The 57,671-nt window shown below is 74.7% G+C and carries 49 protein-coding genes, 1 tRNA gene and 1 pseudogene (2 of these 51 running past the window's edge); 28 read left to right on the top strand and 23 right to left on the bottom strand.

Annotated elements, in window-relative coordinates; translation table 11 throughout:
* Window positions 1-119, bottom strand: the start of a protein-coding gene (locus ACWIX6_RS22590; RefSeq protein ID WP_448614684.1) for a helicase-related protein. It extends 1,723 nt beyond the left edge of the window; only the first 119 of its 1,842 coding nucleotides appear in the window; its start codon is at window positions 117-119; its stop codon lies beyond the left edge, outside the window.
* 355 nt (window positions 120-474) lie between these two features.
* On the opposite strand from ACWIX6_RS22590, the gene ACWIX6_RS22585 reads away from it, so the two are divergent.
* The 4 genes from ACWIX6_RS22585 (at window position 475) to ACWIX6_RS22570 (ending at window position 7,126) form a co-directional block, all read left to right on the top strand.
* Window positions 475-2,190 carry a hypothetical protein gene (locus ACWIX6_RS22585; RefSeq protein ID WP_448614683.1) on the top strand — a complete coding sequence of 572 codons (1,716 nt, stop codon included), beginning with the start codon at window positions 475-477 and terminating at the stop codon, window positions 2,188-2,190.
* Window positions 2,191-2,562: 372 nt separating this feature from the next.
* The gene (locus ACWIX6_RS22580) at window positions 2,563-4,278 is read left to right on the top strand and encodes a fibronectin type III domain-containing protein (RefSeq protein WP_448614682.1); all 1,716 of its coding nucleotides are present in this window, start codon (window positions 2,563-2,565) and stop codon (window positions 4,276-4,278) included.
* Window positions 4,279-4,638: 360 nt separating this feature from the next.
* On the top strand, window positions 4,639-6,405 hold the full coding sequence (locus ACWIX6_RS22575) for a fibronectin type III domain-containing protein (RefSeq protein ID WP_448614681.1): 1,767 nt from the start codon (window positions 4,639-4,641) through the stop codon (window positions 6,403-6,405).
* 13 nt (window positions 6,406-6,418) lie between these two features.
* Window positions 6,419-7,126, top strand: coding sequence for a class I SAM-dependent methyltransferase (locus ACWIX6_RS22570; RefSeq protein WP_448614680.1), 708 nt, complete (start codon window positions 6,419-6,421; stop codon window positions 7,124-7,126).
* 15 nt (window positions 7,127-7,141) lie between these two features.
* Here the strand turns inward: ACWIX6_RS22570 and ACWIX6_RS22565 are convergent, their stop codons facing one another.
* On the bottom strand, window positions 7,142-7,381 hold the full coding sequence (locus tag ACWIX6_RS22565) for a hypothetical protein (RefSeq protein ID WP_448614679.1): 240 nt from the start codon (window positions 7,379-7,381) through the stop codon (window positions 7,142-7,144).
* 105 nt (window positions 7,382-7,486) lie between these two features.
* Between ACWIX6_RS22565 and ACWIX6_RS22560 the strand changes: the two genes are divergently transcribed.
* From ACWIX6_RS22560 to ACWIX6_RS22550, 3 genes are all read left to right on the top strand, one after another.
* Window positions 7,487-7,573, top strand: a tRNA-Ser gene (locus ACWIX6_RS22560).
* 111 nt (window positions 7,574-7,684) lie between these two features.
* The gene (locus ACWIX6_RS22555; RefSeq protein WP_448614678.1) at window positions 7,685-9,223 is read left to right on the top strand and encodes a class I adenylate-forming enzyme family protein; all 1,539 of its coding nucleotides are present in this window, start codon (window positions 7,685-7,687) and stop codon (window positions 9,221-9,223) included.
* A 233-nt stretch (window positions 9,224-9,456) separates the two neighbouring features.
* Window positions 9,457-10,215, top strand: a complete 759-nt coding sequence (locus ACWIX6_RS22550; RefSeq protein ID WP_448614677.1) for a TSUP family transporter — start codon at window positions 9,457-9,459, stop codon at window positions 10,213-10,215.
* A gap of 79 nt (window positions 10,216-10,294) precedes the next feature.
* Here ACWIX6_RS22550 and ACWIX6_RS22545 read toward each other — a convergent pair whose 3' ends face one another.
* From ACWIX6_RS22545 to ACWIX6_RS22530, 4 genes are all read right to left on the bottom strand, one after another.
* Complete coding sequence (locus tag ACWIX6_RS22545) at window positions 10,295-11,497, bottom strand: NAD(P)/FAD-dependent oxidoreductase (RefSeq protein ID WP_448614676.1); 1,203 nt, start codon at window positions 11,495-11,497, stop codon at window positions 10,295-10,297.
* Window positions 11,476-12,045 (bottom strand): LOG family protein, encoded by a 570-nt coding sequence (locus tag ACWIX6_RS22540; RefSeq protein WP_448614675.1) that lies wholly within the window; start codon window positions 12,043-12,045, stop codon window positions 11,476-11,478. The genes ACWIX6_RS22545 and ACWIX6_RS22540 overlap by 22 nt, the downstream gene beginning before the upstream one ends.
* 69 nt (window positions 12,046-12,114) lie before the next feature.
* On the bottom strand, window positions 12,115-12,570 hold the full coding sequence (locus tag ACWIX6_RS22535; RefSeq protein WP_448614674.1) for a MaoC family dehydratase: 456 nt from the start codon (window positions 12,568-12,570) through the stop codon (window positions 12,115-12,117).
* A 78-nt stretch (window positions 12,571-12,648) separates the two neighbouring features.
* On the bottom strand, window positions 12,649-13,512 hold the full coding sequence (locus ACWIX6_RS22530) for an amidohydrolase family protein (RefSeq protein ID WP_448617021.1): 864 nt from the start codon (window positions 13,510-13,512) through the stop codon (window positions 12,649-12,651).
* Window positions 13,513-13,694: 182 nt separating this feature from the next.
* Between ACWIX6_RS22530 and ACWIX6_RS22525 the strand changes: the two genes are divergently transcribed.
* Window positions 13,695-14,465 (top strand): TIGR03084 family metal-binding protein, encoded by a 771-nt coding sequence (locus tag ACWIX6_RS22525; RefSeq protein ID WP_448614673.1) that lies wholly within the window; start codon window positions 13,695-13,697, stop codon window positions 14,463-14,465.
* A 45-nt stretch (window positions 14,466-14,510) separates the two neighbouring features.
* Here ACWIX6_RS22525 and ACWIX6_RS22520 read toward each other — a convergent pair whose 3' ends face one another.
* Window positions 14,511-14,807 carry a hypothetical protein gene (locus ACWIX6_RS22520; RefSeq protein WP_448614672.1) on the bottom strand — a complete coding sequence of 99 codons (297 nt, stop codon included), beginning with the start codon at window positions 14,805-14,807 and terminating at the stop codon, window positions 14,511-14,513.
* A gap of 69 nt (window positions 14,808-14,876) precedes the next feature.
* Complete coding sequence (locus ACWIX6_RS22515) at window positions 14,877-15,230, bottom strand: VOC family protein (RefSeq protein WP_448614671.1); 354 nt, start codon at window positions 15,228-15,230, stop codon at window positions 14,877-14,879.
* A gap of 153 nt (window positions 15,231-15,383) precedes the next feature.
* Here ACWIX6_RS22515 and ACWIX6_RS22510 point away from each other — a divergent pair, with 153 nt between their 5' ends.
* From ACWIX6_RS22510 to ACWIX6_RS22500, 3 genes are read left to right on the top strand one after another with little or no spacing between them, the layout of a single operon-like run.
* Window positions 15,384-16,679 carry an O-acetylhomoserine aminocarboxypropyltransferase/cysteine synthase family protein gene (locus ACWIX6_RS22510; RefSeq protein ID WP_448614670.1) on the top strand — a complete coding sequence of 432 codons (1,296 nt, stop codon included), beginning with the start codon at window positions 15,384-15,386 and terminating at the stop codon, window positions 16,677-16,679.
* Window positions 16,676-17,170: a CoA-binding protein gene (locus tag ACWIX6_RS22505; protein WP_448614669.1), complete on the top strand. Its 495-nt coding sequence runs from the start codon at window positions 16,676-16,678 to the stop codon at window positions 17,168-17,170. Before ACWIX6_RS22510 ends, ACWIX6_RS22505 begins: the two co-directional genes overlap by 4 nt.
* Before the next feature lie 17 nt (window positions 17,171-17,187).
* Entirely contained in the window at window positions 17,188-17,658 is a 471-nt protein-coding gene (locus tag ACWIX6_RS22500; RefSeq protein ID WP_448614668.1) for an NUDIX domain-containing protein, read from the top strand.
* 163 nt (window positions 17,659-17,821) lie between these two features.
* Here ACWIX6_RS22500 and ACWIX6_RS22495 read toward each other — a convergent pair whose 3' ends face one another.
* Complete coding sequence (locus ACWIX6_RS22495) at window positions 17,822-18,640, bottom strand: endonuclease/exonuclease/phosphatase family protein (RefSeq protein ID WP_448614667.1); 819 nt, start codon at window positions 18,638-18,640, stop codon at window positions 17,822-17,824.
* A 265-nt stretch (window positions 18,641-18,905) separates the two neighbouring features.
* On the opposite strand from ACWIX6_RS22495, the gene ACWIX6_RS22490 reads away from it, so the two are divergent.
* The 3 genes from ACWIX6_RS22490 to ACWIX6_RS22480 all read left to right on the top strand — a co-directional run bounded on the left by ACWIX6_RS22490 (window position 18,906) and on the right by ACWIX6_RS22480 (window position 20,953).
* Window positions 18,906-19,796: a 1,4-dihydroxy-2-naphthoyl-CoA synthase gene (locus ACWIX6_RS22490; RefSeq protein ID WP_448614666.1), complete on the top strand. Its 891-nt coding sequence runs from the start codon at window positions 18,906-18,908 to the stop codon at window positions 19,794-19,796.
* A 99-nt stretch (window positions 19,797-19,895) separates the two neighbouring features.
* The gene (locus ACWIX6_RS22485) at window positions 19,896-20,228 is read left to right on the top strand and encodes a hypothetical protein (protein ID WP_448614665.1); all 333 of its coding nucleotides are present in this window, start codon (window positions 19,896-19,898) and stop codon (window positions 20,226-20,228) included.
* A gap of 86 nt (window positions 20,229-20,314) precedes the next feature.
* Window positions 20,315-20,953 (top strand): TetR-like C-terminal domain-containing protein, encoded by a 639-nt coding sequence (locus ACWIX6_RS22480; RefSeq protein WP_448614664.1) that lies wholly within the window; start codon window positions 20,315-20,317, stop codon window positions 20,951-20,953.
* A 31-nt stretch (window positions 20,954-20,984) separates the two neighbouring features.
* On the opposite strand, the gene ACWIX6_RS22475 is transcribed toward ACWIX6_RS22480, so the two are convergent.
* On the bottom strand, window positions 20,985-21,503 hold the full coding sequence (locus ACWIX6_RS22475; protein ID WP_448614663.1) for a DUF5946 family protein: 519 nt from the start codon (window positions 21,501-21,503) through the stop codon (window positions 20,985-20,987).
* A gap of 208 nt (window positions 21,504-21,711) precedes the next feature.
* Here ACWIX6_RS22475 and ACWIX6_RS22470 point away from each other — a divergent pair, with 208 nt between their 5' ends.
* Window positions 21,712-22,818, top strand: a complete 1,107-nt coding sequence (locus tag ACWIX6_RS22470) for an NDMA-dependent alcohol dehydrogenase (RefSeq protein ID WP_448614662.1) — start codon at window positions 21,712-21,714, stop codon at window positions 22,816-22,818.
* A 68-nt stretch (window positions 22,819-22,886) separates the two neighbouring features.
* Complete coding sequence (locus ACWIX6_RS22465) at window positions 22,887-23,552, top strand: HAD family hydrolase (protein WP_448614661.1); 666 nt, start codon at window positions 22,887-22,889, stop codon at window positions 23,550-23,552.
* Here ACWIX6_RS22465 and ACWIX6_RS22460 read toward each other — a convergent pair.
* From ACWIX6_RS22460 to ACWIX6_RS22430, 7 genes are all read right to left on the bottom strand, one after another.
* The gene (locus tag ACWIX6_RS22460) at window positions 23,549-24,550 is read right to left on the bottom strand and encodes an IS481 family transposase (protein ID WP_448614660.1); all 1,002 of its coding nucleotides are present in this window, start codon (window positions 24,548-24,550) and stop codon (window positions 23,549-23,551) included. The genes ACWIX6_RS22465 and ACWIX6_RS22460 overlap by 4 nt on opposite strands.
* Window positions 24,551-24,680: 130 nt before the next feature.
* Window positions 24,681-25,652 (bottom strand): glucosyl-3-phosphoglycerate synthase, encoded by a 972-nt coding sequence (locus tag ACWIX6_RS22455; protein WP_448614659.1) that lies wholly within the window; start codon window positions 25,650-25,652, stop codon window positions 24,681-24,683.
* 105 nt (window positions 25,653-25,757) lie between these two features.
* Window positions 25,758-27,908: a phage holin family protein gene (locus tag ACWIX6_RS22450; protein ID WP_448614658.1), complete on the bottom strand. Its 2,151-nt coding sequence runs from the start codon at window positions 27,906-27,908 to the stop codon at window positions 25,758-25,760.
* Complete coding sequence (locus ACWIX6_RS22445) at window positions 27,905-28,555, bottom strand: DedA family protein (protein ID WP_448614657.1); 651 nt, start codon at window positions 28,553-28,555, stop codon at window positions 27,905-27,907. Before ACWIX6_RS22445 ends, ACWIX6_RS22450 begins: the two co-directional genes overlap by 4 nt.
* Window positions 28,552-29,460 (bottom strand): MBL fold metallo-hydrolase, encoded by a 909-nt coding sequence (locus ACWIX6_RS22440; protein ID WP_448614656.1) that lies wholly within the window; start codon window positions 29,458-29,460, stop codon window positions 28,552-28,554. Before ACWIX6_RS22440 ends, ACWIX6_RS22445 begins: the two co-directional genes overlap by 4 nt.
* A complete protein-coding gene (locus ACWIX6_RS22435; protein WP_448614655.1) occupies window positions 29,457-32,093 on the bottom strand; it encodes a diguanylate cyclase in 2,637 nt (878 codons plus the stop codon). The genes ACWIX6_RS22440 and ACWIX6_RS22435 overlap by 4 nt, the downstream gene beginning before the upstream one ends.
* On the bottom strand, window positions 32,090-34,774 hold the full coding sequence (locus ACWIX6_RS22430; protein ID WP_448614654.1) for a putative bifunctional diguanylate cyclase/phosphodiesterase: 2,685 nt from the start codon (window positions 34,772-34,774) through the stop codon (window positions 32,090-32,092). The genes ACWIX6_RS22435 and ACWIX6_RS22430 overlap by 4 nt, the downstream gene beginning before the upstream one ends.
* Before the next feature lie 462 nt (window positions 34,775-35,236).
* Here ACWIX6_RS22430 and ACWIX6_RS22425 point away from each other — a divergent pair, with 462 nt between their 5' ends.
* The 8 genes and pseudogenes from ACWIX6_RS22425 (at window position 35,237) to ACWIX6_RS22390 (ending at window position 45,726) form a co-directional block, all read left to right on the top strand.
* Window positions 35,237-36,061, top strand: coding sequence for a methyltransferase domain-containing protein (locus ACWIX6_RS22425; protein WP_448614653.1), 825 nt, complete (start codon window positions 35,237-35,239; stop codon window positions 36,059-36,061).
* A gap of 51 nt (window positions 36,062-36,112) precedes the next feature.
* Entirely contained in the window at window positions 36,113-36,331 is a 219-nt protein-coding gene (locus tag ACWIX6_RS22420; RefSeq protein ID WP_448614652.1) for a hypothetical protein, read from the top strand.
* A gap of 64 nt (window positions 36,332-36,395) precedes the next feature.
* Window positions 36,396-39,689: pseudogene (gene fdh / locus ACWIX6_RS22415) on the top strand (formate dehydrogenase).
* Between the two features lie 19 nt (window positions 39,690-39,708).
* Window positions 39,709-40,770 carry a 4Fe-4S dicluster domain-containing protein gene (locus ACWIX6_RS22410; RefSeq protein WP_448614651.1) on the top strand — a complete coding sequence of 354 codons (1,062 nt, stop codon included), beginning with the start codon at window positions 39,709-39,711 and terminating at the stop codon, window positions 40,768-40,770.
* Window positions 40,767-41,930, top strand: a complete 1,164-nt coding sequence (gene nrfD, locus ACWIX6_RS22405; RefSeq protein ID WP_448614650.1) for an NrfD/PsrC family molybdoenzyme membrane anchor subunit — start codon at window positions 40,767-40,769, stop codon at window positions 41,928-41,930. Before ACWIX6_RS22410 ends, nrfD begins: the two co-directional genes overlap by 4 nt.
* Before the next feature lie 360 nt (window positions 41,931-42,290).
* Window positions 42,291-43,565 (top strand): hypothetical protein, encoded by a 1,275-nt coding sequence (locus tag ACWIX6_RS22400; protein ID WP_448614649.1) that lies wholly within the window; start codon window positions 42,291-42,293, stop codon window positions 43,563-43,565.
* A complete protein-coding gene (locus ACWIX6_RS22395) occupies window positions 43,562-44,620 on the top strand; it encodes a phosphotransferase family protein (RefSeq protein WP_448614648.1) in 1,059 nt (352 codons plus the stop codon). The genes ACWIX6_RS22400 and ACWIX6_RS22395 overlap by 4 nt, the downstream gene beginning before the upstream one ends.
* Window positions 44,611-45,726 (top strand): GNAT family N-acetyltransferase, encoded by a 1,116-nt coding sequence (locus ACWIX6_RS22390; RefSeq protein ID WP_448614647.1) that lies wholly within the window; start codon window positions 44,611-44,613, stop codon window positions 45,724-45,726. Before ACWIX6_RS22395 ends, ACWIX6_RS22390 begins: the two co-directional genes overlap by 10 nt.
* On the opposite strand, the gene ACWIX6_RS22385 is transcribed toward ACWIX6_RS22390, so the two are convergent.
* Window positions 45,723-47,090, bottom strand: coding sequence for a lipopolysaccharide biosynthesis protein (locus tag ACWIX6_RS22385; protein ID WP_448617020.1), 1,368 nt, complete (start codon window positions 47,088-47,090; stop codon window positions 45,723-45,725). The genes ACWIX6_RS22390 and ACWIX6_RS22385 overlap by 4 nt on opposite strands.
* 320 nt (window positions 47,091-47,410) lie before the next feature.
* Window positions 47,411-48,373, bottom strand: coding sequence for a beta-1,6-N-acetylglucosaminyltransferase (locus tag ACWIX6_RS22380; RefSeq protein WP_448614646.1), 963 nt, complete (start codon window positions 48,371-48,373; stop codon window positions 47,411-47,413).
* Between the two features lie 328 nt (window positions 48,374-48,701).
* On the opposite strand from ACWIX6_RS22380, the gene ACWIX6_RS22375 reads away from it, so the two are divergent.
* Window positions 48,702-49,517, top strand: coding sequence for a glycoside hydrolase family 16 protein (locus ACWIX6_RS22375; RefSeq protein WP_448614645.1), 816 nt, complete (start codon window positions 48,702-48,704; stop codon window positions 49,515-49,517).
* An 84-nt stretch (window positions 49,518-49,601) separates the two neighbouring features.
* Window positions 49,602-51,773, top strand: coding sequence for a hypothetical protein (locus tag ACWIX6_RS22370; protein ID WP_448614644.1), 2,172 nt, complete (start codon window positions 49,602-49,604; stop codon window positions 51,771-51,773).
* On the opposite strand, the gene ACWIX6_RS22365 is transcribed toward ACWIX6_RS22370, so the two are convergent.
* Together ACWIX6_RS22365 and ACWIX6_RS22360 are read right to left on the bottom strand one after the other, a co-directional pair.
* Entirely contained in the window at window positions 51,743-52,729 is a 987-nt protein-coding gene (locus tag ACWIX6_RS22365; RefSeq protein WP_448614643.1) for a glycosyltransferase, read from the bottom strand. The two genes, ACWIX6_RS22370 and ACWIX6_RS22365, sit on opposite strands and share 31 nt — an antisense overlap.
* A gap of 887 nt (window positions 52,730-53,616) precedes the next feature.
* Complete coding sequence (locus tag ACWIX6_RS22360; protein WP_448617019.1) at window positions 53,617-54,033, bottom strand: metal-dependent hydrolase; 417 nt, start codon at window positions 54,031-54,033, stop codon at window positions 53,617-53,619.
* A gap of 374 nt (window positions 54,034-54,407) precedes the next feature.
* On the opposite strand from ACWIX6_RS22360, the gene ACWIX6_RS22355 reads away from it, so the two are divergent.
* Both ACWIX6_RS22355 and ACWIX6_RS22350 read left to right on the top strand, forming a co-directional pair.
* Window positions 54,408-55,421 carry a glycosyltransferase family 2 protein gene (locus tag ACWIX6_RS22355; protein ID WP_448614642.1) on the top strand — a complete coding sequence of 338 codons (1,014 nt, stop codon included), beginning with the start codon at window positions 54,408-54,410 and terminating at the stop codon, window positions 55,419-55,421.
* Complete coding sequence (locus ACWIX6_RS22350) at window positions 55,418-56,251, top strand: polysaccharide deacetylase family protein (RefSeq protein ID WP_448614641.1); 834 nt, start codon at window positions 55,418-55,420, stop codon at window positions 56,249-56,251. The genes ACWIX6_RS22355 and ACWIX6_RS22350 overlap by 4 nt, the downstream gene beginning before the upstream one ends.
* Before the next feature lie 677 nt (window positions 56,252-56,928).
* On the opposite strand, the gene ACWIX6_RS22345 is transcribed toward ACWIX6_RS22350, so the two are convergent.
* Both ACWIX6_RS22345 and ACWIX6_RS22340 read right to left on the bottom strand, forming a co-directional pair.
* The gene (locus ACWIX6_RS22345; RefSeq protein WP_448614640.1) at window positions 56,929-57,552 is read right to left on the bottom strand and encodes a metal-dependent hydrolase; all 624 of its coding nucleotides are present in this window, start codon (window positions 57,550-57,552) and stop codon (window positions 56,929-56,931) included.
* A 38-nt stretch (window positions 57,553-57,590) separates the two neighbouring features.
* On the bottom strand, window positions 57,591-57,671 hold the end of the coding sequence (locus ACWIX6_RS22340; RefSeq protein WP_448614639.1) for a glycosyltransferase family 2 protein. Its footprint extends 747 nt past the window's final position; only the last 81 of its 828 coding nucleotides appear in the window; its start codon lies beyond the right edge, outside the window — the gene reads right to left on this strand; it ends in the stop codon at window positions 57,591-57,593.

Raw genomic sequence — 57,671 nt, 5'->3', positions numbered from 1 at the left:
CAGATCTGCTGGGCGCGCTTCTCGTCGCGGGCGTCGGCCCGGTCGGCCGCGCGGTCGGAGGCCGCCCGGCTCGCGGCGCGCTCGCGGCGGCGGCTGGCGGACGGGGATGGGACGGTCACGGGCAGGCAGTGTCCTTCGAACGGGCAGGCAGTCGGGGGACGTCGACGCGCTCGGGCGCGGACGGTCACAGGGGGAACACCCCCGGCGGCCGGAACATGCCCGATCGGAAGGACTGCCGGACGCAAACGTCCCGACAGGCAACTGCTGTGGCCTCGCTGACCGCCGTCCCGGAGATCCTTTGGCACAAGATGACGGTGATACGCGTGTGACACCGCAGGTCACGGTCAGGTAACGGCTGGTCCCATCGCCGTGCCGTCCCGCGTGCGGACGGTCGCGGGATGGTCCTGTGCCTCCACGTCCGGCATCCCGGATCGGCGAGCCCGGCGTCCCGGGCAAGGTTCTTGGGAGTCCGGCGTGCGTCCCACGTCACCATCCCGTCGCTCGGCCGCTCTGCTGGCCGCGTCGACGATCGGCCTGTCCACCGCGGTCCTCGGCGTCTCCGGTGTCGCCTCCGCCGTCGAGCTGGCCCCCGTCCCCTTCTCCACCGCCGGGGAGACCCCGGTCACCAGCTACGAGGTCCTCGACGGGTACTGCACCATCGACTGGACCGTCGTCGGCGGGGCCGGCGGCGCCGCCGGTGACGAGCCGGCCACGCCGGGCTCCTTCGGTGGCCTGATCGAGATCACCACCGTGGTCACCGCCGGGGAGGTCTACACGCTCGCCCCGGGCGGCGCGGGCGGCAACGCCACGACCGAGGCCGCAGGCGTCGGCGGGACCAACTCGGAGGGCAGTGATGGCGACGCCGGCAGCAGCGGCGACGTCTTCGGTGGTGGCGGTGGCGCGTCGTCCGACGTCGTGATCGCCGGCACCGGCGAGCTCCTGCTGAGCGCCTTCGGTGGCGACGGTGGGCTGCCGGTCGAGACCGCCGGCCGCGGGGCAGGCGGTGGACTCAACTCCTACCCCGACGAGGCCGACGTCGACGACACCGCCACCGTCGGCGGTGACGGCGTCATCATCGGCGTGGCCCAGCCCTGCGCGCCGGAGGCGCCGATCGACGAGACCCCCGTCGACGAGACTCCTGTCGACGAGACCCCGGTCGACGCGCCGGAGGAGGTCTCCCCGCCGGAGATCTACCAGCTGTGGGCCACCTCGAGCACCGCGGAGCTGCAGTTCCACCCGTGGACCGCCGAGGACGCCCCGGAGGTGACCGGCTGGGAGTACACCCTGGACGGCGGCGCCAGCTGGAAGCCGCTGACCATCACCTGGGCCGAGGGCGGCGTCCGCGCCGCCGTCGTCGAGGGACTGGCCGTCCAGACCGACTACTCGCTCAAGATCCGCGCGATCAGCGCCGCGGAGGTCGACCCGGAGAGCGAGGCGGTGGACTTCCGCACGCTGGTCGACGCCCCGACCGCGGTGAAGGCCACCGTGGGCACGTCCTCCATCACGGTGGACTGGGCGCCCCCGGCCGCCGGTACCGGCGTCGAGGGCTACGTCGCCTGGGCGCTGCCCGGCGCCGACCCGCAGTCCTCGCAGGGTCTCGTCGAGTGCCCTGAGCTGGACGCCGCCGCGCGCTCCTGTTCGCTGGTCGTCCCGGCCGGCACGGTGTACAGCGTCTTCGTCGCCGCCTACGACAGCGAGATCGGCGACGCCGCCGGTGTCGTGAGCGCCTCGGTCCCGGCCCCGTCCGCGCCGGCCACCGTCCCCACGGTGACCAAGCCGTTCGTGACGGACAAGACCGCGGTCGGCACCCCCGCCGCCGGTGACAAGATCACCCTGAAGGGCGCCGGCTACGCGCCGGGTTCGACGGTGAGCCTGTTCATCTACTCCACGCCCACCCCGCTGGCGCAGGTCACCGCCGGCGACGACGGCACCTTCACCGCGACGGTCACCATCCCCGCCGGGTTCTCCGGGAACCACTCCCTCGTGGCCGCCGGCATCGACCCGTCCGGGGCGCCGCTCTACCTGCGCATGGACATCACCATCGCGGGTGCTGCTGCCGCCGCCGGGGCCGCGGCCGCCGGTGGCCTGGCCTACACCGGGTTCACCGCGCTGCCCTTCGTCGGTGGCGGGCTGCTGGCCCTGCTGGCCGGTGGCGGTCTGCTGGTCGCCGGTCGGCGACGTCGCGCCTGACCCGCTGATCGGCTGAGCGACCCAGCGCCGGCCCCGTCCCGCCTCCGCGGGACGGGGCCGGCGTGCTGTCCGGGATCTTCGGACCAGGCTGAGGGGCGCTGGACCTGCGGACGACGAGTTGCAACGCTGCGGCGTTCCGTTGTCTTACGTTGCCAACTCAGTCGAGTCGACTCGTCGACTGGCAGCGAAAGGCCGGTAAAGACTTGACCGTATTCACGCGGAAACACCACACATAACGCTTCGGTAACGGCTCGTACCGATCTCGTGCCGCAACCATCTGCCACCCCTGGCGCGATGGTGCAGTGGGCCCACGTCCGGCACTCCGGACCAGCGCGCCCGGCGTCCCGGGCACCGAGCTCCAGGGAGTCCGACGTGCACATCACCTCGCCATCCCGTCGCGCAGCCGGCCTGGTGGCCGCCGCGGCGGTCGGGCTGTCGACCGCAGTCCTCAGCGTCCCCGGCCTCGCCGCGGCGGCGCCCGTCCTGCCGTCCATGTCGTTCTCCACCGAGGACGGCGACGTGACCTCCGGCCCGGTGCCCGAGGGCATCTGCGGCATGACCTGGCGGGTCATCGGCGGCCAGGGCGGTGTGGACGGCGAGGGCGCCCCGGGCCAGCTCGGCGGCGAGCTCAAGCTGACCACTGTGGTCGAGGCCGGCGACGTGTTCGCCCTGTCCGCCGGTGGCGCCGGCACCACCGCCGCGGGGACGGCCTCGGTGGTCACCCTGGACGGCCAGACGTACCTCTCCGCCGGCGGGGGCGCCCTCATCGGCGGCGCGCCGGCCACGAACGTGGGGTTCGACCAGCGGGTCAGCCTGTACCCCTACTACGACTCCTCGCAGCTCGGCTACACCCTCGGCACCACGCCCTCCGACCATGCCGGCGACGGTCTGATCGAGGGCACGGGCGTGCTGTGCACCCCGCCGCCGGCCCCCTACGTGGACGGGTACGCGGAGGTGGACGACCACTCCGCCACGGTGCGCCTCGTCCCGATCCCCCTGGTCAATCCGGACGGCAGCCGCGCGCACGGCGGCTACGGCATCCCGTTCCAGCCGGCCGGCGGCTACGAGTACAGCCTCGACGGGACCAACTGGGTACCGCTGTCCACCGGCGCCGGCGCCGGTGACGACGCGGACGCGCTGTTCGGCACGATCGGTGACCTAGTCACCGGGACGCAGTACAACATCAAGATCCGCTCGACCAGCCTGGTCGGGCCCGGTCCGGTCAGCGACACCGTCTCCGCGAGGCCGCTGAAGACCTACCCGGCGCCGACCGACGTCGAGGTCGAGGTCGGCGTGAAGTCGCTGACCGTCAGCTGGAAGGCGCCCGCGGACACCACCGGGATCACCGGGTACTTCGTCGGGGCCTACCCGCTGTCCGAGACCGACCCCGACCAGCAGGACGCGAAGATGCTGGACTGCACCACCCCGGTCGACCAGCTCCGGTGCACCCTCCCGGCCGAGGCCGGCGAGGAGTACGCGGTCGTCGTGTTCGCCAACGCCGCCGACGAGGAGTACCAGGGCACCCCGTCCGAGGAGGTCCTCAGCGGCAAGGTCCCCGGCTTCGTCGCGCCGGCGACGGTGCCGGCCGCCTCTGCGCCGCTGGTGACCACCGACGCGGACAAGGCGGTGAAGGTGGGTGAGCAGGTCACGGTGAGCGGTTCGGGCTACCTGCCGGGGTCGGAGGTGGACATCGTCATGTACTCCACGCCGCAGGTGCTGACCACCGTGGTCGCCGACGCCGACGGTGCGTTCACGGCCACCGTCACCGTGCCCACCGGGTTGGCCGACGGGACCCACCACCTGGTGGCCGCCGGCGTCGACGAGGACGGCAACCCCCGCAACCTGGTCCTCGAGGTCACCGTCAGCGGCGGTGTCGCGGCGGTGAGCGGGCCGGCGGGCGCGGCCACCCTGGGCGCCACCTCCGGCACCGGCTCGGCCGGCGCGGCCACGTCGGCCGCGGGCGCCAAGGCCGCGGCCGCCGGCCTGGCCTACACCGGGTTCACCGCGCTGCCCTTCGTCGGTGCGGGGCTGCTGGCCCTGCTGGCCGGCGGTGGCCTCGTGGTCGCCGGTCGGCGCCGTCGCGCATGACCCGCTGATCGGCTGAGCGACCCAGCGCCGGCCCCGTCCCGCCTCCGCGGGACGGGGCCGGCGTGCATCCTGGACCGGTCCTGGCGCTGGGACGGCCGCCGGGAACGACGTGCCGGAGCAGAGCCGGTGGTCTGGGATCCTCTGCCATGCGGCGCGGCCGTCTGGTGCCGAATTCGGCCGGCCTTCGGGCAAGAAGTGCCCGAGGAGGCGGCGCAGGGCCACAAGTAACGGATCAGTAACGGCTCGTACCACCGTCGTGCCGTCGGCCCTGCGCGGCCGGCCGCGGTGGTGCGCTCGACCCGGGTCCGGTGTCCGGGCCGACGAGCCCGGCGTCCCGGGCGCTGTCCCGAGGAGCCCGGCGTGCGTCCTCCGTCCCCGTCCCGTCGGGCGGCCGGCCTGCTGACCGCTGCGGCCGTCGGTCTGTCGACCGCGGTCCTCGGCGTCCCCGGCGTCGCCGCGGCCGCCGACCCGCTGCAGCCCTTCACCTTCTCGACCGTCCTCGGCGCCGCCGACGTGCACACGCCCGAGGAGCTCACCAAGCCCTACGGCTACTGCCGCATCGACTGGGTCGTCGCCGGTGGTGCCGGCGGCAGGGACAGCGACGGGGTGGCGGGCGGTCCCGGTGGCCGGATCAGCGTCAGCGTCCCGGTGGACTTCCGCGGCGGCGACGTCTTCCGCCTCCATCCGGGTGCAGCCGGTGGGGACGCCACCCCCGCCGCCGACCCCACCGTGGACACCGGGAGCCCCGGCGCCGGGGGGACCAACGGCCGGGGAGACGACGGGCTGACAGGCGCGGAGCGCCTGACCGCCGGCGCCTCCTGGTACTACGGCGGCGGCGGGGGTGCGGCGTCCACCGTCACCCAGGCCACGAAGTACGGGGAGCTGCTGCACCTCCAGGCCTTCGGCGGGGACGGGGCAGGCGCACTGCCGGGCGACCCCGCCGGCACAGGGTCCGGCGCGGGAGAGAACCGCAACGAGACGCGGGCCCCCGGTGTCGAGGACCTCTCCACCTCCTCCGAGGGGGCCGTCGGCGGCACCGTCGTCCCCTGCGCCCCCGCCCCGGCCGCCCCGAGCGTCTCTGGAGCCCCGATGCAGTCCGCGACGGAGGTGGTGGTCGACTTCTGGCCGGCCCCCGTGGCCGCGGACTCCCCCCTGGCTCCCGTGACCGGCTGGGAGGTCAAGCTCAACGACGGGACCTGGAACCCCTGGCCGACCACCGGCTCCGGGCAGGGCCGGCACTCGTTCACGCTCACCGGACTGCACCACCAGCGCGACCACAGCGTGCAGGTCCGGGCGATGAGCGACTCCGGACCCGGTGCGGCCAGCAACGTGGTCACGTTCCACCGCGGGGTCGCGCCGCCGGCGGACGTCGCGGCGCGCGTGGGCACGTCGTCGGTCACCGTGACCTGGGAGCCGCCGGCCGGCGCCACCGGCATCCGGGGCTACCGCGTCACGGTGCTGCCCGGTGCCGAGCCGCGGGACGACGCCGGGCGCCTGGAGTGCCCGCCGCTGGGGGCCGACGCCCGGTCCTGCACGATCGGCGTCCCGGCCGGCCAGGTGTACTCGGTGTCCGTGGCCGCCGACGACGGCTCGCCCGGCTTCGGCGCCTCCGTGGTCACCGGCGTCGTTCCCGGGCCGGCCACGCCGGCGACGGTCCCCCCTGCCTCGGCCCCGCTGTCGGTCGACGGCGCGGACCGGACGGTGGCGGCCGGCGAGGAGGTCACCGTGCGCGGAACCGGCTACCTGCCCAACTCCTCGGTCGACGTCCTCCTGTACTCCACCCCGCAGGTGCTCACCACGGTCGTCGCCGACGGCACCGGTGCCTTCACCGCCACGGTGACCGTGCCGAGCGGGCTCGCCGACGGCACCCACCACCTGGTCGCCGCGGGCGTCGATGCGGACGGCGCCCCGCGGTACCTCGTCACCGAGGTCACCGTCGCCGGGGGCGTGGCTGCTGCTGGTCCGGCCGGCAGCACTGCCCTCGCGGCCGTCGGCGGCTCCCGGGCCGCGATGTCCCGACTGGCCGACACCGGCGCCACGGTGCTGCCGATCGCGGGTGGGGGACTGGTCACCCTGCTGGCCGGTGGTGGCCTGCTGCTGGCGGTCCGCCGTCGCCGGGAGGTGTGACAGGCTGTCGGGCGTGGCAGCTCCTGCGCGCACGACCATCCACCGGACGGCCGCAGCCCGGTCCTACCAGGGGCACAACGTGCACGCGGCCCCCGGAGTGCACGAGTACACCGTCGAGCTGGTCAAGGCCGCGCTCCCCGACGGTGGACGGGTCCTGGAGGTCGGCGCCGGCTGCGGTGCGCTCGCGCTGCGGCTGCGCGACGCCGGCTTCGACGTCGTCCCGACCGACCTGGACCCGCCGCACGACTGGATCCACCGCCTCGACCTGGACCACCCCGAGTGGACCGACGAGACCCGCGGGCCGTTCGACATGGTGGTGTGCGTCGAGACCCTCGAGCACGTGGAGAACCCCCGGGGAGTGCTGCGGTCGATCCGCTCACTGCTCCGGCCGGGCGACCAGCTGCTGGTCAGCACCCCGAACATCACCCATCCGCACTCGCGGCTGAAGATGTTCCTCTACGGCGCGCCGTACATCTTCGGCCCGTCGCACTACTACCAGCCCGGGCACATCTCGATCCTGCCGGACTGGATGCTGACCGAGCACGTCCGGCTGGCCGGGTTCGACCGCATCGTCGTCCGGCGGGGCGGGGACACCGAGTACTCCGGCCTGCGGCAGCTGGTGCACCGGATCGAGACCGGCCTGCTCCGGGTGATCGGGCTTCGGCCGAAGGCCGACCAGGGCGAGGGCATCTGCGTCTTCGTCACCGCCACCGCCGCCTGACGAGCGGGGTGCCGGTCAGTCGCCTGACGCCGGGTCCTCACCGGGCGCTGCGTCCTGCTGCTGTCGGAAGCGCAGCGACTCGACCAGCACGTAGCCGAACAGGACGCTCCAGGCGAAGCTGAGGAACGCCGGCCCCCACTGGGCGTCCACCAGCCGCAGGACCAGCTGCACCAGGTTGAACACGAGCGCGCCGGCGGCCAGCACCTGCACCCCCCGGTTGCCGAACCAGGGCGGGCGGAACGGAGCGGTTGCCACGGGCCGACGCTAGCCCGACAGCGGCCGGCAGCACGCGAGGGGCACGGGCCGATACGCTGACCGCTCCGCCCGCCCTGCCGCGCCGCCGCGCAGGTCGGGGTCGGAGGAGGGCTCGCCTAGTGGCCGATGGCGGCGGTCTTGAAAACCGCTATGGGGTCAAACCCATCGTGGGTTCGAATCCCACGCCCTCCGCGGCAGGCCGCAGGTCGCGCCGACTCCGCCCCGGGCCGGCGCTCCCTGTGCCGTGCAGGCTCGCCGACCGGGTCAGCCGGGTCGACGGCCCGACCCCAGGGAGACGCACCGATGAGCACCGACCCGGACACCTTCTCGGCCCTGTGGCAGCGCGCCGTGGCCGGGCACGGCGGCTCCACGTTCCTGGTCTTCCGTTCCGACGACGGGGTCGTCACCCGGTGGACCTACGCCGAGTTCGACCAGGTGGTGGCCCGCGTGGCCGGCACACTGCGGGACGCCGGCGTGCAGCCGGGTTCCGCCGTCCACCTGGTGCTGCGCAGCTGCCCCGCCTTCGTCGCGCTCTGGCTGGCCGTGACCCGGCTGGGGGCCTGGATGGTCCCGGTCGACCCGGCCTCGGCCGCCCGCGACATCGCCGCCCAGGTGCGACGGGTTCGGCCGCTGGTCAGCGTCGTCGCCGGCTCCCGCGCGCCGGTGTTCCGCGAGGGTGCGGACGGTCAGGTCGACGTCGTCGTCGAGCTCGCCGAGGACGCGAGCGACCTCGAGCCGGGTTCGCGGCTGCTGGCGGGGTCGCCCGTCGACGAGGCGCGTCCCGTCGACGCGCTCCAGCGACTGGCGGTGATGTTCACCTCCGGCACGACCTCGGAACCCAAGGGCGTCGAGCTCACCCAGGGCTGCTACGCCACCGTGGCGACCACGATGGCGGGCCTGGTGGGTCTCGAGCCGCGCCACCGCTGGTTCGTGACGCTGCCGATGTTCCATGCCAATGCGCAGTACTACTGCTTCGCGCCGGCCATCGCGGTCGGCGCGAGCGTCGCGCTGACCGGCTCCTTCTCGGCGTCCCGGTGGGTCGCCCAGGCCCGCGAGCTCGACGTCACGCACGCCAGCCTCTTCGCGGCGCCCATCCGGATGATTCTGGCGCGCTGCCCCTCCGACGAGCCGCCCGCCGCCCTCGAGCACGTCTGGTACGCCCAGAACCTCGGAGCCGACCACCACGAGGCGTTCGGCCGCCTCGCCGGCACACCGCCCCGGCAGCTCTACGGCATGACCGAGACGGTCGCGGTGGTCACGGCGGACCGCAACGAGCCGCCCGTCCACGACGTCATCGGGCCGCCGCTGGACGGCCGGCAGGTGCGCGTGGTCGACCCGGTCACGGGGGACGACGCGAGGCCGGGGGACCCCGGTGAGCTGTTCCTCCGCGGGGTGCCCGGCCGGGACCTCTTCGCGGGGTACCTGGGCGCGCCCGAGGTGACCGCGCGGGCCCTCCTGCCCGACGGCGACGGCGCGTGGTTCCGCACCGGTGACCTCGTCCGGCGCGGAGCCGACGGGGCGTTCCGGTTCGTGGGCCGGGTGGACGACGTCATCAAGGTGGCCGGCGAGAACGTCAGCCTGACCGAGATCGAGGCGGCCGCCGCCCAGGCCCCGGGCGTGCTCGACGTGGCCGTCGTGGGCCAGCGCGACCCGGTCCGTGACCAGGTGCCGGTCGCCTACGTCGTGGCGAAGGACAGGGACCACCCGCCGACCCCGGACGAGCTGGACGCGTGGGCCGTGCAGAACCTGTCGCCGGCCGCCCGCCCCCGGGCCTGGCACCTCATCGACGAGCTGCCCCGCACCAGCGTCGGGAAGGTCCGTCGGTTCCGCGTGGGCAGCTGAGCCCGTCCGTCCGGTGGGCAGGTCGTCGTCCTCGACGACTCCCGTCCGTGGCGACAGTAGGGTGGGCGCCGGTCGACCGACTCCCGAGCTGAGCAGCGCGTCCGGCTCATGGTGCCGGTCGGGACGCGACCACCGGCTCGAGACCTGCCGGGTCCACAGCTCCTCGTGGTCCGGACCCACGCCATGCGCGCCCCGGTAGGTGCCGGGACCGCTGAGAGGGGCTCGGAGAGGGCATGGAACTGGGCGTCCTGCTCGCCGGTGCCGTCGTCGTGTTCCTGGCCAGCGTGCTGGCCGGCGGCACGGGGTTCGGCTACTCGCTGGTGTGCGCGCCGCTGCTGCTGCTGGCCGGGTTCCCGCTGGCCGACGTCGTCGTCGTCAACCTGACCGTCGGCGTCGTGACCCGGATCGGCGCCGTGCTCCGGCTGCGGCACTCGGTCGACCGGCGGCGCTCCACCGCCCTGGTGGCCGGGTGCGTCCCCGGGTTGCTGCTCGGCTACGTCGTCCTGGACGCGGTGGACGACGACGTGCTCAAGGTGACCGCCGGGACGGTGGCGGTCGTGGCCGCCGCCTTCCTGCTGCTCCGCCGCCCCGCCCCGGAGCAGGCGGGCCCGCCGTCGTCGTCCCCGCTGGCCCCGGGCGTCGCCGGGGTGCTGGGCGGGTTCCTCGGCATCACCACGTCGATGAACGGCCCGCCACCGGTGATCCTGCTGTCGCACCGCAACGTGCCGCCGCGGGAGTTCATCGCCGACATGGCCGTCTACCTGCTCGTCTGCAACGCCCTGGCCCTCGCGCTGATCGGGTTGGCCGGCGGGCTGTCGTTGGAGCGGGTGGGCCTGCTGCTGGCGTGCTGGCTGCCCGGCGCGGTGCTCGGCAACCACCTGGGCGTCACCTACGGCTCCCGGCTGCCGCTGCGCCCGTTCCGGCTGCTGACCCTCGGCCTGGTCATGGTGACCGGCCTGGCCACGGTGGGGACGTCGCTCGCGGGCCTCTGACGACCGCACCCGTCCACGTCCTGGCGAGACCGACACGGCCGTGGTCACCGACGCAGGACCAGGTGGCCCTCGCCGCCGGCTAGCGGCCCCGTCCCGAGGCTCGCCCCGAGCCTGCGAGGGGTGAGGAGGACGGGGTCCCCTCCCAGCGCAGCCGGCGGGCCGCGCCGGCCAGGGTGCGGGCGGTCAGCCGCCCGTCGGCCAGTCCCAGCGCCACCACGTCGTCGAAGACCCGCTGGTCGGCCGCGGCCGCCCGGACGGCGGCGTCCATCACCCCCGGCCACCGGCTGAGCTGGGACGCCGTCCCCGACGCCCGCAGGTGCCGGCCCAGCCGCTGCCGCAGCAGCCCGCGGTGCACCTGCCCGGCCGTGGCCCCGGACAGCGCCGCGGTGCCGGCGAGCGCCCCGGACAGCACGGCGTAGAAGATCCCCTCCCCGGTCAGCGGGTTGACCAGCGACCGGGCGTCCCCGGCGAGCAGCACCCGGCCGCCGGGCAGCCGCGGGCGGCCGGTCGACAGCGGCAGCCGGTGCGCCCGCAGCCCGGCCGGCGCCGCGCCGGGCAGCAGCCGCTGCAGGCCGTCGAGCAGTCCGGCCCGGGTGACCCCGCCGGAGACCAGCTCGCCGTAGCCGACGTTGGCCCGGCCGTCGCCGAGGGGGAAGGACCACGCGTAGGCCGGCCAGCGCAGCGACGTGGTCACGATGACCTGCACGCCGACCTGTCCGGGCAGCTCGGGGGCGTAGCCGCGGATCGCCACCGCGAGCCGGTCCGGGGCGTTGGCCGGCACGCCCAGGGACCGGCGGACGACCGACTCCGCGCCGTCCGCGCCGACCAGCACGCCGGCGGTGAACCGGCCGTCGACGTCGACGTGGGTGGGGTGGGCGGTGACCCGGCGGACGGTGTGCCGGGCGAAGCCGACGCCCCGGGCCAGCACCTGGTCCAGCAGCCGGGCGTCGAACACCGACCGCGGCACGGTGTACGCCGGGCGGTGCACGGCCCGCTCGACGGTCGCGCCGCGGGGGGAGGTGAGCCGCAGCCGCGGGACGGCGGCGTACCCGTCGACCAGCGCCCCGACGTCCAGGTCCAGGCCGGCCAGGACGTCGAGCGCCTCCGGGGCGACGCCGTCCCCGCAGACCTTGTCCCGGGGGAAGTCCGCCCGGTCCAGCACCAGCACGCTGCTGGCCGGGGAGGCGCGGCGCACGGCCGCGGCGCACGCGGCGCCGGCCGGCCCGCCACCGACCACCAGGACGTCGGCGTGCGGCACGGTCAGCGGACGGGCTGGGTCCACTTGCGGGCCGGGTGCTCGTAGTCGGCGACGAAGGCCAGCGCCTCCTCAGCGGTGGCCACCACTCCGAGGGCGTCGAACCGGCGGGCGTCGAGGTAGCCGTCGTCCACCATCCGGCGCAGCTGGGCCAGCAGCGGCTGCCAGAACCCGTCGACGTCCAGCAGCAGGGTGGGCTTGGCGTGCAGCCCGAGCATCCCCCAGGTCCAGGCCTCGAAGAGCTCCTCCAGGGTGCCGGCGGCACCGGGCAGCGCGATGAAGGCGTCGGAGAGCTCGGCCATCCGGGCCTTGCGCTCGTGCATGTCGGCGACGACCTCGAGCCGGGGGAGTCCGGGGTGCGCCAGCTCGTCGTCCACCAGGTGCTGCGGGATGACGCCGACCACCTCCCCGCCGGCGGCCAGCGCCGCGTCGGCGACCACGCCCATCAACCCGACGTGCCCGCCGCCGTAGACGACGCCGACCCCGGCCCGGGCCAGGTCCGCCGCGAACGCGGCCGCGGCCTGCTGGTGGGCCGGCGGGCCGGCCTGGGACCCGGTGAAGACGGCGATGCGCACGCCGTGACCCTATGGCCCCCCTGCAGGGTCCCGCCGCGAGCCCGCGAGCGGTGAGGGGTAGGGGGGTCCTTACCGGTACGTGCGGAAGACCGGCTCGGCGATGCAGACCGGCTTGGACGCGCCCTCGGCCTCGATGACGGCGGCCACCGTCAGCTGCAGCCCGCCGGCCACCTCCTCGACGTCCTTGAGGGTCGCGGTGAGCCGGATCTTCGAGCCCACCGGCACCGGGGCGGGGAAGCGCACCTTGTTGAGCCCGTAGTTGACGCCCATCTTGGCGTCGCTGATCTTCAGCACCTGCGAGTACATCGGGATCAGCAGCGACAGCGTGAGGTAGCCGTGCGCGATCGGGCCGCCGAACGGGCTCTCCGCCTTCGCCCGCTCCACGTCGATGTGGATCCACTGGTGGTCCTCGGTGGCGTCGGCGAAGGTGTTGACCCGGTCCTGGGTCACCTCGAACCAGTCGCTCTGGCCCAGCTCCTGGCCCTTGAGCGCGGGCAGGTCGGCGATCGTCGTGGTGGTGGTCATGCGTCCTCCTCGGTGAGCACGTACGTCGTGGCGTCCGATCCTGCCGGTCGGGGTGCGCGACCGGCGGACCCGCCTCCCTCAGCGCAGCCGCAGCGCCCGGATGGCGTTCTCCTTCATGATCAGCGGCCGCACCTCCGGCTTGATGTCCAACTGCTCGAAGTCGGCGATCCACCGCTCCGGGCGCAGCAGCGGGTAGTCCGAGCCGAACAGCACCTTCTGCTTCAGCAGGCCGTTGGCCGCCCGCACCAGCTGCGGCGGGAAGTACTTCGGCGACCACCCGGACAGGTCGATGTAGACGTTGGCCTTGTGGGTGGCGACCGAGATCGCGGCGTCCTGCCAGGGCACCGACGGGTGCGCCATGATGATCGTCAGGCCGGGGAAGTCGGCGGCGACGTCGTCGAGCAGCATCGGGTCGGAGTAGCGCAGCTTGATCCCGCGCCCGCCGGGCAGGCCGGCGCCGATGCCGGTCTGGCCGGTGTGGAACAGCGCCGGGACACCCAGGCTCTCCAGTTCCTCGTACAGCGGGTAGACCGCCCGGTCGTTGGGCTCGAACGCCTGCAGCGAGGGGTGGAACTTGAACCCGCGGACGCCGTGGGACTCCACCAGCCGGCGGGCCAGCCGGATCCCGGCCACGCCGCGGGCGGGGTCGACCGAGCCGAACGGGATGAGCACGTCGGGGTGCTCGGCGGCCAGGTCGGCGATCTCCTCGTTCGACAGCGCCGGCTGGCCGGTGGCCATCTCGGTGTCGACGGAGAAGACGACGGCGGCCATGCCCTTCGACCGGTAGTCCGCGGCGATGTCGGGGACCGTCGGGTCGTAGGGGTCGCCCTTGAAGTACCTCGCCGCGGCGGCGTTGAGCTCGTCGTCGAGGGCCAGCCGGCCGTGCGTGTCCGCGTGCACGTGGGTGTGCACGTCGATGGCGACCAGCGCGTCGAGGTCCAGTCGGAGGGTCACCGGGGCCTCCCGGCGGTCGGGACGGCGGCGGGGACGGTCGGCTCCACGGGTGCTCCTCCTCGAGACGGGACAGGGTGCGCTGGCCCCAGTCTCCCTGCCGGGTGCGGGACACTGTTCCCCGTGGAGCCGCAGCAGGTCCCCGCCGGGCACCCGACAGCCGAGCCGTCGTCGTGAGGCCCGGCCTGCTCGAGGACCTGGCGGCCGAGGGCCGGGCGCTGGACGACCTGGTCGGCCCCCTGGACCCGGCCGGCTGGGCCCGGCCCACCCCCGCCGCCGGCTGGACCGTCGCCGACCAGGTCGCCCACCTGGCCTGGACCGACGAGGCGGCGCTGCTGGCCACCACGGACCCGGCGCGGTTCACCGACCGCCGGGCCGAGCTGCTCGCCGCGGTCGACGAGCCGGGCGGCGCGGTGGACGCGCCACCGGCCCTGCTGGCCCGCTGGCGGTCGGGTCGGGTGCGGCTGGCAGAGGCGCTGGCCGCGGTGCCCGACGGCACCCGGCTGCCCTGGTTCGGGCCGCCGATGAGCGCGGCCTCGATGGCCACCGCCCGGCTGATGGAGACCTGGGCGCACGGCGTCGACGTCGGTGACACGCTCGGCCGCCCGCCACGGGAGTCGCCGGGGCTGGGCCACGTCGCCCACCTGGGCGTGCGCACCCGCGGGTTCGCCTTCGCGGCGCACGGGCTCCCCGCGCCCGGGGCGCCGATCCGGGTCGAGCTCGTCCGCTCCGACGGGTCCCGCTGGACCGACGGGCCGGAGGACGCCGTGCAGCGGGTCAGCGGCCCGCTGCTGGACTTCTGCCTCCGGGTGGTGCAGCGGCGGCCGCGGGCGGACCTGGCCCTCGTCGCGGTCGGCCCGGACGCCGACCGCTGGCTCGACGTCGCCCAGGCCTTCGCCGGTCCGCCGGGGTCCGGCAGCGGGGTGCGGTCCCGGGAGCCGTGACGCCCCGGCTGGTTGCACGTGGAACGTCCCCCGGCGGAGCCGGCGTCAGAGGACGGAGCGGACGAACCCGATCTGCATCGTGGTGATGCACTGCGGGAAGGTCTCGAACACCGCGGCCCGCTCGGGGGAGGCGTGGTAGGTCTCCTCGACCGCGCGGAACTCCGCCTCGTCCCCGTCGTGCTCGACCGCCCAGGTGAAGGTGTCGTGCTCGTCGTCGGCGTAGGCGAACAGCAGCCGGAAGCCGTACTGCTCCCGCACAGGGGCCAGGGCCGGGAACCAGGCCAGGAAGTCGGCCATCCGGCCGGGCTCGACGTCGTAGCGGCGCAGCTGCACGGTGCTCACGGCGCCCATCCTGCGTGATGGGGCCCTCCGGCGCGGACCCGCGTCCAGGAGGGCCCCGTCACGGAGGGGTCAGGACGACGGCGGGGCGTAGAACTGCAGGTCGTTGCCCTCGCTGTCCTTGAACGGCGCGATCCGCCCCCACGGGTGGTCGCTGATGCCGCCGGTGAACTCCACGCCCATGCTCTCCAGCTCGGCGACCTCGCTCTCGATGTCCCCGTCGGGCTGGAAGGTGATCACCGCGCCGCCGTGCGAGTGGCCGGTGCCCTCCCGCGCGTTCAGCCCGATCATCAGGCCGTTGGCGTCGAACTCGCTCCAGTCCGCCGTCGTCTTCTGCTCGGTCAGGCCCAGGGTGTCCCGGTAGAACGCCCGGGCCCGGTCCATGTCGTCGACCGGGACCCACACACTCGCCACTCCGCTGGCCATGCCGTCTCCTCGCGTTCGTCGTCGGTAGCTCGTCGGCCGATGCGTCGCGCACGACCGGTGGTCCAGCCGTGCCCAGGCACACGCCCGGGCAACCGTGCCGGGAGCAGGGCAGACTCGTCGGGGACGCACCTGCCCGCGACGAGAGGACGGCGAATGGCCGACCGCACCTGGGGCTTCCGCACCCGCGCACTGCACGCCGGCGGCGCGCCCGACCCCACCACCGGCGCCCGCGCCGTGCCGATCTACCAGACGACGTCGTTCGTGTTCGACTCCGCCGACGACGCCGCCAATCTGTTCGCGCTGCAGAAGTACGGGAACATCTACAGCCGGATCGCCAACCCGACCGTCGCGGCGTTCGAGGAGCGGATGGCCTCGCTGGAGGGCGGGCTCGGTGCCGTCGCCACGTCGTCCGGGCAGGCGGCTGAGTTCCTCACCTTCGCCGCGCTGGCCGGCGCCGGCGACCACATCGTCGCGTCGGCGTCCCTGTACGGCGGCACCATCACCCAGCTCGACGTCACGCTGCGCCGCTTCGGGGTGCGGACGACGTTCGTCCGCGGGGGCGACCCGGCCGACTACGCCGCCGCCCTCACCGACCGCACCAAGCTGGTGTTCGCCGAGGTGGTCGCCAACCCCGGCAGCGAGGTGGCCGACCTGGCCGGGCTGGCCGAGGTCGCGCACGCCGCCGGCGTCCCGCTGGTGGTCGACGCCACCACCGCGACGCCGTACCTGTGCCGGCCGATCGAGCACGGGGCGGACCTGGTGCTGCACTCGGCCACCAAGTTCATCGGCGGGCACGGCACCACCCTGGGCGGCGTGGTCGTCGACGCCGGCACGTTCGACTGGGGCAACGGGCGCTTCCCGACCATGACCGACCCCAGCGACTCCTACGGCGGCATCCGCTGGTGGGACAACTTCGGCGAGTACGGGTTCCTCACCAAGCTCCGCTCCGAGCAGCTGCGCGACGTCGGCGCCGCGCTGGCCCCGCACAGCGCGTTCCTGCTGCTGCAGGGCGTGGAGACGCTGCCGCAGCGGATGCGCGAGCACGTCGCCAACGCCCGCCGGGTAGCCGAGTGGCTGGACGCCGACGACCGGGTGGCCTGGGTCCGCTACTCCGGGCTGCCCGGGCACCCCGACTCCGCCCGCGCGCAGCGCTACCTGCCCGAGGGGCCCGGCGCCGTCTTCAGCTTCGGGGTGGTGGGCGGCCGGGACGCCGGGCGGCGGTTCATCGAGTCCGTGGAGCTGTGCAGCCACCTGGCCAACATCGGCGACGCCCGCACGCTGGTCATCCACCCCGGCTCGACCACGCACGGGCAGCTGTCGGTCGAGCAGCTGGAGACCGGCGGGGTGTCCGCGGACCTGATCCGCATCTCGGTCGGTCTGGAGGACGTCGAGGACGTGCTGTGGGACCTCGACCAGGCGCTGACCCGGGCCACCAAGGAGCAGCCGTGAGGACGTGGGAGGGCCCGGGCGCCCGGGAACGGCAGGAGATCCTGCGGCGCACGAGGACCGTGGCGATGGTCGGCGCCTCGGACAACCCCGCCCGGGCCAGCTTCTTCGTCGCCACCTACCTGCTGTCGACGTCCCCGTACGAGGTCTGGTTCGTCAACCCGCGGGTTCCCGAGATCCTCGGCCGGCCGGTGTACCCCTCGCTCGCCGACCTGCCGGGCACCCCGGACGTCGTCGACGTGTTCCGGCGGCCCGCCGACCTCCCCGGGGTGCTGGACGAGACCCTGGCCGTCGGCGCCGGCACCCTCTGGCTGCAGCTCGGGCTGTGGGACGAGGACGTCGCCGCCCGGGCGGAGGCCGCGGGAACCACCGTCGTGATGGACCGCTGCCTGAAGATCGAGCACGCCCGGTTCGCCGGCGGCCTGCACTGGGCCGGCTTCGACACCGGCGTGATCAGCTCCCGCCGCGGCCGCGGCCTGCCCACGTCGTCCTGAGTGCGCAGGAGCTCCCCGTGCCGCACCGCTCGCCCACCGACGGCTGGACCACCTGCGCCCTGGGCCACCGGCACTGGGGGCTGGCCGGTGCCGCGGGGCTGCTGCTGCACCGGCCCGGACCCGACGGCGTCGAGGTGCTCCTGCAGCTGCGCGTCGAGTGGTCGCACCACGGCGGCACGTGGGGCACCCCCGGCGGCGCGCTGCACCCGGCGGAACCGCCGGCGGACGGCGCGCTCCGGGAGGCCGGCGAGGAGCTGGGGCTGCGCCGGGACGACGTCGTGCTGGGCCGGGAGTCGGTCGACGACCACGGGGGCTGGAGCTACACGACCGTGCTGGCCACGCCCACCGGGCCGCTGGACCCCGGCCACCTGGAGCTGAACGCGGAGAGCGTCGACGTCGGCTGGTTCCCGCTGCGTGCCCTGGGCGAGGTGCCGCTGCACCCCGGCCTGGCCGCCTCGCTGCCCATCCTCCGCCCCCTCCTCACCTGACCCCCCGCGCTTTCAGTACCGAAAGCGCGGGTGCTTTTTCGGGCTCAAGCACCCGTGCTGTCTCGGGCTCAAGCACCCGTGCTCTTTCGGGCTCAAGCACGCGGGCTCTTTCGGGCTCAAGCCCGCGGTGCTTTCGGTACCGAAAGCACCGGTGCGGGTGCGGTCAGGCGGGGTGGACGGTGGCGGTGACCAGGCGGTGGTCGCCGACCGGCAGCTCGCGGACCTCGACGTCCCGGGCGGTCAGCGCGCCCAGCCCGAGCAGGTGGTCGAACTGCAGTCGCGGCTCGGGGCCCGGGTAGGTCGGCGCCGCGACCAGCCGCCGGGCGCCCGCCAGCCGGGCGGGGACCGGGCCGACGAGGTTGAGGTCGCCGGCCAGCAGCACCGGACCGGGCAGCCGGCGGGCCCACCGGCGCAGCCGCAGCAACTGCCGGACGGCGGTGTGGGGTGCGAAGGACAGGTGGGTGCCGACGACGGTCAGCGCGCCGTCGCCGGGCAGCACCAGCTCGGCCGCCACGGCCACCCGCGGCTCGTCGGGGAACCACCACCAGCGGGGCACGCCCGTCCGCGGGTCGGGGGCCTTGATCGGCAGCCGGGCCCGGCCGGCACCCAGTCCGAGGACCGACCAGCGGCGCACCGGTGCCCTCGAGAACAGCGCGATGCCGTACCGGGGGCCGGCCAGGTCGTCGTCCGGGCCGCCGAGCACCGGCGGATCGACCGGCCGCCAGCTGCGGAACGGGTCCGGCGTCCCGGCCACGGTGGGGGCGAAGCGCCAGTCGCCGGCGCCCAGCGCGGCGGCGACCGCGGCCGGCTGCGACAGCCGGTGCGACCGGGGCTGGCCGGCGTCGACCTCCTGGACGGCGAGGACGTCGACGTCCACCCCGGCCAGCGCGGACCGCAGTCCCGCGGCGTCGAGCGAGTGACCGCTGCCGTCCCGCCCGGAGGCCAGGTTGAGCGTCCCGACCCGTACCACGCCGCTGGTCACTCCGCCGACGTTAACCGCTGGGCCGGGCGGGGCCGGTCCAGCCGCCCGGGGGGCGGGGCCGGGCCGCCGCACCTGGCCTGGACCGGTGGACGACCAGGACGTCGGGCCGCCGCCGCCGGCCGAGCTCGAGCGGCGCGGCCGGCCCCGGCTGAGCCCGACTCCGACCGGGCGCAGCCCCAGCCGCGGACGGGCGGGCTCGGTCCGGCGCGGCTAGGTTCGCCCCGTGCGCGGGCGAGCGCACGCACGAGCGGAGCGAGGAGGCAGCGTGAGTGCGCGTGCGGACGTCTCGGAGATCTTCGACGCCGGATCCTGGCGGCCGGTCGAGGGGTTCGAGCAGCTCACCGACGTCACCTACCACCGCGCGGTGGACGCCGGCGTCGTCCGGGTCGCCCTGGACCGCCCGGAGGTGCGCAACGCCTTCCGCCCCGAGACGGTCGACCAGCTCCTCGCCGTCCTGGAGCACGCCCGGCTGACCACCGACGTCGGCTGCGTGCTGCTCACCGGCAACGGCCCCAGCGAGGCCGACGGCGGCTGGGCGTTCTGCTCCGGCGGGGACCAGCGGGTCCGCGGCCGGTACGGGTACGAGTCCTCGAGCGGTTCGGCCGGGCGGCTGCACGTCCTGGAGGTGCAGCGGCTCATCCGGTTCATGCCGAAGGTCGTCGTCTGCGTCGTCCCCGGGTGGGCCGCCGGCGGCGGGCACAGCCTGCACGTGGTGTCCGACCTGACCCTGGCCAGCGCCGAGCACGCACGCTTCAAGCAGACCGACGCCGACGTCGGCAGCTTCGACGGCGGCTTCGGCTCGGCCTACCTCGCCCGCCAGGTGGGCCAGAAGTTCGCCCGCGAGGTCTTCTTCCTCGGCGAGGAGTACTCGGCCGCCGACGCGCACGCGATGGGCATGGTGAACCGGGTCGTCCCGCACGCCGAGCTGGAGGCCACCGCGCTGGACTGGGGGCGGCGGATCGTGGCCAAGAGCCCCACCGCGCAGCGGATGCTCAAGTACTCGTTCAACCTCATCGACGACGGGCTGGTGGGCCAGCAGCTGTTCGCCGGGGAGACCACCCGGCTGGCCTACATGGCCGAGGAGGCGGTGGAGGGACGCGACTCGTTCCTGGAGAAGCGCCCCGCGGACTTCTCCCGCTTCCCCTGGCATGTGTGAGGACCCCCTCGCCCCCCGCCACTCGCGAGCTCGTGGCGGGCCCCTGCGAGGGGGCCGTTCCAGCCGTGACCAAGAGCCCGACCTGCAGAGGAGATGGAGATGATCGTCGAGGTGGTGGGTGGTGCCGCGGCGGCACCGGAGGTGCGGGTGTCCAGCGTGGACGACCTGGGCCGGCTGCACGTGGCCATCGGTGCGCTGACGACCGAGGAGGTCGACGAGGCGCTGCGGTCGTCCGGGCTGGGGCGGCTGTCCGACCCGGACACCGCCGTCCTCGACGTGGCGGCGCTGCGCGCCGCGGCCGAGTCCCAGGCCACGGCCGCCGACTGGGCCGGGCAGTGGGACGGCATGGTGGAGTACGCCCGCGGCAAGGGCTGGGTGGGCGAGGACGGGAGCACGCTCCAGGCCCACGTGGAGACCGCCGCCAGCGGCTGACACGGACGGGGCGGCAGGGACGGGAGGGCACTCGCGATGACCAATCGGGAACCACCCGGTTGTGGACCACACGTCTCGCATGCACCATGGCGTACGTGACCACGATGGGCCAGCCCATGCGCGCCGCTGCCAACCGTCCCCCGGGGCGTCCGCTCTCGGCCGAGCTGTCCGACCAGCTCGTCGCGGTGGCCATCGACATCCTCGCCGAGGAGGGCTGGGGACGGCTGAACAGCGACCGCATCGCGGCCCGCGCGAAGGCCGGCAAGGCCGGCATCTACCGGCGCTGGCCGACCATGGCCGCGCTGGCCCGGTTCGCGCTGTCGCAGTCCAACCTCGTCCAGCTCCCGGCCGACACCGGCTCGCTGCGCGGTGACCTCGCCGCCCTGCTCCAGCCGTGGACCCGCCGGCTGGACCGGACCGAGCGGGCCGCCGCCAGCCTGGTGGGCGCGGCCCGGCACGAGGAGGAGCTGCGGGCCGGCCTGGACGAGTCGCTGGTGGGCCCGCTGGCCGGGGTCGTCCACGAGATCGCCCGCCGCGAGGCCGACCGCGGCCGGGAGCTGGCCCCCCAGCGGGTGGCCCTGCTCGGCTCGGTGGTCCAGGCGCTGTGGTGGCAGCGCTACACCGCCTTCGAGCCGGCGCTGCTGGACGCCGACGAGGTGGAGGACCTGGTCGCGGACGTGCTGCTGCCGATCACCGACCCCGAACCGGTGCGCGAGCGGGTCTGACCCGACCGCGCAGGGTCGGCCGGCCGGGAGCTCAGCCGGGCAGGCGCTGGGCGGCGTCGGCGGCCGCGCACAGGTCCGCCCGGGCGACCGACCAGTCCGCCCACACCGCCTCGGCCCAGGAGCGGACCAGCGAGGGCAGGTCCACGACGTCGAGGTCGGCGGCCACGTCGGCGATCGTCGTCGTCCACACCGGAGGCGGCACCGCGGCGGGCGCCGCGTCGTCCAGCCGGTTCCGGGCCTGCCGGTCCCGGGTGGGCTCCAGTCCCCGGGCGACCCAGAGGCACAGCCGGGCCGCCGCGGCGGCGGGCTGCCCGGCCACCAGGTGCTGGGCGTCGTAGGCGTCCGCGGCGAGCCGGAGCACCGCGGCGGTCCGCAGGTCGGCGCCGGCCTCGTCCCGCAGCCCCCGGACGGTCACGTCGAACAGCCCGGCGCAGCTGGGCGAGGCGCCCGGGTGGGCGGCGCGCAGGCCGGGGACGACGGCCAGGACGGCGCCGCACCCGGGGCAGACCGAGGTGACGACCTCGCCGGCGGGGTCGTCGACGGGTTCCACGGGACCCGATCGTGCCGCACCGGCACGGCGGGTGCCCGCCCGGGCGCCGTCCCGGCGTCGACCCCGGGGGCGCCGGCCGACCTGCCGACCCGTGCCCGGCGGGCACTACGGTGCCCGCAGCACCACCGGATCCCGGGCCCAGCGGCGCGCGGGCCGGTGGGCACCGGAGCCGACCCGCGGCGCCCGGTACGGACTCCGGAGGCGGCGGATGAGGACTCGGGGAGCGGTGCTGCGCGGGCCGGGGGACTGGGAGGTCGTGGACCTCGACGTCCGGGACCCCGGGCCCGGTGAGGTGCTCGTGGACATGGCCTACGCCGGTCTGTGCCACTCCGACGAGCACCTGCGGTACGAGAGCCTCCGCTACCCGATCGTCGGGGGCCACGAGGGGGCCGGCGTCGTACGGGCCGTGGGGGACGGCGTCACCACCGTGCGGCCCGGCGACCACGTCGTCACCGCGTTCCTGCCCGCCTGCGGGCACTGCCGCTGGTGCGCCGCGGGACGGTCCAACCTCTGCGACCTGGGCGCGACCCTCGGGACCGGGCAGCTGCCCGGCGGCGACTGGCCCTTCCGGCTGGACGGCGAGGAGCTCGGCGGGTTCTGCATGGTCGGCGCGTTCGCCGGGACCTGCCTGCTCTCGCAGCACTCGTGCGTCAGGATCGAGCCCCACCACCCGCTCGACGTCGCCGCGCTGATGGCCTGCAGCGTGCCCACCGGCTGGGGGTCGGCGGTGAACGCCGGCCCGGTGCGCCCCGGGGACGTGGTCGTCGTGGTCGGCACCGGCGGGGTCGGCTGCAACGCCGTCCAGGGCGCGGCGAGCGTCGGGGCGCAGCACGTCGTCGCCGTCGACCCGGTGGAGTTCCGGCGGGAGTCCGCCCGTGGCATGGGCGCCACGCACGCCGTCGCCGACACCGAGGAGGCCGCCCGCCTGGCCCGGGAGCTGTCCCAGGGGACCGGCGCGGACGTCGTCGTGCTCACCACCGGGATCACCACCCCGGAGATCATCGCCGGCGCGCACCGCTGCCTGGGCAAGGGCGGGACCCTGGTGCTCACCGGCCTCGCCGACCACGCCAGGGAGAAGACGGTCGTGCTGCCCGGGAACATCGTGGCGATCTACGAGCAGCGCATCCAGGGCGCGCTGTACGGCATGTGCAACCCCTACCGGGACATCCCGCGGCTGCTGCGGATGTACGAGGAGGGCCGGCTCCTGCTCGACGAGCTGATCACCCGGCGCTACGCCCTGGAGGAGGTCAACGAGGGCTACCGCGACCAGCGCGAGGGCACGACCATCCGCGGCGTCCTGGAGCACCGGCACTGACGGCGTCCACACGCGGGTCGCCGCCGCCACACCGGTTGACCAGCTGCCCGGCTGGGCAGCCAGGGCCGGTGAGCACCGACACGATCGCCGTCCTCGACGTCGACGGCACCCTGGTCGACACCAACTACCAGCACGCGCTGGCCTGGTACCGCGCGCTGCGCTCGCTGGGGGAGACGTTCCCGGTCTGGCGGATCCACCGGCTGATCGGGATGGGCGGTGACCAGCTGGTGACCGCGCTCGGCGGCGAGGAGCTGGAGGAGCGGGTCGGCGACGAGGCCCGGGAGAAGTGGGTCGAGGAGTTCGACCGGCTGATCGACGAGGTGGCCCCGCTGCCCGGCGCCCGCGAGCTGCTGGTGGCGGTCAAGCAGCGGGGACACCGGCTGGTGCTGGCCAGCTCGGGCAAGCCGCAGCACGTCGACGCCTCGCTCGACCTGCTCGACGCCCGCGACCTCGCCGACGCCTGGACCTCCAGCGGCGACGTCGAGGCCTCCAAGCCCGCCCCCGACCTGCTGCAGGTGGCGCTGCAGAAGCTCGGCGCGCCGGCCGACGCGGACAGCGTGCTGATCGGTGACTCGGTGTGGGACGTCGAGGCCGCCGGGAAGGCCGGGATGCCGGCGATCGTCGTCCGGTCCGGGGGCTTCGGGGACGACGAGCTGCGCGGGGCCGGCGCGATCGCGCTCTACGACACCCCGGCCGACCTCACCGCCGCCCTCGACGACACGCCCCTGGCCTAGGTGTACTGCCCAGACAGGTTGGTCAGTCGCGTGATTGGGGCGCGACGTCCGATCGCGGTGTGGGGCCGGTGATGGTTGTACTCGTGTAGCCAGCCCGGGAGTGCCTGGCGGCGGGCGTGTTCGCTGAGGAACATCCGGCGGAAGGCCCAGCCGTCGGCCATGGTGCGGTGAAAGCGCTCGATCTTGCCGTTGGTCTGCGGCCGGTAGGGCCGGGTCCGCTTGGGCTGGATGTCCAGCTCGAGGCAGGCGTCGCGCCAGGCGTGGGAGCGGTAGGCCGAGCCGTTGTCCGAGAGCACCCGCTCGGTGGTGACGCCGCGGATGGCGAACCAGGCCACCGCGCGGCGCAGCACGCCGATGGCGGTGGCGGCGGTCTCGTCGTCGTGGATCTCGGCGTAGGCGATCCGGCTGTGGTCGTCGAGCACGGTGTGCACGAAGGCGGTGCCCATCAGCGGGTTGTGGTGCCTGCTGCGAGGTTTGCCCGAGGTGCGCGCGGTGGCGTGCCGGTTGTTTGTGCCCTGCTGGCGGCCGAGGTATCGCCAGCCGCCGCCGTCGGGGATGTTGCCCAGCTTCTTGACGTCGACGTGCAGCAGCGAGCCGGGGTGGTCGTGTTCGTAGCGGCGGGCCCGCTCGCCGGTGCGCCGGTCGATGTGGGAGAGCCGGTGGATCTGGCAGCGCCGCAGCACCGCGTAGACCGTGGAGGCCGGCACCCCCAGTCGGGCGCCGATCTCCACCGGTCCCAGTCGGTGGCGCCAGCGCAGCTGCACGATCTTGCGGACCACCGGCCGCGGCGTGCGGCGGGGGCAGCGGTGCGGGCGTGAGCTGCGGTCGACCATGCCGGCTGGCCCGGCCTGGCGGTAGCGCTCCGCCCAGCGCTTGGCCGTGGGGTAGGCGACCTGGAACACCGCCGCGGCGTAGGAGACGGTCCAGCCGTCCTCAACCACTGCGCGGGCCAGACGCAGACGCATGCGAGGGGTCAGAGCGGCATTAGCGTGGGCCACGAGGACCTCCGGGTTCGTGTCGTGGATGCCTTCAGCAGCTCCACTCCACGTCCGGAGGTCCTCCTCCACAAGATCGGTCAGTCAAATCCTGTGGTCACACGTCCTCGACCAACGTCTCCGGTCAGTACACCTAGCCGGCGCGCAGGGAGGTGTACTCGGCGACGGCGGCCAGGGGCGGGCGCTGGTCGACGGCGACCGCGCTGCTGTGCGGCACGAACCCGGTGCCGTCGTGGGTGAACTGGGTCAGCAGGCCGCCGGGCTCCTGCAGCCGGCCGCTCGCCGCGCGGGACAGCACGGTGGACACGATCTCCCCGGCCATCCGGCCCAGCGCCTGGTCGCCCTGGTGGGAGTGCCGGCGGGTGCCGAGGTCGACCTGCGCCAGCCCGGCCAGGCCGCACTCCCGCAGCAGGTCCACGAGCAGCCCGACCTCGACGCCGTAGCCGGACACGAACGGCACCTGCTCCAGCACCGAGCGGCGCCCGGCGTACTCCCCGCCCAGCGGCTGCACGAAGCCCGCCAGCTCCGGCCACAGCGCGTTCAGCAGCGGCCGGGCGGTCAGCTCGGTGACCCGCCCACCACCGGCCGGGCGGTGCACGCCGTCGAGGTCCAGCGGGCGGGTGTAGCAGCCCTTGACGTACTGGACCCGGGCGTCGGTCAGCAGCGGGGTGAGCAGGCCGGGGACGTAGTGGCCGACGTCGCCGAGCAGGTCGGAGTCCAGGAAGACGACGAGGTCCCCGGTGGTGGCGGCCAGCGCCTTCCACAGCGCCTCGCCCTTGCCCGGCCGGCTGCCGTGCGCGGGCAGCACGTCCGCCGCCGCGACCACCTCGGCGCCCGCGGCCCGGGCGGCGGCCGCGGTGCCGTCGGTGGAGTCGGAGTCCACCACCAGCACCTCGTCGACCAGCGGGACGCCGGTCACCCAGCGGGCGACCAGGTCGGCGACCAGCCCGCCCACGGTCGCCTCCTCGTCCCGGGCCGGCAGGACGACGCTGGTCCGGTGCCCGCCCCGCCGCTTGGCCAGCAGCAGGGCGTCGACGTCGACCGCGCCCAGCGAGGTGGCCGACGTGGTGCGGTGCTCGAACCAGGCGCGGGCGTCAGGTCGCATGCGCCCACTCTCGGGCACCCGGTGCGGCGGGCGCACGGTCCCGTGGCCGGGTTCACGAAGTCTTCACGTCGCCGCCTCCGGCCGCTCGCCCGTGCGGCGGCGGCCTCAGGCGCGCAGCGGAGCCGGGACGGCGGCGGGCCGGTCGCCGGTCGGCTCGGGGTGGCCCAGGTCGGTGAGCCAGCCGCGCAGCACCCGGTGCAGGTGCTCGGCCCCCACGACCTCGCCCGGGTCGGCGAAGGACCGGGGGTGCAGCAGGAACCCGCGCTGCTGCGCCCCGCCCAGCCCGCCGTGCGAGCCGACGTGCGGCTCGAACGAGGACGCCTCGTCGGTGAGCGGGTCGTAGCGGCTGTTGACCACCACGTCGGCGCAGTGCGGGAACCCCGACACCCGGGCGACGAGCCCGGCGGCGTGCTCGCCGTAGGGCACCAGCGGGTCGCTGCCGATCACCACGCCGGTGTCCAGCCGGTGCAGCCCGTCCCGGCCCAGCACCACCGGTCCGAACTCAGCCGAGTGGACCAGCAGGAACCCGACCCCGTCGTGGTCGACGAGCGAGGGCAGCAGGTCGGGCCAGTGCCGCTCGATCGTCTCCAGCGGCACCCGGCCGGGCAGGTCGGGGAAGGACACCATGGCCATGTGGCCGGAGACGGTCGCGATCACGCCCGGGGCGACCCGGGCGACCTGCCCGGGGTCGCCGGCCGGGGTGGCGGCCGAGGCGGTGCCGGCCCGCTCCACCCGGTCGCGCAGCCGGCGGGCGATGGGCCCGCCCCCGGCGGCGGCCTCGGCCAGCGCGGACGTCACCTGCCAGGCCTCGGCGGGACGGCGGCTGCCCTCGCCCTCGGCGGGGCCGCGGCGGCGCAGCGGACCGCGCCGCCGCGGCGGGGCGACGGGCCCGCCGCAGAGCCGGCCGACGAGCTGCGGGAACGACTCCCCGAACCGGGCGGTGAAGGCCTCACCCTGGGTCTGCCCGTGGTCGGACAGGCACACCACGTGGTAGGGCCGCGGGGCGAGCTGGGTGGCCCGCCACAGCCGGCCGATCTGCCGGTCGATGGAGCGCAGCACCTCCAGGGTGTCGAACCGCTCGACGCCGGAGTGGTGGGCGACCTCGTCGTAGCCGAGGAGGTCGGCGTAGACCACCGGGCGCCCGGCCAGCATGTCCTCGAGCAGCGCGGCGACGACGACGTCCCGGGCGACGACCGTCGTCCCGGCGCGGGCCAGCGGGTAGACGCCGCCGCGGGACACCCGCGGGCGGACGTCGGCCCGCCGTTGCCGGGCGGCGGCGGCCACCTCCCGGTAGACGTCGACGAGCGCGCCGGCCAGCGTGCGCACCGCGTTCACCGGGTTGGCGAAGTAGGCGTAGTAGCCGGCGCCGATCCGGTCCCGGCGGCGCCGGGCCCGCCGCGATCCCCGGCCCGCGACGACGACCAGCGAGCTCATCGTCAGCGACACGTGCGGGGCGTCGCCGGTGAACAGGTTGCCGCGCCCCGCGCCGTCCACGGCGAGCAGCCCGCGGCCGTCGGAGTGCCGGCGCTCCACCTCCGCGGCGTCGGCGGGGCGGGACACGGCCATCAGGTGGTCGCGGTCCTTCTCGTACCAGCGGAAGCCGGGGACGTCGTGGTTGCTGCCGTGCAGGATGCCGCACACGCCGGCACCGGTCTGGGAGCTCCAGTCGGTGTGCCAGGAGGTCAGCACGTGGCTCTCGGCGCGCAGCCAGGCCGCCAGCGTGGGCATCGACCCGTCCCGGACGGCGCGGCGGGCGACCTCGTGCCCCAGCCCGTCGATCTGCAGGAACAGCACGCCTGGCGGGCTGTCGGCGGCCTCGGTGGCCCCGGCCCGGCGTCTCGCGCGGCGGAAGAACAGCTCGTCCTCGTTGACCGCGAGGGCGCTGCTGACCACCCCGGCGACCCCGGCCATGGCCAGCGCGACGGCGACGGCGGTGGGGAAGCTGGACACCACCACACCGGGGATCACCGCCGAGACCGCGAGCACCCCGGCGCCCATGAGCAGGAACCCGCCCAGGCCGAGGGTGAACACGGCGACCGGCAGGGCCACCCGCATGACCAGCGGCCAGCCGACCGCGGCGAGCACGCCGAGCAGCAGCGCCGCGACCGGCGGGTGCCACCAGGAGCGCATCTCGAACTTGGTCAGCCAGCCGTCCAGCACGAGCAGGGCGGCGGTGGCGGCGGTCCACACCAGCAGCACCCGGGCCGGGGACCGGCCGTCGCGCAGCACCCGGCCGGAGGCGCGGTCCCCGGTCACCGCGGCTCGCAGCCGGCCGGGGAGGAGTCGGGCGAGGGGTCGGGCGCGGCCGGCTCGCGGTGCCGGCGGGCGGAGACGAGGTTGAGCACGAGGCCCACCAGCAGCACCAGCCCGGTGGCGATCAGGGTGGCCACCAGCGGGGAGTCGAAGACGCCGCCGCTGACCACGCCGAGCAGGGCGTAGGCCACCGCCCAGACCGTCGCGGCGGCGAAGGAGGCGGGCAGCAGCCGGCGCCACGGGTAGGCCAGCGCGCCGGCCGCGACCAGCACCGGGATGCGGCCGGCGGGCAGCAGCCGGCCGGCGACGATGATCTGCCAGCCGTGCCGGCGGAACTGCTCGCGGACCTCGTCGAGCCGCTCGGGGTGCTGCCCGCGGGCCACCCAGCGGACGGCGGCCGGGCCGCCGGACCGGCAGACGGCGAAGGTGACCACGTCGCCCAGGAAGGCGCCGAGGGTGGACACCAGCAGCACCAGGGTCAGCGACAGCTCGTCGGTGGTGACCGCCAGCGCCGCCCCCGCGCCGACGACCGCGCCGGTCGGGACCACCGGCACCACGGAGCCCAGCAGCACGCCGCCGAAGACGACCGGGTAGCCCAGTGACGAGGTGTCGGTCCAGTCGACGGCGAGCACGGAGCCGGTGGCGGTCACGGTCCGCCCCCCGGGGCCGGTGCGGGGACCGGCAGCAGCACCGGGTCGCCGGGCCGGGTGACCGCGACCGCGGCGCCGGAGCCGCCGGCCGCGACGGCGGCCGCGAAGCGCAGCGGCGGCTCGGTGAGCAGGGCGCGCATCCGCGCCCGCCAGGGCGAGGGGAGCCGGGTCAGCCCGGCCGGGGCGAACGTGCCCCAGTGCACCGGGACGGCCACCCGCGGCCGCAGCAGCGCCACCGCCTCCGCCGCACGCAGCGGGTCCAGGTGCCCCGGGCCGAGGCTGGGTCCCCAGCCCCACACCGGGAGCACCGCGACGTCCAAGTCGGGGGCCGGCCGGTCGGCGGTGGCGCCCAGCCGGGCCATGCCGGGGAAGAGGCCGGTGTCCCCGGCGAGGTACACCGACGGGTGCGCCCCGGGCCCGTCGGCGCCGTCCCCGCGCAGCAGGTGCCCGACGGCGGGTGCGTGCGGGCCGTGCGTGGACCGGGGCCCCCAGCGGTGGGCGCTGTGCCGGGCCTCGGTCGCCGTCACGGTCAGGGCGCCGTCGGTCAGCGTCTCCCCGGCGGCCAGCTCCTCCACCGCGCGGAAGCCCCGGGAGCGCAGCCAGCGCCCGGCGCCGCGGGGGACGACGACGGGCGTGCGACGGCCCAGCCGGCGCAGCGAGGGCAGGTGCAGGTGGTCGCCGTGCAGGTGCGAGACGAGCACCAGGTCGACGCCGGACCAGGTGGACTCGTCCGGGGGCGGGACGGCCCGCCGCAGCGGCCCCAGCCACCCGGTGAGCACGGGGTCGGTGAGCACGGTCCTCCCGGCCAGCTCCACCCGCATGGTCGAGTGGCCCAGGAAGTGCAGGGCGCAGTCCCGCCGGGGGACCGGACCGCCGCCCGGGGGCTGCTCGGGGGGTCGGCTCACCCGCCCAGTATCGGACCCGCCACCGGTACCGCGCTGCTGTCCGGGCGGTGCAGCAGCGCGGCCACCGCCCCGGCGACGTCCTCGATGCCGACCCGGTGCGGGTGGGCGCTGCTGCGCACCACGCTCGCGCCGGCCGCCAGCACGGCGTCCAGGGTCGGTCCCGGGTCGACGCCGTGCACGGCGGTGGCCAGGCCCAGGGCCCGGGAGGTGCCGACGATGGCCGACACGATCTGCACCGCCCGCGCCGCGTCGCCGCGGGCGCCGAGGGCGTCGATGTCCACCCGGACGCTGTCCAGCGGGACGCGGCTCAGGTGCGCGAAGAGGGTCTGGCCCATCCCGTAGTCGTCCAGGCACACCCGGACGCCGGCGGCCCGCACCTCGCGCAGCGCCGTCGGCAGCGAGGCCGGAGCGGTGAGCAGCGCCTCCTCGGTCAGCGCCAGGGTCAGCCGGGCGGCCGGCAGGTCCGCCGCGGCCAGGGCGCCCAGGACGTCGCCGGTGAGGTCGTCGGGGCTGGTGTGCCCGGCGGGCAGGTCGACGACGACCCCGGGGGACCCGGCCAGCCCGGTGGTCTCGGCGCAGGCCCGGTGCAGCAGCCAGTGCTGCAGGGCGGCGGTGCGGCCCTGGCGTCCGGCGGCTCCCCACACGTCGGCGGCGGACAGCAGCCCCGCGGTGGGGTGCTCCCACACCGGGGCGGCGTGCAGGACGGCCCGGTCGCCGGCGGCGGTCGAGGAGATGTCGTAGCGCAGCTGCACCTGGCCGTCCAGGAGGGCGGTGACCAGGTCACCGCTGACCGGCAGGTCGTCGTCCCGGCCGGAGGTCCACACCCGCAGGCAGCCCTTGCCGGCCTGCTTCGCCGCGCGGAGCGCGGTGTCGGCCTCGCGGAAGGCGGACCGGCCGGCGCCGGGGAGCAGCTGGGTGAGCCCGACGCTGGCGCCGACCGGGAAGGTGCCCTCGGGGAGGCGGTGCGGATGGGCCAGCACGTCGACGATCCGCTGGGCGGTGTCCACGCCGTCGGCCCGGTCCCCGGCGATGAGCACGGCGAACTCGTCGCCGCCGAGCCGGGCCACCAGGTCCTCGGCGCGCAGGATCCCCTGCAGCCGGCGGGCGACCTCGACCAGCACCCGGTCCCCGGCCTCGTGCCCGACGGTGTCGTTGACCGCCTTGAAGCCGTCCAGGTCGAGGACCAGCAGGCAGCGGTCGGTCTGCACGTCCGCCAGCCGGGTCAGCTCCTGGAAGAGCATGGCCCGGTTGGGCAGCCGGGTGAGGTGGTCGGTGAAGGCCATCCGCTCCAACTCCCGCTCGCGGCGGCGGCGGATCGTGACGTCGCGCAGGTGCAGCACCCGCCGGCCGCTGCCGGGCCGCTCGTGGTGGGTGATCTCCAGGTCCCGGGGCTCGCCGACCGCCGGGGTGACCCGCAGCTGCAGCGGGAGCGCACCCGGGCGCGCGGGGGCGGACAGCTCCCGGTGGGCCCGGTCGCGCTCGTCGGCGGGCAGCAGGTCCAGCAGCACCGTCCGGGGACCGGGCTCGGCCGGGACGCCGAGCAGGTGGCGCGCGGCCGGCGAGGTGAACACCAGCCGGAACTCGTCGTCGACGATGGCCACGCCGTCGGAGCTGGCCTCGACCAGACCGCGGAAGTCCTCCTCGCTGCGCACCAGGTCCTCTGTCAGCCGGTCCCGGTCCCGGGTGCGCATCGCGGTGCGGACGAGCATCAGCACCAGGACGGCGACGGTCCCCAGCGTGTCCAGGACGCCCAGCGGGCGGCCGGTGAGCACCGAGACCAGCAGCACCGCCGGGGGCCCGGTGAGGGCGAGCAGCACGATCGCCACGGCGGTGGCGCCGACGCGGGGCGCGTTGTCCGGGTGCCCGCGGAACTCCGACGGGGGGTCGGCGGGGGCCAGCCAGGCGGCGGCGACGCCGACCAGCAGCGCGCCCACCAGCGCGAGGGCGGCGACCGCCGACCAGGCGTGCAGCGGCGCGAAGCGGTTGACGGCCATGGCCGAGGAGGCGGCGCCGGCCAGCAGCACCGTCACCAGCATCGCCGTCGAGGACCGGCGCAGAGCCGCGGTGGAGACGCTGCACAGTGCCCCGGCCAGGCCGGTCGCGAGGGCGGCGTACCCGGCGTAGACGAACACCAGCGGGGTGCTGCCCGTCGCGACCACCCCGGGTCGCAGCACCGGGGCCAGCACGAAGGCGTGAGTCACCACCAGCAGCGCGGCGCACACCATCGCGCCGTCCACCGCCAGGGCCAGCCGCCGGGTGCGGCCGACCTGCCGGGTCAGCAGCACGCAGGTGATCAGCGGGCAGACCGCAGCCACGACCAGGGACAGGTCGCCGGGGCCCAGCCCGCCGAAGTCGGCCGACAGCCCGGCGCCGGTGGCCAGCCCGGCGACGGCCACGAATGCCGAGGCCAGCGCCAGCGCGTACCAGGGACGGCGGACGCCGGGGTGCATGGCCCGCAGCCGCACCCAGAACAGCCAGGCGGCGACCGCGGACACCGCACCGAGGACCAGGTTGTCCCACTGGGCCCCGCCACCGCCGGGCCGGCTGATCGGCACGGTGACCGCCAGACCGAGGGCGGCAGCGGCGAAGGTGGCCGCGAGCGCCCGGACCGGGAGGACGGACGGGGCGCTCACGCCGCACCGCCGGGAGCGACCGCGGAGGCGGCGGGGACGTCGGTGTCGGCGGGCAGCGCCCGGGCGAGGGTGCCGGCGTCGACCGGGCGGGCCAGCAGGAAGCCCTGGATGTAGCGGTGCCCCATGTCGCGCAGCAGCTGCAGCTCCGCCGGCGTCTCCACGCCCTCGACGACCACGGACAGGCCGAGGCTGCTGCCCAGGTGCAGCACCGAGGCGCACAGTGCGCGGCGCTGGGGGTCGGTCTCGACGTGGGCGAGGAACTGCCGGTCCATCTTGAGGACGTCGATGGGCAGGCCGACCAGGTAGGCCAGCGACGACCAGCCGGTGCCGAAGTCGTCCACGGCGACCCGGACGCCGAGGTGCCGCAGCGCGGCCAGGTCCTCGGTGACGTGGCCGTCGTCCAGGAGCACCGACTCGGTGATCTCCAGGATCAGCGCGGACGCCGGCAGCCCGCTGACCTCCAGCGCGGCGAGGACGTCGGCCACCAGCTCGCCGCTGCGGACGTGCCGCGCGGAGATGTTGACCGCGACGCCGAGGTCGGGGTGGGGGAGCCCGGCGACGGCGCTGGTGGCCTGGGCGAGCACCCAGCGGCCGAGCTCGCTGATCAGCGCCGACTCCTCGGCCAGCGGGATGAACTCCGCGGGGGAGACGTCGCCGTAGACCGGGTGCCGCCAGCGCAGCAGCGCCTCCACCGAGACGGTGCGGTGCAGCGCGAGGTCGACGACCGGCTGGTAGACCAGGTGCAGCTGGCCCTCGGCCACGGCGCTGCACAGGTCCGCGCGCAGCGCGTGCGCCCGGTCCTGGCTGATCCGGAGCGCGTCGTCGTGCCGGCGGACCCGTCCGGGCCCGGCGGCGCGGGCGCTGCGCAGGGCCAGGTCGGCGCGGCGCAGCGCCTCGGCGGCGTCCATGTCGGCGTGCAGCGGCACGACGCCGGCGGCCGCGGCCAGCCGCACGGTGCCGCCGCCGACGGTGACCGGCTCCACCGCGGCGACCAGCCGGGCGGCCACGGCCTCGGCGTCGGAGATCGAGCCGTCGACCAGCACGGCGAACTCGCCGACCGCGGACCGGGCCAGCCAGTCCTCGCTCCGCAGCGCCCGGGACGTGCGGGCGGCGAGCGCGCGCAGCACCTCGGCCGCCCCGGTGTCGGGCAGCCCGTCGACGCCCAGGACGACCAGCGACGTCGGCCGGGCAGCGGGTGCGCGCAGCACCGCCCCCAGCCGCAGCGCCAGCGCGGACCGGTTGGGCAGCCCGGTGGACGGGTCGACGGTGCTGAACGCGGCCAGGTCGGCGTCGGTGCCTGCTGCCGGGGCGGTCGCGGTGACGTCGCGGCAGTACAGGACCAGGCCGCCGACGTCGGGGTCGCCGCGCAGGTCGCGGACCCGGGCCTGGATCAGCCGCCAGCGGCCGTCGGCGTGCCGTACCCGCGCGGTGCGGGTCTTGGTGCCCGCGCGGTCGGCCGTGCCCGCGTCCGGGCCGGTGCCCCGCCCGGTGTGCAGGCCGGCGAGCAGGCCGGGGACGTCGTCGGGGTGCAGGAGGTCGGGAAGGGGCATGTCGACCGTCCGGCCGGGGTCCCGCCCGAGCAGGTCGTTGATCGCCGGTGAGGCCCAGCGCACGGTCAGGTCCTCGTCGAGGATGACCACCGGGTCGACGCTGCCGCGCACCAGCGTGCGGAAGTAGGCCTTGCTGCGCTGCAGGTCGCCGGTCAGCCGCTGCTGGGTCCGCCACGAGGCGGTCTGGTGCGCCAGCAGGGCCATCAGCCCCAGCATCGCCAGCACGGTCCCGAAGACGGTCAGCCGGCCGGTGACCAGGGCGCTGACCAGCAGCAGCGACCCGCCGGCCATCGCGGTGGCGTGCGGCAGGAGGGCGGCCAGGGCGGAGCCGCCGCGGTCGGCCGAGGCGGGCGCGGAGGTGCCGCCCGGCCGGTCCAGCCGGCAGGCGACCGGGAGCAGGGCCAGCCCGAGCACGCTGCACCCGCAGGCAAGGGACTGCAGCAGCCCCGGTCCGGTGGTGATCGAGGAGAAGGCACCGGCCAGGGTGGTGGCGACCTGCCCGGCCAGGAGCGTGCAGGGGACCGGCCGGTGTGCGGCCCAGCTCGTCGAGAGCAGCACCAGCACGCAGCCGGTGCCCAGGGCGATGCTGCACAGCAGGGCGAACAGGGCGATGGTGTCCGGCGTCGTCAGCAGGCCGGTGCCGGCGACGGTGAGCCGGTAGACGCTGTGCGCGGTGAGCAGGTCGGCCAGGACGAACAGGGCCAGCAGGCTGCCGGTCTGCGCCCGCGCGCCGCGCAGGCAGTCGGGGTCCAGCAGCCGGGCGACGGCGACGACGACGAGCAGCTGGCCGGGGACGCTGCCCAGCGCGTTCTGCCCCCAGGGGAGCGCGGCCCCCAGCAGGGCGGCCCCGGACGCGCCCACCGCCACCGAGGCGGCGTACCAGCGCCAGCCCGACGGGTGGGCGGCGGAGCCGGCCCAGCGGAGCAACAGCCCGAGGACGACGACGACGGCGAGGAAGTTGAGCGTCACCGCGACGGCGATGCCCGACCGGCCCGGCAGCAGGCCGGTCGCGGTCGTGCCGGCGGCGGCGAGCCCGGCGACCAGCAGCGGGCGGCCGGCAGCCGGGCGGAGCCCGGAGCGCCGGCGGGGGACCACGGAACGCGCCCGGGGAACAGGGAGGCCGGTGGTCACACCTGAGTTGTCGGGCGGCGGCCGGTCCGACTGCACCGGGCCGCCGCCGGGCTCACCCGAAGGGGGAGGGCACCGCCGGCCCGGTCACCAGCGCAGCGGGCTCTTCGCCCGGGAGTCCGCCGTCCGGCACGCCCGGCAGTGCCCCCAGGTCGCGATCCGCTGGGGTGAGCTCGGTTCGCCGCACTCCGGGCACTCGATGGGCGCGTGCGCGTCGCTGACCTCCTGCGACCGTTGGTCGTGCGTGGCCTCGTCGCCCCGGCAGGGGCAGCCGAGCTGGTCGTGCGTGCAGCGTGCTGCCTCGATGGCGATGGCAGGCCTCCTGGTGGTCTGCACAGACGTTACCGGGCCGCACCAGCCCCGAGGCCTCCGACGACCGCGCCCGGCGCGAGTCCTGCCGGGACCGGAGCCGCTGGGCCGAGGTCGGCGGCCGGAGGTGGACCGGAGGCCGCGGGAGGAGGACGCGTGACGGGCTCCGGCCGGGGGCGCGAGCTGCGCAGGTCCTACCGGCGGGCCCGCGCCGCCACCGGCCGTGCGCTGCAGCGGACCCTGCCGGGCGGGACCTTCGCCGTCCTGCGGTCGGCGCGCCACCGGGCCCGGGGGTGGCTGCACCGCGGGGACGCCGTCGAGTGCCCGGTCTGCGAGCACCGCTACGCCCGGTTCCTGCCGCGCGGACGGCGCGCGGCGGCGGTCTGCCCGGGCTGCGGCGGCGCGCTGGAGCGGCACCGGATGGTGTGGCTCTACTTGCGGCGGCTCGAGCGCCCGGCCGGGAGCCGGCTGCGGGTCCTGCACCTCGGCCCGGAGCCGCACGTCGGTGCCCGGCTCCGCACGCTCCCGGACGTCGAGTACGTCACCGCGGACCTGCTGCACGACGACGTGGACCTCAGGCTGGACGTCACGGACATGGCGGAGGTGCCCGACGGGGCGTTCGACGTCGTGCTGGTCGCCCACGTGCTCGAGCACGTGGCCGAGGACCGGCGGGCGATGCGGGAGCTGCTCCGGGTCACCCGGCCCGGCGGGTGTGCGCTGCTGCCCACGCCGGTGGAGGAGGACCGGCCGGTCACCTACGAGGACCCGTCGATCACCACCCCGGCAGGACGGGCCGCGGCCTTCGGCCAGGCCGACCACGTCCGCCGCTACGGCCGTGACTTCCCGCAGCGGCTGGAGGAAGAGGGCTGGGCGGTCGTGCCGGTGCCGCTGCCGTTGTCGGCGGAGGAGGCCCGCCGCCACGGCGTCCCCCCGGAGGAGCAGCGGCTGTACCTGTGCCGGCGCCCGGCCCCGTCCGGCTGAGACGCCTGAGCTCCCAGCCCGCTCACAGGTGCCGCGACTAACCTGCCCCGGGTGCTCCGTTGGCTGTCCGCTGTGGTCTCCACGGTCGTGGTGACCGGTTTCGCGTTCCTCCTGCTCACCGGCCGCTACATCAACGACGGCCCGGTGGTGGTGCACGTGACCCACTCGCACGGCCTGCACGAGGGCGACCTCTTCGTCCTCGCCGGCTGGCTGCTCAGCCTCGTCGCCGTCGCCGTCCTGCTGTTCCGTCCGGCCGGCCGGGACTCCTGAGCCGCCCCGGCCCGCCGGGACGGTGGGCGCGCGTCCGCCGCTGCCGGGTGGCAAGCTCAGCGTTGTGAAGACGTGGCTCGACGCGTGGCCGGTGTTCCGGCAGCTCACTGGGGACGATCCGCTGGGTCGCGGCAAGGCCGCGCGGAGCAAGGCCACCGAGGCGGTGGTCAGCCGCACGGCGACCGCTGACCGCGTGGCGCGGTCGGTTTGCCCGTACTGCGCCGTCGGCTGCGGGCAGCGGGTGTTCGTCAAGGACGAGAAGGTCGTCCAGATCGAGGGCGACCCGGACTCGCCGATCAGCCGCGGCCGGCTGTGCCCCAAGGGCAGCGCGAGCAAGCAGCTGGTGACCAGCCCGACCCGCGAGACGAAGGTGCGTTACCGGCGTCCCCACGCCAGCGACTGGGAGGACCTCGACCTCGACACGGCGATGGAGATGATCGCCGACCGGGTGCTCGAGGCCCGGCGCAAGGGCTGGCAGGAGGAGGACGGCGGCCGGCGGGTCAACCGCACCATGGGCTTCGCCAGCCTGGGCGGCGCGACGCTGGACAACGAAGAGAACTACCTGATGAAGAAGCTGTACAGCGCCCTGGGCGCGATCCAGATCGAGAACCAGGCGCGCATATAGCACTCCTCCACGGTTCCCGGTCTGGGAGCCTCGTTCGGCCGTGGTGGCGCCACCAACTTCCAGGAAGACCTGGCGAACTCCGACTGCATCGTCATCGAGGGTTCGAACATGGCCGAGTGCCATCCCGTCGGCTTCCAGTGGGTGATGGAGGCCAAGGCGCGCGGCGCGAAGATCATCCACATCGACCCGCGGTTCACCCGGACCAGCGCGGTCGCCGACCTGCACGTGCCGATCCGGATCGGCACCGACATCGCCTTCCTCGGCGGCCTGATCAAGTACGTGCTGGACAACGAGCTGTACTTCAAGGAGTACGTGACCGCCTACACCAACGCCGCGGCGCTGGTGGGCGAGGACTTCGTCGACACCGAGGAGCTCGACGGCCTGTTCTCCGGCTTCGACCCGGAGAACGGCCACTACGACGAGGCCAGCTGGCAGTACGAGCCGGAGGAGCAGCCGCACTCGAACTCGTCGGACCCGGCCCGGACCGCCGAGCAGGACCGTGGCGAGCAGCAGCACGACGTGAAGTCCTCCGACCGGGCCCAGGCGGCCGGCAGCGGCGGGCCGCCGATCCCGAGCAAGCCCAAGCGGGACGAGACGCTGCAGCACCCGCGGAGCGTGTTCCAGGTGCTCAAGCGGCACTTCGCGCGCTACACCCCGGAGATGGTCGCCGAGGTCTGCGGCATCGAGCCGGCCGTCTTCGAGCAGGTGGCGCGGTGGGTGACCAGCAACAGCAACCGTGAGCGCACGACGGCGTGGGTCTACTCGGTGGGCTGGACGCAGCACAGCGTCGGCGCGCAGTACATCCGCACCGCCTCCATCCTGCAGACGCTGCTGGGCAACATCGGCCGGCCCGGCGGCGGGATCCTGGCGCTGCGCGGGCACGCCAGCATCCAGGGCTCGACCGACGTCCCGACGCTGTACAGCCTGCTGCCCGGCTACCTGCCGATGCCGCACGCCCTGCAGCACGGCTCGCTGGACGACTACGTCGCCGACGCCGACGGCAAGGCCGGGTTCTGGGGCAACAAGCGTGCCTACACGGTGAGCCTGCTCAAGGCCTGGTTCGGCGACGCGGCGCAGCCGGAGAACGACTTCCGGTTCGACTGGATCCCGAAGATCAACGGCGACCACAGCTCGTACCGGACGATCGCCGACATGATCGCGGGCAAGGTGCACGGCTACTTCCTGGTCGGGGAGAACCCGTCGGTCGGTCACCCCAACGGCCGGATGAACCGGTTCGGCCTGGCCAACCTGGACTGGCTGGTGGTCCGCGACCTCCAGATGATCGAGTCGGCGACGTTCTGGAAGGAGTCGCCCGAGATCGAGACGGGCGAGCTCGCGCCCGAGACGATCGGCACCGAGGTCTTCTTCATGCCCGCCGCCACGCACGTGGAGAAGGAGGGCACCTTCACCCAGACCCAGCGGATGCTGCAGTGGCGGGAGAAGGCGGTCGAGCCGCCGATGGACGCCCGCAGCGACCTGTGGTTCTACTACCACCTGGGGCGGATCATCCGGGAGCGGCTGGCCGGGTCGACCGACCCCCGCGACCAGGCGCTGCTGCACCTGACCTGGGACTACCCGCTGCACGGGGAGACCCAGGACCCCGACGCCGAGGCCGTGCTGCGCGAGATCAACGGCACCGGACCGGACGGCCGGGCGCTGAGCTCCTACCTGGAGATGAAGGACGACGGGTCGACCACCGGCGGCTGCTGGATCTACAGCGGCGTCTACGCCGACGAGGTCAACCAGGCCGCACGGCGCAAGCCGGGCCGCGAGCAGGGCCCGGTGGCCCTGGAGTGGGGCTGGGCCTGGCCGCTCAACCGCCGGATCCTCTACAACCGCGCCTCGGCCGACCCGGACGGCAAGCCGTGGAGCGAGCGGAAGAGCTACGTGTACTGGGACGAGGACGCCGGGCGGTGGACCGGCCCGGACGTCCCGGACTTCGAGGCGACCAAGCGGCCGGACTACGTGCCGCCGGACGGCGCGAAGGCACAGGCCGCGCTCTCCGGGACCGACCCGTTCGTCATGCAGGGCGACGGCAAGGCCTGGCTGTACGCGCCCGCCGGCCTGGTCGACGGGCCGCTGCCGACGCACTACGAACCGGCCGAGTCGGTGGTGGAGAACGCCTTCTACAAGCAGCAGTCCAGCCCGACGATCGAGCGGATCGCCGGGCCGTGGAACCGGGAGAACCCCTCGCTCAGCGAGGTCTTCCCGTTCCAGGTGACCACCTACCGACTGACCGAGCACCACACTGCCGGCGGGATGAGCCGCACGCTGCCCTACCTGGCCGAGCTCCAGCCGGAGTTCTTCGTGGAGGTCAGCCCGGAGCTCGCCCAGTTGCGGGGCCTGACCAACGGCGAGTACGCCACCCTGGTCAGCGCCCGGACGGCGATCGAGGCGAAGGTCCTGGTCACCGAACGGATCCGGCCGATCAGGCTGCGCGACGGTCAGGTGGTGCACCAGATCGGCATGCCCTACCACTGGTCCTACGCCGGCATCTCGACCGGGGACTCGGCCAACGACCTGCTGGGCATCGTGCTCGACGCCAACACCCACATCCAGGAGGACAAGGTCAGCACCGCCGACATCGTGCCCGGACGCCGGCCCCGCGGCCCGGAGCTGCTGGAGTACGTGGAGGCCTACCGCCGCCGAGCCGGCGTGGAGTCGGGGCGGGTCGGGGTCAACGGCCGGGCGCCGGACGAGGACCCGAGCCGGATGGAAGAGGCGGGCGCGTGACGTCGAGGAAGGTGTCCCCATGACCGCGGTCAGCTCGGCGAGTCCGGGTCTGGAGGGTCCAAGTCCGAAGAACCGGCTGTTCGGGCCGCTGCCCGACGTGCAGGAGGACGCCGGCTACGAGGCGGACCACCCTGCCCGCGTCGGGTTCTTCACCGACACCTCGGTGTGCATCGGCTGCAAGGCCTGCGAGGTGGCCTGCAAGGAGTGGAACACGCTCCCGATGGACGACTCGCACGGCGTCAAGGACCAGATCGGGCTGTCCGGGATGTCCTACGACAACACCGGGCAGCTCGGCGCCAACTCCTGGCGGCACGTGGCGTTCATCGAGCAGAGCCGTGCCGTCGACCTGCCGATGCCCAGCTTCGGCCGGCCCGGCGACGACCGGGACGGCGGTGGCCGGTCACCGGCGAACGCGCACGCGAACAGCCTGGCCGACGCGCAGCAGAGCGTGCTGAACGCCGAGGCCCTGTCGGAGTTCGACCCGCAGACCGGGCAGTCGGGGGCGGACAAGCAGATCCGCTGGCTGATGTCCTCCGACGTCTGCAAGCACTGCACGCACGCCGGCTGCCTGGACGTGTGCCCCACCGGGGCGCTGTTCCGGACCGAGTTCGGCACCGTCGTCGTGCAGGGCGACATCTGCAACGGCTGCGGCTACTGCGTGCCGGCCTGCCCCTACGGCGTGATCGACCAGCGCAAGGACGACGGTCGGGTCTTCAAGTGCACGATGTGCTATGACCGGCTGACCGACGGGCTGCAGCCGGCGTGCGCGACGGCGTGCCCGACCCAGTCGATCCAGTTCGGCGACCTCGACGAGCTGCAGGCCCGCGCCGACGCCCGGCTGGCCACGCTCAAGGGGCAGGGCGTGGAGACCGCGCGGCTGTACGGCCGGGACGAGAAGGACGGCGTCGGCGGTGTCGGGGCGTTCTTCCTGCTGCTCGACGAGCCGGAGGTCTACGGCCTGCCGCCGGACCCGATCGTGACCACCCGCGACCTGCCCTCGATGTGGCGGTCCGCCGCGGCCGGCGCGGCGATGATCGTCGGTGTCGTGGTCACGTCGTTCCTGGGCAGGAGGCGCTCGTGACGCACTCGCAGCCCGGCGGCGCGCCGGCCGCCGACGAGACCGCGGGCGAGGCGCCCTCGACCCCCGGCGCCGGCTGGCACCGCGCCGGCGGGGAGGACCTGACCCGGCCCAAGCGCCGCCGCCGGCGCGGTGGCGGGGGCTGGGGGAGCGGCAACCGCGAGGCCGCGATGGTCCCGGAGGCCGAGTTCAGCTCGTACTACGGCCGGCAGATCATCAAGTCGCCGACCTGGAAGAACCCCGAGGTCCCGATCTACTTCTTCCTCGGCGGCGCGGCCGGGACGTCGTCGGTCATCGCCGCGCTGGCCGAGTTCACCGGCCGGCCGGCGCTGGCCCGCAACGCCGAGTACGTGGCCGGGGCGAGCGCGCTGGGCTCGGTGGTCCTGCTGATCGACGACCTGGGCCGGCCGGCGCGCTTCCTGCACATGCTGCGGGTGTTCAAGCCGACGTCGCCGCTGTCGGTCGGCTCCTACATCCTGTCGCCGTTCAGCACCTTCGCGGCCGCGGCCGCCGGGCTGCGGCTGCTGGACGTGCGGCCGGTGGCCAAGGCGGCGACCCGGGTCGTCCCGTTCCTGCCGAAGGTGGCCGGCTCGTTCCCGGTGCTGCGGAAGCTGACCGCGCTGGGCGCTGCCGCCTTCGGCGGTCCGATGGCGACCTACACCGCGGTGCTGATCGCCAACACCGCGGTGCCGTCCTGGCACGCGCCGCACGACGAGCTGCCGTTCGTCTTCGCCGGCTCGGCGATGGCCGCCGGCGGCGGGCTCACCATGGCGCTGACGCCGGTCGAGGAGGCGGGGCCCTCCCGCACGGTGGCCCTGGCCGGAGTGGGGATCGAGCTGGCCGCGATCCACCGGGTGGAGAACGGCCACGGCATCGTCAGCGAGCCCTACCACCTGGGCAAGGCCGGCAGGCTGCTGCGTGCGGCGAAGGCCGCGACGCTCAGCGGCGCGGGCCTCACCGCGCTCGCCGGCCGCACCCGGGTGGGCGCGGTGCTGGGCGGCGGGCTGCTGGCTGCCGGGTCGCTGCTGACCCGGATGGGCGTCTTCGAGGCCGGCATGCAGAGCGCCAAGGACCCCAAGTACACCGTCGTCCCGCAGCGGGAGCGACTGGAGGCGCGGGAGGCACAGGCCGCCGCCGGCGAGGCGCGCTCCGTCGTCCGCTGAGGAGTTGATTCCGCCCCACGGATGACAGGACGGCCTCACCGTGCGGCGTCCCCGCCGGCCGAGGTCGGCGTCGGAGCCCACCGGGACCTACGGGCGGCGGCTGGCGTCGCCCGCGCAATGGCCGGCTCTGCGGTCAGTGCCCGACCGGTCCGCTTAGCGCGCGACTCCGGCCGCGGCACCGCATCAACCGGTTCATGGGCCGCTCGACAGCCAGGTGCAGCGCCACGGCAGCGGCGGCGGACAGGAGGAACCGGGCCTGCCACGCATCCCGTATGCCGGGACGGTGCCCTGGACCGCGGCCAGCTGGCACACTGCGGATCCCAGGACGGCCGACGTCCGCGCCAATGGGAGGGCTCCGCCTTGCACCGTGACTTGGAGCTGCTCGGCGAGGCACTCGACGGTGCCCAGGTCGCCTGGTGCCTGCTCCGCCTCCCCCGGGACGTCGACCAGCCTCCTGGGGACGTCGACTTCTTGGTGGACCCCGGCGACATCCGCGCGTTCGACTCCGCAGCACGGGCCTGCGGCTTCGTGGGCGTGCCCGGCTGGCAGGCGCCGCCCTCCCTCCTGTACCTCCGGCTGGACGCTGCGGCTGGCCGGTTCCTCACCCTGGACGTGACCGAGCGGGTCGCCTTCGGCCGTGACGGGGCGATCACCACCCCGTTCGCGGCCGGGGCCCTCCGGCGCAGGGTCCGGCAGGGCGCTGTGGTGATGCCCTCGCCGGACGACGCGTTCTGGCTGCTGCTGCTGCACTGCCTGCTGGACAAGGGCAGCGTCCCGCTGCACTACCGCGACCGGCTGACCACCGGCGCACGTGGTGCTCGTACCGACGGCGAGATCGCGCGTGCGATCGACGCGGTGCCTAACAGCCCGGTCGGCTCCCGAGTGCTGCGCGACCTGGCCGGTGCCGGGGACTGGGCTCGGCTGGCCGCCGTCGCCGACGGGCTCTCCACTGCGTGGCGCCGTTCGATGCCCTACCCGGCGCGGGTCCGGCGGACGTCGGCGCTCGCCCGCCGCGCCCTCACTCGCCCGGCGCTGCTCGGCCGCCGGCGGGGGCTCAGCGTGGCGCTGCTGGGCCCGAACGGGGCCGGGAAGTCGACGCTGGCCGCCGGGATCGCCGACTGTTTCCCGCTGCCCGTCACGCAGGTGTACATGGGCCTGTGGAAGGGGACGGACGACGCCACCGGAGCTCGACGGGTGGCCGCGGCCGCAACTCGCCCATTCAGGGGATGGGCCCGTTTCCTCCGTGCCCAGCTGCACCAGGCCCGTGGTCGGCTCGTCGTCTTCGATCGGTACGTCTACGACGCGCGCCGGCCCGCGGAGCCCGGGGCCGGTCTGGCTGAACGCGCCTACATGTGGCTGCTGTCCCGCTCGTGTCCCGCCCCCGACCTGGTGCTGCTGCTGGAGCTCGCGGGCTCCGTGGCGCACGCCCGCAAGGCCGAGAACAGCCTGGCCGAGACCGAGGCGGAGGCAAGCGGGTACCTGAGCCTGGACGGCGAGCTGCCCGTCCACCGTCTCGACGCCTCCCTCGACGCCGATCGGGTGCGCAGCGAGGCCCTGGTGCTGATCTGGGGCGCCTGCGTCGACCGGTGGCACCGCGGTCGACCGGTGACCCCCGAGTCCGCGCTCACGCCGTGACGGCAGGAGCACCGGGGGCCCTCGCCCGGGCGGCCGCCGGGCGATGGCAGGGGTCGCACCGACGCCGGGCCCTCGACGAGGCCACCGCAGTGGCCGCCACGGCCCTGGCCGACCTCGCCCAGCGGCCGCAGCTCGCGCGGCTCACCCGGTTCGAAGCCGGCCCGGGAAAGTGGACCAGCACAGGCACGGCGGTGTTCCCGGTGGGTCCGCCGGGAGGTCCACCCGCGGCGGTGCTGCGGGTGTCGGCGTCCGCGGCGGGAGCCCTGCAGCAGGAAGGCCGGGCACTGCGGGCCTTGGCGGCCACCCCCGGGCTGGCCGAGGTGCGGGACCTGCTGCCCACCCGTCGCGGCGAGGGGACCGCGGGTCGGTGGTCGTACGCGCTCGACGACCACCTGCCCGGGGTCGACGCCACCGAGGCGCTCGCCACCCGGCGCGACCTGCGCGACCCCGTCCGGGAACGCAGCGCCCTCGCGGTGACCACCCTGCACCGCGCCACTGCTGTCGCCGTGCGGGTCGACGACGCGCTGCTCGAGCGCTGGGTCGATGAGCCCGTAGCAGCGCTGGGCACCGTTCTGCGGCGGTGGCCGTTGCGAAGGTCCCTCACCCGGCTGCGGCACCGACTGCGGGCGGACCTCGACGGGCGGCGGGCCTACGCCGGCTGGGTGCACGGTGACCTCTGGCTGGGGAACGTCCGGGTGCACCCGGGAACCGGCGCCCCGACCGGCCTCGTCGACTGGGACTGCGCTGCACCGCAGGAGCTGCCGGCGCACGACCTCCTGCACCTGGCGCTGTTCGGCTCGGCCGTCGAACGGGGCGTGGACCTCGGGACGGTGGTCGCCGAAGTGATGCACGCGGGCACCTGGTCGCCGGACAGCGAGCGGGTGCTGCGGCACGCCCGATGGTGCTGGGACGCCGGCATCCCCGACAGCTCCGTGACGCTCCTGTACTGGCTGCGCCACGTGACGCTGATGTCGGCCCAGCAGGACGCTCACGTGGAGCACTCCCTGCTGGTGTGGCGGTGGCGCAACGTCCGGGCGGTCCTCCGGTGTCTGTGAACCCCGGGCGACTCCGTGGCGGTGCGGCCGCTTCCCCCGGCCGCGGCGACCGCGCTCGGCTGCTCGCCTCCCCCGCCCCCCGGGAGGAGTGGCTCGACCTGCTTGCCGCCGACCCGGAGGCGCTGCCCTTCCAGCAGCCGGGCTGGACCGACGCGGTGGTGGCGGTGTCCGGCGGGCGTGATGCCAGCCGCCTGTACGAGTTGCCCAGCGGTGCCCGCGCAGTCCTGCCCGCGGTGCTGCGACCGGGTGGCGGTGCCGGGCGGACGCTGCCGCTCGAGCTCGCCTCGCATCCCTTCGGTTGGGGCACCGGTGGTCTCGTCGTCCCCTGCCGCGACCTCCCCGCCGGCGACGTGGCCGCCGTCTTCGCCGACCTGGCCGAGCACCCTGCTCTGCGTGTGTCGCTCCGCCCGGCCCCGCGCCGCGCCGACGCCTATCTGGCAGGCGCGCCCGCAGGCGCCCGACGGCTCCCCCACACCGCACACCTGCTGGGGCTCACCGGGGGCTTCGATGCGCTGTGGACCGGACGGTTCAGCGCCAGCGCCCGTCGCGCGGTGCGCAAGGCCGAGCGGTCGCCGCTGACCGTCGAGCACGACACGAGCGGCCGGCTCGTACCGGCATTCGACGGGCTCTACCGGCTTTCCGTCCGCCGCTGGGCCGGGAACCAGCACGAGCCGGAGTGGCTGGCCCTGGCCCGCGCTCGGCGGCGTGACCCGGTCCGGAAGTTCGCCACGGTGGCGTCACTGCTGGGCAGCGCCTGTGGGGTGTGGCTCGCGTCGCTGGCGGGGCAGCCCGCAGCGGCGATCGTCACCCTCCGACTCGGTGACCACGTCGTCTACTGGCGCGGGGCGATGGACAAGGAACTGGCCGGTCCCGTCCGGGCGAACGACCTGCTGCACCGGCTCGCCATCGAGCACGCCGTCTCCGAGGGTGCCCGGTTCTACCACTGGGGCGACAGCGCGCCGGGCAGCGGCCTGGCCCGGTTCAAGGCGTCCTTCGGCGGCATCCCGGTCGACTACCCGGCGTTCCGGATGGAACGGCTGCCCCTGACCGAGGTGGACCAGCGCGCCCGGCACCTGGTCAAGCGGGCGCTGCGCTTCCGGGACTAGCCGGCTCCCTCCACCGGGCTCCGCGCCCGTCGGAGGCTGCTCAGCAGCCAGGGGATGCACAGCAGGGCGAGACCGGTGCGGACAGCGATCCACGCGGGATCCTGCGGCAGCAGGACGGAGGCGGCCGCCAGCGAGCAGGCGATCGTCAGGACGGCCTTCGGGCGCGCTGCGGGCCGGGGCCACTGGGTGCCCGCCGGCAGCGAGAGCCGTTGCAGCACGGCCTGGAGGGTGAATGCGACGGTCGTCGCGCCGGCAGACCCGAGCAGTCCCCAGTGGGGCACCAGCAGCAGGTTCAGGCCGATGTTGACGACAGCGGCGGCGCCGGTGGCGACGGCGAGCGGCCGCACCCGGCGGGCGATGATCAGGGCCCGGCCGGAGGCAAGCGACGCCACCACCGGGATCCCGGAGAGCACGACGAGCAGGACGACGGCCAGCAGCGACGACGGCCGGAAACTGGCCGGCGCGACCAGTCGCAGCACGAGCGGGGCTCCGAGCACGGTGCCGACGACCATCGGTGCGAAGGCGGCGTACAGCGCGTCGCGCGATCGACCGATCAGCTCCAGCCGCTCAGCGGCGTCGGTGACCTCGGCGATCCGCGCGGCCCACGCCTGGTTGGTCAGCATCACCACGGTCACCGCGATGGCACCGACGGTGTACCCCACCTGGTAGCGGCCCGCCTCGACCGGGCCCAACAGGCGCTGGACGACGACCCGGTCGCCGGCGTCCAGGATGAACCGGGACAGTCCGCCGATCATGAGCGGTAGGCCGAACCGAACCGCCCGGCGCAGCACCGGCAGGTCCAGCAGCCCCCGCCACCGCGGGCGCACCAGGGCGACGCCGACGGCCATCGCGACGACCTGCCCGGCCACTCCTCCCCAGGCGTAGGCCTGCGCGCTGCGGTGCACCGTGAACAGCAGGACGAGCCCCACGACCTGGCTGCCCACCGTGGAGAGGAACGAGATCACGCTGTAGGCGCGCAGCCGGTCCTGACCGGTCAGGAGTGCCAGGACGAGGAAGACGGTGGCAGCGGGAGTCGTCCACAGGACGGTGGCCAGGACCAGCGGGTCGAAGCCGTCGAAGCCGAGCGCGGCGCTCCACAGTGGCCCGGTCACGCCGACGACCACCGTGACGACCGTGGCAGTGGCGATCCCGACCATGACCAGGCCCCGGGCCGCCTGGTCGTCACCGTCCTCGACCCGCTGGAGGATGAGTGCCTGGTCCAGCCCCAGAACCGCGACGACGAGGAGCACCTGGTGGACGGCGATGGCCGAGGCGAGGAGGCCCAGCCCGCGCGGACCGAGTTGGTAGGCGAGGACAGGAGAGACCACCGTGGCGGTCACGTAGGGCAGGGACGCGACCACCACGTACAGCAAGCCGCGACCGAAGAGCCTGGCCAGCGGACTCGTCGCGGTGCTGGCGGGCGCTGGTGGTCCGGCCTCCTCGGGGGCCAGCGGTCCGGTCAGCGGCGGGGGGCTGACCCGGAGGAGGTCACTGCCGGCCGGTACCGGGTCGAGGGGGGCCGGCTCGTGGTCCGGCCGGCCAGGCGGCGGGGGACCCGTCGGGATGCCCCCCGTTTCCGTCGCCATCCTGGCGAAGGATAGACATCGGAGGGCCGTGCTCCCACCCTCAACCGCGCGGCGTTCGCCGCGACACCGCCCACCTGCGGCCGGGCCGGCCGGCACGGTCAGGTCGGCCCGGCCGCCCCATCGGTGCCGGCGACGCGCAGCGAGCGGTCGATCTCGTCGAGGACGGCCGTGTCGGCGGCAGTGCCGAACTTGCGGGCGAACATCAGCGTCCGGCACCGCTCCTCGTCGTCGAGGGCCCGGCGCAGCTCCGGCAGGTCCGCCATGCCGAGCCATGGTGGGCTCTTCACCGAGGCGTCGGGCCAGCGGATGAACCACGCGCTGGCCGGGACGTGCTCCGCGCGCCACCCGGGGACCAGCGCCGGCGAGTGCAGCACCGAGTACACGAACGTCTCGTCCGGTATCCAGGTGCGCCGCCACCGACGGGGCAGGTCGGGACGCTGGTCGACCACGCGGAGGAGCGCCTGGGCGTGGCTGCGGGCCAGCACCTTGGACTGGGAACCGCCGGCCGGCACGACCCCCGAGGGCAGTGGGCGGGGTACCGGGAGCAGCAGCATGTGCTTGCGCCATGGCGCGTACGAGAAGCGCAACCGCAGCAGGCCACCGCCCAGCTCCCAGCCGGCGATGGGCATGTCATTCGACCAGGTGACGGAACGGCCGGCCAGGGGCCCGAGCAGGCGAGCGATGTCTCGGGAGGACCGCACCGGGTAGTCCGAGCCGGAGAGCAAGGCGACGTGGGACGCTCGGGTGGTCGCCAGGGCCGCGCGGTAGCCGTCGAGTTCGGCGGCCACCAGTCCCCACCCGGCCCAGGGAGTGCTCCGTCGCGGCAGCACCTGCACCCGGTCGGGCAGACCTGCGGTCATCTGTTCGAACACCGACCCCGGGGTGCGTGCGTCGCAGTGCAGGAACACCGGGAAGGGGTCGAGCGAGTCGATCAGTCGGCGGACGTGTCGCGGGTCGTCGTGGGCCAGGACGACGCACGCGAGTGACCCGACCGGCTGGTCGACCGCGCCGTTCGGCCGGTCAGCCTCCCAGTTGCCCGGTCCGGCGTGATCGGTGACCACTGACGCAGCTCCTCCGTTCGTCCGCCGCCCCTCGATGGCGGAGCGCCGCCGATGGTTGCGAGAGCCGGGGCTGTCCCCATGGTGGCAGCCGCGGCTCTGGTCTCGGTCCTGGAGCCGTCCCCCTCGGCTGTCCGCAGCGGGGACCAGCACCGGGGCTATGGACAGGACGCCGCCGGACAGGTATCCACGTGTTGACACGTTGCGCGGTCTCGGCGACACGTCGCTCACGCGGCCGAGACGTCGGGAGGAGCCCCGTGCCAGGACCAGGCAGGCACGGCGACCGGGTGATCCTGTGCCTGGGCTCGACCCACTGGGATGCTGGATGCCCATGCCTGTGACCGAGCGCCACCGCGACGTGGCGCAAGGTGCTCATCCGGTCCGCCGGTCCGGCCACCGGTCCACCTGGGTGGTGGTGGCCGTCCTCGTGGCCGCGGTGATGGCGGGCACGCTGACCGTGGGCTGGAAGAAGCAGGAGGGGTCACGCTGGCACCCACTGCTCCAGGAGGACTTCTCCGAGGACGTGCCGGTGGGCGAGTTCACCGACAGCTCCTATCGCGCGCAGTGGAACCTCTACCACGACGGTTGGGCCGACACCAGTGGCACCGGCACGTACGCGCCGAGCCGGGTGCTCTCGGCCGAGGACGGCCGGCTCCGCTTCGACATGCACTTCGACAACGGCGAGTTCCTCGGAGCGGCCTTGGTGGCCGAGCGGACCCACGGGCAGCGCTTCGGCCGGTACACCATCCGCTGGCGCGCCGACCCGGTCGCCGGCTACGGCCTGGCGTTCCTGCTCTGGCCGGACTCGGATGCCTGGCCGCACGACGGGGAGATCGACTTCCCGGAGGGCCGGCTCACCGGCACGATCAAGGCCTATGCCCACCATGCGGACGCCAACGGCGAGCAGGACCAGTTCGACACCCACCGCACCATGGAGGAGTGGCAGACCACGGTGATCGAGTGGACGCCGAAGGCGGTGACCTTCTACCTGGACGGCGAGCTGGTCGGCAGCTCCACCACCGCAGTGCCACAGGAGCCCATGCACCTTGTCCTGCAGGCGGGCACCGCCACCTCGGAGGAGCCGCCCGAGGACGCGCGCGGCTTCATCGAGGTCGACTGGGTGCGCGTGGAGAGCTACGGGGCCTAGGCCGGCGCGCATGAGGGGCGGCAGCGACCAGGACGCGCGGGTGAAGGGACGCGCGCCGGCGACCGGCATCCGGTTGTCGTCAGGATGAGCGCTCTACCGGACGACGCCGAGCTGACCGATCCAGCTGGCACCCACGTGCTCCTGCCGGGCCGGTCCCCGCGCGGCGGCGAGCCGGGCGGGCGATGCCTGCCGATGGCGCCCACCGGGAGCCCGGCCACCGCATCGGCCCGGGCGCTGCTGGCGGCCGGCGCCCTGCTCCTCTTGCTCGGTACGGCAGTCTCGTCGGCCACCGGGTGGGACGGCGGATTCGCGGCGGGCGCCACCACCTGCTTCCTGTTGTGCTTCGGGGTTGCGCCCGCGCTCGGCCTGCGCACGGCGGACGTCTCCTCGCTCGTGGTGGTGTCCGTGGCCACGAGTCTGTCGGCGTGCGTGTCGACCGCCATGCTGATGGCGGTCACCGGCGCCTGGCATCCCTTCGGGGCGTTTCTCGGCTGGGCGTGTGTCAGCGCCCTCTGGCTGCTGTTCCATCTGCGCCGCGAGTTCCTGTCCTGGTCACCGCGTGGGATACGGCTGGAGATCCCCCAGGTGCCGAGGGCGCAGCTGGTGTCCTGGTCGATGGCGGTGACCGGCCTGGTCCTGACGATCGTGGACGCCCGGGTGCACCGCCAACCACCCACACCCGGTGGGCTGCTGACCATCGTGGGGCCCGCCTGGTACCTGGGTCTGTTCCTGCTGCTGACAGCTGTGGCCATCGCCCTCCTCCACGGAGTCGGCCCAGGCGTCGCCGTCCTGCTGCTGTCCCTGCCGGTGGTCCTCTCTCAGGCGATCGCCTACGGCACGCCGACCGTGATGCCGGCCTCGCGCCACATCGGCGTGGTGGAGTTCATTCGGACGTTCCACCAGCTGGACAGGGTCGCGGACATCTACCACGCGTGGGCCGGGTTGTTCGCCGCGACCGCGTGGCTGTCCGACGTCGCGCGCATCGACCAGCCCCTGACCACCGTCGCGACGTACTGGCCGGTGGCCGTCACGGCGGCCACGGTGGTGGCCGTCCGGGTGCTCGCAGGCGGCCTCGGACTCTCCCGACCGCGAGCGTGGTGGGCGGCCGCGACGTTCGTGCTGGCCAACACCCTCAACGTCACCTACTTCTCACCCCAGTCGCTCGGCTTCTTCCTGTGCCTGGTCGTCGCTGCCCTCGTGGTGCGCACCTGGGGTCCGGACACGCACCGGGCCACACGGGTGCTCCTCGTGGTGACACTCTCCTGCGCGACAGCCGTGACACACCAGATCTCCCCGTACCTGCTGACCGCGGCGTTGGTCGTGCTCATGGGCTTCGGGCTGGTCCGTCCGCGGTGGCCGGCCGTGGCGACGCTGGTGCCAGCTGTCATCTGGGCCGTCCTGAACCGCGGCCAGGTGGGCCAGTACCTCTCGATGTCGGCGCTCGGGAACATCTTCGGCAACATCCGGCCGCCGTCGACCGTCACCACCGAGCACAGCGAGTCCCTGATCACCCGGCTCGTGTTCGGGCTGCCCTCCCTGGTGCTGGTGGGAGTCGGGCTGGCGGCGCTCCTGGCTCTGTGGCAGCGCCGGGACCGCCGGGCCTGGGCCTTGACGACCGCCGCGGCCAGTCCCCTGGTGCTGGCCCTGGCGTCCAACTACGGCCAGGAGGCGATCTTCCGGATCGCCCTGTTCTCATTGCCCTGGCTGTGCCTCTGTGCGGCGCTGCTGAACCGGCCGCGGCGGTGGGCAGCGCCGTTGCTCGCGGCCGGCATGGTGGTGCTGGTCGGGGTCAACGCCTTCGGGCTCACCGGGATGGACTGGGCGAGGGTGGTCCGGGCCGACGAGGCCCAGCAGCTGGGGGTGGTCGAGCGGAACGCGCCGGTGGGCTCGACCATCTACGCGTTGGGCACCTTCGCCGCCACTCCAGGGCGCTCCACCGAGAGGTACTTCGACGTGAGGTACGACGCGGTGGTGTTCGACGGACCGGCCGCCCGGCTGGACGCCCACCCCGGTTCACGTGCCGAGGCCGTCCGACAGGTGGCGGTCCTGGCGGCCGACTTGCGACCCCGCTGCACGGCCTCCTGCTTCCTCGTCGTCTCCACCTCTGCCCGGGCCGACACCGACCGGTACGGCGTCCAGGCTCTGGCGGACTCCGCCGAGCTCGCGAGGGCATTTGCCTCCGCGCCGGACTGGCAGATGTACTCCACCGGCCCGACGGCGACCGTCTATGAGCTCGAGGACGAGCCCGACCGCTGAGCCCGGCCCGGACGGTCCTCCCGGAGCCTGGCCCACAGGTAGGCGGGCGGTCCGCTGACGACACCGCCCAGTTCGCGGAGGGTCAACTCGACCGGGTAGTCGTTCTTGCCGGCGTTCTTGGTGCTGCGGGGGTCCAGCAGGAAGCGCAGCCCCGCGGGGAGCCGGCGCAGCACGTCCCAGCCGACGGCGCGCTCGGTCAGCGCGGCCTTCACGATCACCGCCGACAGTCCGCGCCCGTAGACGACCATCTGCCGACGCAGGGCCCGCAGCTCCCGGAAGGGCTGGACCCACACCAGGGCCTGCGGCTCGTACACCAGGACCGCCCCGGCCAGCACGATGCGCAGCAGCACGTCCAGGTCCTCGCCGCCGACCGCGGGACGACGTCCGCCGAGCGCCGGGTCGAAACCACCCAGCCGCCGCAGGACCTCGGTCCGGACGGCGATGTTGGCTCCGGTGCCGTACCGGCCGGGAAGGTAGGGGTACAGGACGTGCGGGTCGCGGTGGTGGTCCAGGTCGAAGGCCCGGCGGTGGAAGCCCTTCGCGAAACCGCCGTACTGCTCGAACCACAGCTGTTCGCGGGTCTCCAGCTCCCACGGCAGCACCAGTCCGGTCACGCAGGCGACGCCCGGCACCGCATCGAAGGCCGCCACCAGTGCGCGCAACCAGCCTCGGTCGACCAGTACGTCGTCGTCCGCGAAGGCGACGAGCGAACCGGTCGCCTCGGCCAGCCCACGGTTGCGGGCGTAAGACACCCCCGCTCGGCTCTCGGCCACGCGCCGCACCCGGCCCACCGGATCACTCACCGCCGCCAGGACCCGGTCCAGCACGGACCGCGCGGCTGGCGAGGGGGCGTTGTCCACCACGACCAGCTCGTAGTCGGGGTAGTCCTGGTCCAGGAGTGACCGCAGGCAGCCGGTCAGGGCCTCGCGGCCCACCGTGGGCACCACGACCGTCACGCGGGGAAGGGGGGCGGGCAGCGCCAGTCGAGTGATGCAGGCGACCGGGGCGCCGGGAGCCGGCAGTGGATCTCCGTCCGCGTGCGCCACCCCGTCCGCCCGCAGGTGTGCACCCACCTCTCCGGCGACCAGACCCGCCAGCAGGTCCACCAGCACCTCCCGGTCGGCGTTCGTTGGGAGGTCCAGGTCGACCCGCTGGACCGGGCACCCGTGTACCCGTACCAGGACCGTGGCGGGGCCACCCTCCGCCGGCCGACCGGCGACGGTGCGCACTTGCTCGCTCGGTGGCGGGACGTGGTCCAGGGGTACCAAGTCCATCTCGAGGACCTGCCGGCGCGCGGCGGGCGGGGCGTTCACAGACACCCGCGGCGGTACGGCGCGGACCCACGCACTGCGGGCGGCTGCCCCGGCACGCCACCGGTGATCCGGTCGTCCCGCCCTGCGCCGCCTACAACGCAGGCGGAGGCGGCCGTGTGGTGGAGCGATCCGGACGCTGACCGGGTGAGGACCGGGCGCACCGGCGCGCCGTCACCGCCTTCCCACGACGGAGGTCGACTCCGGCCATGATGCTGCCGAAGGCCATGAACCCTCGTCGGCTTGCGCCGACGCTCCATTTTGCCGGCCTCCGTCTCGTCGCCGGGCCGGGACGGTCCGTTCACACCCACGTTCCTGCTCCTCCCTCATGATGCAGTCCGAGCGCTCCTTCCCACCCGAGCGCCAGGCAGAGGTGGATTCGCGTCCCACCCCGGACCCGGTCGAGCAGGTGGCTCCGCAGGCCGCGTCCGGGCGCAGGTCGTGGACGTGCGGGCACGCGCGCACCGCCGACGAGCACCACCGGCCTGGCTCGGACTGCGCGCTCTGCGACTGCCCTCGATCCATCGGTCCGCTCAGCGCGCGGCTCGCCCGCGGTCGAGCATGACCCGGTCAACCGCATCCGTGACCCGCAACCGGCCGGGGGTTGCAGCTCCGATGAGGACCACCATGAGCGCGCGGTAGGCCCCGTGTGGAGCAACCACCGCTCCGGTGGCGACGGGCCACAGCAGGGGGATGCCCGGACCGGTCGCGACGTCCCTCACCAGGTGCGCCGCGGCACCCGGGCTCAACCCGGCCAGCGCCGCGCCAGCCGGCGGCACCCCGGCCGCAGCGACCGCCAGCAGCAGGACGAAGGTCAGGCAGTGCAACGGCGGCCGCCCGGCGCCGGAGGCCATCATCCCCAGGTACAGCGGGACGTGGTCGAGGTCGGCAGCCGCGCCGACCCGCGGGAGGGCACACGGACACCTCTCAGTGGAATGGCCGAGATGCAGGAGGAACGAGAAGTCTCGTGAGCGCGGGACAGGATGGATTTGATACTGAGCGCGCTCCGCGATGTCCAGACCTCCTCGGGCGGATGTGGATCCGAGGATCCTCTGTGCGCTTCGGTCGAGCGGACAAACCGGATCGGCGTCACAGAACGTGGTGTGATCGCGACGTACACCTCAGTCTCAGCTGGTGCTCATCCCGGCGTCATCACGACTCCGCCGGCGGCCGGGCGACTCCGGGTGGCACAGGGGTTGACCCCGGGGACGCGGTGACGCACGGTGGGGCACCCGACTCCGGTGCGGTCGGGCATCGGGCGTCCCGTCGACCACCTTGCCGTGACTGGGGGCAGCAGATGCTGAGCTCGGACCCGGGGACGCCCGTGTCTCTGGCCGTCGTCATCTGCACCTACACCGACCGTCGGCTGGACCAGGTCTGTGCAGCCGTCCACTCCGCCCTGGCCCAGGCCCAGCCCCCGGCCGACGAGATGGTCGTGACCGTGGACTACAACGACGAGCTGCTGGACACACTTCGCGCCAGGCTGCCCACTGCGGTGAGGGTCCTGGCGAACCGGGAGGCCCGGGGACTGTCGGGGGCCCGCAACACGGGCTGGCAGAGCTGCAGCGCGGACGCGGTGGTCTTCCTCGACGACGACGCTGTCCTGCGTCCCGGGTCCCTGGCCGCACTCCGGGCGCGCCTGGGCGCGGAGGACGTAGCGGTGGTCGGGGGCGCGGTGCACCCGGCGTGGGAGGGCGGGGAGGCACCGTGGTGGTTCCCCGAGGAGTTCACCTGGGTCGTCGGCTGCGACTACCGCGGGATGCCCGTGGACGGCAGCGACATCCGTAACCCGATCGGCGCGTGCATGGCCGCGCGCCGGGTCGTCCTGCAGCGGGTGGGCGGGTTCTCCACCGGGCTCGGCCGTGTCGGGGCGCTCCCCGCCGGGTGTGAGGAGACCCTGCTGGGGATCCAGGTCCACGAGCTCGCGCCTCGTTGCCGGGTGGTGCGTGACGTCGCCTTCGCGGTCGATCACACCGTGCCCCGGGATCGGCAGCGAGCGGCATACTTCATGCGCCGTTGCCTCTACGAAGGACGCTCCAAGGCGGCGCTGTCCCGCATGGTCGGGCACGGCGAGGGGCTGTCCAGCGAACGGTCGTACGTCCTGCGGGTGCTCACATCGGCCGTCCTGCGCCATGCCCGAAGCGCCGCCTGCGGGGACCGCGCCGCCGCGGGTCGCGCCGGATGTGTCCTGCTAGGGCTGACGCTCACCGTCGCCGGGCTGGTCTGGGGTCACCTCCAGGCGCGGGTGCGCGGTACCCGGATGACCGTCCCGGCCCCTGCAGGACCGCCGCACGCCCAGCCCGACACGGCGGTGCGTCGCCCAGGGGCGCGGCCGTGAGCGGCGGTCCCGGACGATTGGTCCCGGTCCTGCTGTACCACGCCATCACCGACGACCCCGGGAGACACGTCGCGCCCTTCGCCGTCCCCCCGGCGACCTTCGCCCAGCACATGGACCAGGTCGTCGCCGCGGGTTACCGCTGCGTGACCTTCACCGAGTTGATGCGACGGCGCAGCGCGGCACCGGCGCGAGCGGCCCAGGCGACCGACCTCGGCCGGATCGCAGTGATCACGTTCGACGACGGCTACGCGGACTTCGCCACCGCCGCACTGCCGACGCTGCACGCACGAGCACTGCCTGCCACCTTGTTCGTGACCACCGGCTGGCTCGTCGGTGGGGGCCCTCGCTGCCCTGGTCCAGGTGATCCCATGCTCGCCTGGTCCCAGCTGCCCGAGCTCCTCGAGGGGGGCGTCGAGATCGGTGCGCACAGTCACAGCCATCCCCAGCTAGACACACTGGGCAGCGCGGAGTTGCGGGATGAGCTGAACCGGCCCAAGGAGCTGCTGGAAGGGCGCCTCGGCCGACCGGTGCCGAGCGTGGCGTACCCGCACGGGTACAACGGGCCGCGGGTCCGGCGGCTCGCACGGGAGGCTGGACACGAGTCAGGGGCCGCGGTCCGCAACCGCCTGCACCGGCCCGCCGACGACCCGTTCGACGTCGCCCGGCTGACCGTCGGGCGCACCACGACGCCTGAGGAGCTCGCCTCCTGGTTGGCCGGCGTCGACCGACCCGGGTCGGTCCTCCCGCGAGCCCTCGCCCGAGCCGGGTGGCGGGCCTACCGGCGCGGGCGGGCCGTGACGCGTCGACGCCCTGGATCCGACTACGCCTGACCGACGCAGTCGGGTGGAGGGCGCCGACCGGACCTGCCCAGGCGCCGAGTCGCCTCTCTCACCCGGTTCGGTAGGGCCTACCATCGGGGGTGCAGGCGCACATCAGCACAGTGGGACCCACGACAGGCCGGCAGGCGATCCCGACAGCGCCAGGAGCGAGACCGCCGGTCATGCCGGACGTCGCCTACGGCGACATGGACGACGGTGTGTGCCGGGCACGATGTGGGCGGATCCTGGGAGCGACGGTCCTGCCGCGGCTGGGCCGCTCAGCACGATGCCGGCTCGAGCGTGCACGCTCCGTCGGTGGCGGGGCGTACGCGAGGTGACGGTGTTGCGTGTCGCTCGGTGACCGTCGGCATGTCGGCACTCGCGGGGGCGGCCGACCGTTTGACTGGCCGTAGCACGGATGTCCCGTCGACCGGCGGGCGCGCACGGGGGTTGAGGAAGGGGCGACGTGAGCGCACCTGGTGATCCCGCAGTCTCGGCCGAGTCGGGCACGTGCGCCCCTCAGCGGCACGACGCCCCGGTCGGCGACCCGCCCGCCGCGTCTGCTCCCCCTCGATCGCCTTCTGCCGGGGCCGACTCCTCCGGCAGGCGTTGCAAGTGCGGCCACGGTCGGCAGGCCCACCAGCACTACCGCCGTGGAACGGACTGTGCCGTGTGTGAGTGCCCGGCGTTCAGGTGGGCGTGGTCCTCGTGGCTCGGGCGCCGGGCCCGGTGACGGGGAGGGTCGACTCGCCGGCAGTTGTCCGCGCCCTGAGCACTGCCAGAAGGGACAGGGAGCACACGGCGGCCAGGTAGGCCGGGTACGGCACGGACCAGTTCCCTGCGCCCACAGGCCACAGCAGTGGCACTCCCGGGCCTGTGGCCAGGTCTCGCGCGACGTGGAGGACCACGCCGAGTGCGAGTCCGAGGGCAGCGCCCCGCCATGTCCGCCGGACTCCCCCCAGTGTCAGCAGGAGGGCCAGTACGAGGCTGTGCGTCGGTGGCCGGCCGCCGTCCACGGCGAACTCGCCACCGGTCAGGTAGAGAGGCAGGTGGTCGACGTCGATCAGCACAGCCCCGGCCAGGGCCCACCTGGCCACCGGCCAGTCCCCCAGGCGAGGTCGTAGGGCTCGGAGGACCAGCCAGGCGGTCAGCAGGTGGGCCGGCTCGTCCAGCACGCCCTGCACCGGGACCGGCCACCTGCGTACGCCGATGGCTGCGTCGAGGCACAGGAGGAGCGCAACTGCCACGAGCGGGCCGCCTCGGCGAGAGCCGAGTCGATCGACAGAGCGTGCTGCTCGACGCAACGCTCCCATGAGACGAACCGACCGCCCAGGACCCTGGACGCAGCCGGTCAAGCGCTCGTGGCCTTCACGACCGGATCGAGGGGAGGAGCGATCGGGTCCTCTGTCTCGTCCAGCTCGGGCAGTCTGGG

The sequence above is a fragment of the Modestobacter sp. URMC 112 genome, from assembly GCF_053502575.1.
Note: the sequence above shows the minus strand (reverse complement) of the source record. Positions and strands in the feature narration are given on the sequence as shown.

Excerpts from the sequence above, each read along its gene's own strand:
- ACWIX6_RS22515 (WP_448614671.1), bottom strand. The coding sequence starts at position 15,230 with ATGGCCAGCGGAGTGGCGAGTGTGTGGGTCCCGGTCGACGACATGGAC.
- ACWIX6_RS22375 (WP_448614645.1), top strand. The coding sequence starts at position 48,702 with ATGCCTGTGACCGAGCGCCACCGCGACGTGGCGCAAGGTGCTCATCCG.
- ACWIX6_RS22470 (WP_448614662.1), top strand. The coding sequence starts at position 21,712 with ATGAGGACTCGGGGAGCGGTGCTGCGCGGGCCGGGGGACTGGGAGGTC.
- ACWIX6_RS22410 (WP_448614651.1), top strand. The coding sequence starts at position 39,709 with ATGACCGCGGTCAGCTCGGCGAGTCCGGGTCTGGAGGGTCCAAGTCCG.
- ACWIX6_RS22485 (WP_448614665.1), top strand. The coding sequence starts at position 19,896 with ATGATCGTCGAGGTGGTGGGTGGTGCCGCGGCGGCACCGGAGGTGCGG.
- ACWIX6_RS22510 (WP_448614670.1), top strand. The coding sequence starts at position 15,384 with ATGGCCGACCGCACCTGGGGCTTCCGCACCCGCGCACTGCACGCCGGC.
- ACWIX6_RS22345 (WP_448614640.1), bottom strand. The coding sequence starts at position 57,552 with ATGGGAGCGTTGCGTCGAGCAGCACGCTCTGTCGATCGACTCGGCTCT.
- ACWIX6_RS22370 (WP_448614644.1), top strand. The coding sequence starts at position 49,602 with ATGAGCGCTCTACCGGACGACGCCGAGCTGACCGATCCAGCTGGCACC.
- ACWIX6_RS22555 (WP_448614678.1), top strand. The coding sequence starts at position 7,685 with ATGAGCACCGACCCGGACACCTTCTCGGCCCTGTGGCAGCGCGCCGTG.
- ACWIX6_RS22535 (WP_448614674.1), bottom strand. The coding sequence starts at position 12,570 with ATGACCACCACCACGACGATCGCCGACCTGCCCGCGCTCAAGGGCCAG.
- ACWIX6_RS22550 (WP_448614677.1), top strand. The coding sequence starts at position 9,457 with ATGGAACTGGGCGTCCTGCTCGCCGGTGCCGTCGTCGTGTTCCTGGCC.
- ACWIX6_RS22480 (WP_448614664.1), top strand. The coding sequence starts at position 20,315 with ATGGCGTACGTGACCACGATGGGCCAGCCCATGCGCGCCGCTGCCAAC.
- ACWIX6_RS22455 (WP_448614659.1), bottom strand. The coding sequence starts at position 25,652 with ATGCGACCTGACGCCCGCGCCTGGTTCGAGCACCGCACCACGTCGGCC.